Raw genomic sequence first — 57671 nt, 5'->3', positions numbered from 1 at the left:
CTTTATCCATAAAGAAACAGGGAATGCAGAAATAAAATTTTAGCGTACCCGGGAAGGAGAATTTATTTGATGCAGTATACCATTGCATTTTTAGAAGGAATGATTACGTTTATTTCCCCCTGCCTGCTGCCGATGCTTCCTATTTATCTTTCTTATTTTGCAGGCGGTGGAGAGAGGACTACTGGAAAAACAATAACGGGTGCGCTGGGGGTTGTAACGGGATTTACTGTGGTGTTTGTAACGCTTGGAGGGCTGGCCGGTACCATAGGAAGTTTTTTGAGACAGTATCAGACAGCGGTTCAGATTGTTTCCGGTCTTGTGGTAATTGTTTTCGGATTGAATTTTCTTGGAGTATTCCGGTTGAATCTGTTTCATGGAAGCCGTCATTCTGTTGATACAGACAATATGAGCTTTTTTTCAGCAATGGTTTTTGGTATGGTTTTTTCCATCGGCTGGACTCCCTGCGTAGGAGCTTTCCTTGGTTCAGCTTTGATGCTGGCATCTCAGCAGGGCCATGTGGCAGAAGGTATGATGATGCTGTTAGCCTATTCGCTGGGACTTGGAATTCCCTTTCTTTTCAGCGCGGTAATGATTGACTATTTAAAAACAGCATTTCTGTGGATTAAGAAGCATTACGGAATAATCAATACAGTCAGCGGTCTGTTTCTGGTGGTGGTTGGCATTTTTATGGTAACAGGAACTTTGGGGCGGCTTTTGGTACTGCTCAGCTAAGGAGGAATTATGAAACAGAAAAAAACATTATTATGGATGGTTCTGGCTTTTATTATTTTAATTGGAGGCGCCTCTGTTCTCTATGGAAAGCTTGGGAAGGCTCAGGCAAGGGAGCAGCTGGCTGTAATATCAGAGGAGCAGTTCTTGGCAGAACAGCCGGCAAAGACAGATTCTGCAGAGCAAAAGGAACCGGCAGAGGTTCCGTCGGAACAGGAAAGCATTGCGGAATTTTCTGAAAAACAGGAAGAGGCTGCTGAGCCTTCTGCGTCAGAAGAGTCTTCAGAAGCAGAACGCATGAAAGCGCCGGATTTTCATGAAAAGTATTTGGAATCAGGAGAAGAGATTCAGTTCCTGATGATCAATATGACAGATGGTTCCAGAGAAACAAAGGAAACTGCAGTTGGATTTATAGAAAAGAAGCAGTATGAATTTCCTGTATTTTTTGATACAGAGTTTGATGCTGCCATGGCATTTGGGGCATATTCTCTTCCTACAACCTTTTTCCTGGATAAGGATGGTTATGTGATTGCTCACGCTGCCGGGGCGATTGACGGAAAAACTCTGCAGAAGGGAATCGATTTAATAGCGCCCTGAAAAAGGCTGGATTCTGGTAAATGCCAGTTCGGGTTCTGCATAAGGATATACAAAGTACCTTTATATTCATTGTTTGGATTGTATTACAAGATCAATGAATGGAAGATAGCGTTTGTCTGAAAAGTAGGGACAGCCAGAAAAATGTCTGGGAATGAGATATCATCCATGCTTTCTTCTGCACCTTAAAAAGGATTAGCCAATATTTGGGGTATCAATAGGTATTTGGCATGTTCACCTTATAGGGTAGATTTTAACATAAAACCAGGCGTGGATTTTGCATTTTGAGGAGAAATAGTTGATTCCTGCACAAAATCAGACTTGAATTTTGCATTTTCAGAAGAAAAAGCCGATTTCTGCCGCGTGGGAATGCCGAAATAAAAACAACAATTCTTTTAAGATTTTTGCACTCACAAAACGAGGGGCGTTACGCAATTATTATTAATTTGATAATTTTGCAACGCCCATTTTTATTTCATAGGAAAACCTCTCTTATGTCATAAAAAGCTTTGCGGAAATGTGAGCTGCGCACTAGCGAAAATGTTGCTGGCGCAGCTGCACTTTGTCGCGGGAATGTGCCAAGGCACATTCTTTATTCAAGTGAGCTCAAACACTTGTTTCAGAAGTACAGACGAAGGCTCATTTCTGGTTTGCCTGTCTGTAAATCTCATAGATTCCATTTTCATCAAGCTGACGGAAGGTTCCGATAGTTCGTGTTTTCTGATAGGAACAGCGGTTGGCCAGTTCGCGGATGACATGATCCTCCTGTTCTCCAATATCCTGATTTTCCCGGAATCCCACGGGCATTCCCAGAGAAGAAAAATACTCTCTGGTTGCCTGGATACCTGCAAGAGCCAGCTCCTTTTCATCTGATCCGGAAATACCCCAGACATTCTTTGCATATCGGGCGAAGCGGGACGGCTTTGCATCCATAACAGCCAGCGCCCAGGAATCCCATACAGTAGCAAGTGATGCGCCGTGGGCAGTGTCAAACATGGCAGAGAGCTCATGGCCCAGCTGGTGTACTGCAAAATCTTCCTGACAGCCCAGCCCTGTCAGTCCGTTGTGAGACAGGGAACCGGCCCACATCAGTTCGCTCATGGCTTCATAGTTGTGGGGATCGGCAACAGCAGTCCGTCCATTTGCAATCACTGTGCGCAGCAGCGCTTCAGCAAGGGCATCTGTTACCTCATTATCTGTAGGGTTGAAATAGCGATCCAGTGTATGCATCATAATGTCCGTAACGCCGCAGGCCACCTGATAGACAGGAAGGGTACAGGCAAGCTCTGGATTCATGATCGCGAATTTAGGCCGGTTCAGGTGGGTGCTCAACCCGCGCTTAGATCCGGTTTCCTGGTTTGTGAGAACAGAAGAGGCGCTTGTTTCGCTGCCTGCAGCAGGAATAGTCAGAACAGCGCCTGTTGGAAGTCCCTGTTCCGGTTTTTTCTTTCGGCTCCAGAATTCCCAGATGTCAGTATCTGGATTGGCTGCGCCGATGGCAATGGCTTTTGCTGTATCAATGGCAGAACCGCCCCCAATGCCTAAAATAAAGTCTGCGCCAAAGGTAATGGCTGTCTGAACACCTTTGCGGGCATGTTCAAGCGTCGGGTTGGCTCTGGCCCCGCCGAATTCCTCACAAATCAGGCCTGATTCTTCCGCAGAGCGGCGCACCGGCGCCAAAAGCCCGCTTCGTACAACAGAACCTCCTCCGTAAACAAGAAGCACGCGGCTGCCGCCGTATTTGCGGATACAGGCACCGGTCTTCTGCTGGGTATCCCTGCCGAAAATTACCTCTGTAGGGGAGTAGTATGTAAATGAATGCATGGAAAATTCCACCTTTCTTTTTTATTTTATGATTCATGGGAGCTTTCTTCTTCTGAAGATATTTTACCATGAAAAAGAAAGGGGTTCCAGTAAAATTTAATAATAAACGGCAACAAAAAGGAACAGTTTTGCTGAAGGGATACAAGAAAAAGCTGTAATCAGGAAAAGCTGCAGTTATCCAGGCTGTCCGGCCAGTTCATCCAGGGAATGAAACTGATATCCCATAGATTCCCATTTTGTCAGCAGTTCATCCAGAATTTCTCCGTTGGTTTTGGAGGTACTGTGGAGAAGAACGATGGCTCCTGGATGGATGCGGCCAAGAAGCTTTTGAAAAGCTTCCTCATGAGTGGGTTGTTTGTCTTCGTACCAGTCTACATAGGCAAGGCTCCAGAAAAAGGTATGGTATCCCATTTCTTTTGCCATTTTCAGATTAGATTCGCTGTATTTTCCCTGGGGCGGCCGGTAATATTTTTTCAGCGGTTGTCCGGTTATCTGCTGGTAGAGCTGTTCCAGATCCTGCAGCTCTTTCTGAAAATCTTCTTTTGCAGCTATTTTAGACATATCCGGGTGGTGATAGGTATGATTTCCTACAGTATGACCTTCCTCTACCATCCGTTTGACCAGTTCAGGACTGGTTTCCAGATAATTTCCCACAAGGAAAAAGGCAGCTGGTGCATGATGCTTTTTCAGAGCGTCCAGAATGGCGGCGGTGTTTCCATTTTCATAGCCGGCATCAAAGGTCAGATATATGATTTTTTCTGTGGTATCTGCCGCGTAATGGGCTTGAAACTGTTTTAGATAGTCAGAGGTTGCATTTGCAACCGGCGGTTTTCCTTCCTGCTGGAAGCTGAGTCCCCAGTTTTCGGCAGAAGCACCTGCGCTGGTGGGAGCAGAGGCATGGCGGAAGGAAAGATAACCCAGCCAGTTTCCTGCAAGAAAAGAGAAAATCAGAAAAAACAGGACAGCAGCAGTCCGTTTGCACAGGCTGGATTGATGAAGAAAAAATTTCTGGCTCATGATAGACTCCGGAGAATCTTATTGTTAAAGCTTATGCGGGAAGATTAAGAAAGTTGTCATATTTTATAGAAAGAATCTATGTTATACTAAAAAAAGCAGTATCCGGATAGAGATGTTTGACCGGAACTGGCGGAAGGTGTTCCAAAAAAATGGCTTAAAGGAGTAGACATGATGATAAAATGGAAGAAAGTACTGGCAGCGGGACTTGGAACGGCTATGCTGTTTAGTCAGACAGCTTATGCAGATACAGTGATGGTTCCTCCGCCTCCTTTTATTGGAGGCAGTCAGACAGGAAATACAGGACTTGGAAATGGCATAGTACAGCCGGGAGTGACAGGCGGTCAGAATAACAGCGCAGAAAATCAGGGCGGTCCTGGAGGAGCGGGAGGACAGAGCAGTACAGAAAATCAGGGTGGTCCCGGTGTATCAGGAAATCAAAGCGGCAGTCAGTCAAGTTCTTCTCACGCACAGGAGGCAGCTTTGCCGCAGGTGAAGGCAGAAGGCGCTGTTTTGATGGATGCAGCAACAGGAAAAGTATTGTTTGGAAAGAATCAGGACATGCAGTTTTATCCGGCCAGTATTACCAAGGTAATGACAGCTCTTCTGGTGCTTGAACGCTGCAGCCTGAATGACACAGTGACTTTTTCAGCTTCTGCTACAACCAATCTGGAATCGGGAGCAGTTTCCCTGGGCATATCTGAGGGAGATCAGCTGACAGTGGAGCAGTGTCTGTACGGTCTGCTTTTAAAATCAGCCAATGAGATTGGAAATGGACTGGCCGAGCATGTGGCAGGGAGCGTCAGCGCATTTGCAGATCTGATGAACGCCAGAGCCAGGGAACTTGGGTGTAAGAATACCCACTTTACCAATCCTCACGGGCTGAATGATACGGCCCATAAAACAACGCCTTACGATATGGCGCTGATCATGCGGGCGGCTCTCCAGAACGAAACCTTCCGGAAAATTGATACTACAACAAGCTATGAATTTCCGGCTACAAAAAAGTCGGCTGCTAAAACGATTACCATGGGACACAAGATGATGTATCCCACAGATTCCCGGTATTATGAGGGCATTATCGGAGGGAAAACGGGATATACCTCAAAGGCAGGGAACACTTTAGTAACAGGGGCACAAAGAAATGGCGTTCGTCTGATTGCAGTGGTCATGAAGGCCAGCGGAAGTCATTATACAGATACCATTGCCATGCTGGATTACGGTTTTGCAAATTATGAAAAGCTGGCAGGAGGAAGCCAGAATGGAGTGGTGACGCCGGGGGCAGGCAATCAGAGCGGAACAGTGACACCGGGAAATGGGAACAGCCAGGGAACCCAGGAGGTGCCTGGAACATCTTCCGGTCCAAGTGGTATTCCATCTCAGAATACATCGTCTGTGCCGGGAGAGAGCGGATCAGCAGGACCGGGAAGCCAGACTGGAATACCGGAAGGCTCAGGCGGAAGTCAGGGCTGGAAGCAGGATCAGACCGGCTGGTATTATATCGGGGAAAATGGTTCCAGCGCAGCCAATCAGTGGCTGGAGCTTCAGGGCACCTGGTACTGGTTTGACGGAAATGGATATATGGCAACCGGCTGGCGGAATTATACGGATGGATCTTATTATTATTTTGATCCGGCGACCGGAGCTATGGTATCCGATCGGTGGATTCAGGATGGAGGCGCCTGGTATTATTTAAGTGCAGACGGAAAGCTTCTGACCAATGGAACAACTCCCGACGGTTATCGTGTCAATGAATATGGTATCTGGGATGAAAAAACAGGTGCTTAGGCTGCCTGGACAGAACGGAAGCGGACGGAAGAAGCGCAGCAGCAGTGAAAACGCAGCTGCCTCAGGTGACGCCTGATAGGAGCGTGAAAGGACAGAGCGGAATAGAAAGCTGGAAAAAGAAAGAACGAGGGGTGCGGAGATGAAAGAAAAGTTATATACCATAGAACTGACAGATGCCGTGAAAGCGGGAGATGAGTGCCTGTTTTGCTGGCTGGAGAGAAAGCTGGAGCAGGAAAATCTGGAGTTTGTCCTGGGATCTTCTTATATGGAGAGTGATATTCGTGACAATACCAGTGAGCGGGGATTTTGCCGTCATCATACGAAAATGATGTTTGATTACGGAAATTCTCTGGGCAATGCCTGGATTTTAAAGTCCCGTATGGAAAAGGTCAATCGGGACTTTAAAAAGCAGATGGGACAGGCAGGCGCGGTGGAAAAAGGCGGCTCTCTTCTGGGACGTTTATTTTCCGGCAGAAAGCAGACTGCCTCTGTTTCCGGCCCGGCAGCAGGACAGTCCGGGGCTTCTGCCTGGCTGAGAGGAGAAAACAGTCACTGCTATATCTGTGAGCGGATGGACGGCATTTATCAGAGAATGTTGGATACCTTTGTTTATATGCTGAAAAATGATACGGATTTCGGAGAGCTTTTGATGGCCTCTAAGGGGTTCTGCCTGCCTCATTTTGCTGATGTTCTGGATATTTGTCAGGCCAAGCTGACCGCACAGGAGCAGGAGGTGTGGATTCCAAGGCTGACAGAGCTGACTTCACGAAATCTGGATCGGATTCAGGAGGATATTGACTGGCTGATAGAAAAATACGATTACAGAAACCGTGATGCAGACTGGAAGGAATCGCGAGATGCGGTACAGAGAACCATGCAGAAGCTGACCGGAGGCCATCCGGCAGATCCGGTCTTTCAGAATAGAAAATAGCCGGTGATTGGCAGCATATTTACGAATTATCCAGGGAATCCTAATGGAAAGCAGAAGTATGCATATGACATTAGGAGGTTTCTATGATGGATTTTAAAAACAGTGAGACAGCAAAAAATCTGATGAGAGCGTTTGCCGGTGAGAGTCAGGCCAGGAACCGTTACACGTTTGCGGCGGGCATTGCCAGAAAAGAAGGGCTGTTTGTGATTGAGTCGGTATTTTCCTTTACAGCAGATCAGGAAAAGGAGCATGGAGAAATTTTTTATAATTACCTGAAGGAGCTGGGCGGAGAAACCATTTTTATTGACGGCGGTTATCCGGTGGATCAATACGAAAAAAGCCTGGATTATCTGAAAGCAGCGCATCACAATGAATACGAGGAATTTGAAGATGTCTACCAGAATTTTGCAAAAACGGCAAAGGAAGAGGGGTTTAGCCAGATTGCAACCAGCTTTTCAATGATTGCAGAAATTGAACGGACTCACGGAGATCGTTTCCAGCTGTTTGCAGATTATCTGGAGAAAAATCAGCTGTTTGTATCTGAGGTGGAAACTGGCTGGATGTGTCTGAACTGCGGTCATATTCATCGGGGAACCATGGCGCCGGAGCACTGTCCAGTTTGCCGCCATGAGCAGGGATATTTTGTTCGCATGGAGCTGGCTCCCTATATTCAGTAGAAAAAACGATAGCGAGGAGAGACAAATGATAAAGGCAGTGATTTTTGATCAGGATGGTCTGATGTTTGACACAGAGCGAATCTCAGGAATTGCCTGGCATCAGGCGGAAAAAGAATGGGGAATCCATCTGGAAGAAAGTTTTTTGAAGACTATTCGCGGAATGAATCACCAGGATGCCCGCATAAGATTTGAAGAGGTATTTGGAGACTCTGTGGATTTTATGGCATTTCGAGGAAAAAAACAGGAGATTTTTGAGGCACTTTTGGAGAGGGACGGAATTCCAGTAAAGCCGGGACTTTATGAGCTTTTGGAGTATCTGGAGGCGCAGAAGATTCCGGCGGCTCTGGCATCTGCCAGCAGAATGGAATATACGGAGAGAAATCTGGAAAAAACAGGAATCCGCAGATATTTTTGTCACCTGGTTACTGGAGATATGGTCAGCCATGCAAAACCGAATCCGGAGATTTTCTGGAAGGCTGCAGAGCTTCTGGGAGAAAAGCCGGAGGATTGTCTGGTTCTGGAGGACAGCTTAAATGGAGTGGAAGCAGGGCTTCGGGGAGGGTTTGTCACCGTTATGGTTCCGGATCTGACCCAGCCAGAGGAGGAATTGAAAAAGCGGGTATACCGGGTTTGCAGTTCCCTTCTGGAGGTAAAGGAAATGCTGGAAGCAGAAAGAGCAGGATAAGGATATGAGGGCAGGAAATATAGAGTTATCTTTATGTGCAGCCGCCGGAGCTGCTGCGGCAGGGCTGGCATGGAGCAAATATGAGCGGGGGCATTTTGTGACAGAGGAGTTGGTTTTTTCTTCCTCGAAAATTAAAGAGCCGGCTATTCTGGTGTTTTTATCGGATCTTCACGACAATACATTTGGAGAAAAGAATGAGAAGCTGCTGAAGGAGATAAAAAGAATCCATCCGGATGCAGTTTTGATTGGCGGCGATACGATGGTTACAAAGCCAGGGCGTGCGGATCTTTCCAGGACAAAGGAGCTTCTTCAGGGAATTTCCCGCCTTTCTTGTCCGGTTTTTTATGCAAATGGAAATCATGAGCAGAGGATGCAGCGGGATCGGGGAGTTTACGGGTCCATGTATGATGAATTTCGGAAGCTGCTGGAAGAATATCAGGTGAATTATTTACAGAACAAAACGGTACAGTGGCGGGACGATATAGCAGTCAGTGGAGTGGACATAGCCTGGAAGTATTATCAGGATTTTCATCCGGATTCTATGGTGCCGTATTATCTTACCAGACGGCTGGGAAAGGCAGAGTCTGAAAGGTTTCAGATTCTTCTGGCTCATTCCCCTCTCTTTTTTGATGCGTATGCAGGTTGGGGAGCGGATTTGTCTCTGGCAGGACATTTTCACGGCGGAACCATCCGCCTTCCCGGACTGGGGGGAGTCATGACTCCTCAGTATCAGTTTTTCCATCCCTTCTGCGGAGGCGTGTTTGAGCAAAACGGTCGGTGGATGCTTGTCAGCCGCGGGCTTGGAACCCATTCTATTAATATCCGTATAGGAAACAGACCGCAGCTGGCGGTAATAAGGCTGGAGCCAAAATCATAGCAGGCCGCTGCCATAGGATAGATACCCCTGTTCGATATTTACAGAGCGGGGGTTTTTTGTTATACTGATACATACGTGACAAAAGGCAAAGGGCGGATTGGAATGGCAATATCTTATAAACTGGAGAAGTTTGAAGGTCCTTTGGATCTTCTTCTTCATTTAATTGATAAAAATAAAATAGATATTTATGATATTCCGATTATGGAGATTACACAGCAGTATCTTGATTATGTGAATCAGATGGAAAAAGAGGATCTGAATTTGGTCAGTGATTTCCTGGTTATGGCGGCAACGCTTCTGGATATTAAATCCCGGATGCTGCTTCCTGTAGAGACGGTTGAGGAAGAGGGCGAAGAAGATCCCCGGGCAGAGCTGGTTTCCCGTCTTCTGGAGTATAAGCAGTATAAAATAATGGCTCAGGAGCTTCTCGATATGGAGGAGAATGCCGGTGGACTGCTTTTTAAAAAGCCTACGGTTCCAAAAGAGGTGGCAAAGTATGAGACGCCGGTAGATCTGGATGAGCTGTTGGACGGGCTGACTCTGGCAAAGCTGCAGCGGATTTTCCAGTCTGTTATGAAGCGGCAGCAGGATAAGGTGGATCCCATCCGCAGCAAGTTTGGAACTATCAAAAAAGAGCCGGTCAGTCTGGAAACACGGATTCTGGATGTGATGGCTTATGCAAGAAAGCACAGAAATTTCAGCTTTCGTCAGCTGCTGGAGCGGCAGTCTGACAAGCTGGAGGTGGTTGTGACCTTTCTGGCTATTCTGGAGCTGATGAAGATTGGAAAGATTCATCTGACCCAGGAGCATGCCTTTGATGATATGTACATAGAGATTCAGGAAGCAGAGGGCGAAGAAACAGAACTTTTGCTGGAAGATTTAGGGGATCTGGAAGGATAGAAAATATGGGAAGTCTGTACGACGATGACGACGAGGAATTTGATCTGGCTGCTGTAGAGGCACGCCATGAGGAGCTGGAAGCGCTGGAGGCACTGGATACCAGAGAAGGACAGCTGGTGTTGGATATTCCAGGCTGTCAGAATATCACGGACGAGAAAAATCCGGATGGAATATATCCAGAAAGTGACTGGGAAGCGATTGTGGAGGCTGTGCTGTTTACAATGGGAAATTCCGTAGAACTCAGACAGCTGGCAGCGGCTATTGATCAAAGTGAGAATGTGGCCCGCCGGGTTGTGACAAGCCTTCAAAAACGGTATCAGAAGGAAAACAGAGGGATGCAGATTATCGAACTAGAGAATGCCTATCAGATGTGTACCAGAGCAGAATATTATGAGAATCTGATTCGCGTGGCTTCTGCTCCCAAAAAGCATGTGCTGACGGATGTGGTTCTGGAGACTCTTTCTATTATCGCCTACAAGCAGCCGGTGACAAAAATGGAAATTTCAAAAATCAGAGGCGTATCCTCCGATCATGCTGTAAACCGACTGGTAGAGTATGGTCTTGTATACGAGGCGGGAAGGCTGGACGCCCCCGGCCGGCCGGCTCTGTTTGCAACAACAGAAGAATTCCTGCGCCGGTTTGGCGTAGGTTCTACAACGGATCTTCCTACAATGAATCCGGAACAGGAGGAGGAGATCCGTCAGGAGGTAGAGGAAGAACTTCAGATGAAGCTGAATGAAATGGGCGCACTGGAAAACGGGAACGAGGATGATGCTCTGGATCTGGAGGAAGCAGTGGAACGGGCCATGGAAGAAGAAACTCAGGACGCGGAGGAAAGACCTCAGGACATGGCTGAGGGGGATGCGGAAGCAGAAAACCAGGAAATTTTAAGGGAGGATAAGGAAGAAGATGCCTGATATTAAAATCAAATATTTAACAGATAAAATAGAAAAGCTTACTTATATTGGAGGAAAGTCCGACTGGATTGATCTGCGGGCGGCAGAGGATGTGGAACTGAAGGCCGGAGAGTTCCGGCTGATTCCTCTTGGTGTTGCCATGGAGCTGCCAAAGGGCTATGAGGCCCACATTGTTCCCAGAAGCAGCACCTATAAGAATTTCGGTGTAATTCAGACAAATCACATGGGTGTAGTAGATGAAACCTACTGTGGAGATAATGATCAGTGGTTTTTCCCTGCCTATGCTTTAAGAGATACAAAAATTATGACCGGGGATCGAATCTGCCAGTTCCGTATTATGGAGCATCAGCCGGCAATCCGGTTTGAAGAGGTCGAAAGTCTGGAAAATGAAGACCGGGGCGGAATTGGAAGCACCGGCAGAAAGTAGTGAGGCTGTGGATAAGAAAGAAAAAGAAACAGATGTAAGAAAGCAGGCAGCTGCTTCCCGTCCCAGGTTTCGGGGAGAGATTCAGTACGAGCAGCTGGAACAGCAGAGAGCGGCTGCAGAGAGCGCACCGGGTTCTACTGTGAGAATCCTTCGAACCGGGGGGAGAAGTACGGCAGCAGAGCGGGAGGATTACCGCCGCGTGCAGCCGCAGCAGCAGGGTGCTTTATCTCGGCCCGTGCGGCAGGCACAGCCAGTGCGGCAGACACAGCCCGTGCAGTCGTCGGGGGTATCTCGGTCAGGCAGAGGGGGGCAGACGTCTGGAAGAAATCAGACATCCCAAAGCAGGGCAGAGGGAAGCATGTCATCAGGAAGAGCTGCAGGCAGAACCGGTACAGCCGTTTCAGGAAGGCAGTCCCGGCCGGCAGCAGGAGAGCGTCCCAGATTTCATCCTGCGAAAGAACAGCAGGAGTATGGAAAAAACAGAGCTCGCGCGGCAGCTGTCCGCCGGAAGAAAAAAAGGCAGAGAAGGGCTTTTTGGGGCGCAGGACTTTTGATCCTTGCTCTGGCGGCAGGAGGCGCAGGATTTGGTCTGGTTCGCTGGAAGGCAGGCAGTAAGAAGAGGGAGCTGGCGGAACAAGGGGTAATGGCTATGAACGTCGGCGATTACGAGACAGCAATTACAGTCTTTGATCAGGCCCTGGAAGGCTCTGGAAAACGAATTGGCAATTTTGAAGAGGACGTATTGTTTAACCGGGCAGAGGCAGAATATAAGCAGGGGGATTTTGCAGCAGCTCTTGCTACTTATCAGATTATATTAAATGCGGATTCAGAGAATGAAATGGCCAGACAGGGGGCGGCTCTTTGTCTGGCAGAAGCAGGAGAATGGGATCAGGCCTTGGCTCTTGGGGTTCTTCAGAGCCAGATTTACAGCCGGATGGCGGCTGCACAGATCGAGGCAGGACAGTATGAGGAGGCTATGCAGACCATCGCTCAGGGAAGAAGTCTTCCAGACCAGTCGGCTGCCAGAAATCTGGATTTTAATGAAGCAGTGATTCGGGAAAAGCAGGGGGATTTTGCAGCAGCCCTGGAGCTGTTTGAGGCCTATCGGGAAAAATACGGGGCTGACGAGGCTGCAGAGCGGGAAATTATCTTTTTAAAGTCCCGTCAGTAAAGCGAATAAGGAGATAGAATGGCAGATTTATTTGAGATCAAAGAAGCTGAGGAGCGGGTGATCCTGATTGCCGTCAGTGTAAATGAGGAGGAGGACACAGCTGCATCCTTAGATGAGCTGGAGGAGCTGGTAAAAACGGCAGGAGCTTTTACGGTAGGAAAAGTGATCCAGAATCGAGAGCGGATTCATCCTGGAACCTATCTGGGAAAAGGAAAGATAGAAGAGGTAAAGGAGCTGATCTGGGAACTGGGAGCTACAGGCGTTGTCTGTGACGATGAGCTGTCCCCGGCTCAGATGAGAAACTTGGAGGATGCTCTGGATACAAAGGTGATGGATCGAACCATGGTGATTCTTGATATCTTTGCCTCCCGTGCAACTACCAGCGAGGGAAAGATTCAGGTTGAACTGGCACAGCTGAAATACAGGGCAGCTCGTCTGGTAGGACTGCGGAGCTCCCTTTCCCGTCTGGGAGGCGGAATCGGTACAAGAGGACCAGGTGAGAAAAAGCTGGAGATGGACCGCCGTCTGATTCATGAGCGGATTAGCCAGCTGAAATCGGAGCTGGAAACAGTGAAGCGTCACCGTGACGTGATCCGCAGACAGAGAGAAAAGCAGCACACGCCTGTGGCAGCTATTGTAGGCTATACCAATGCAGGAAAATCAACCTTGTTGAACAAGCTTACGGATGCGGGAATTCTGGCTGAGGACAAGCTGTTTGCCACCCTGGATCCGACGACCAGGGGACTGGAGCTAGAGAGCGGGCAGCAGATTTTGCTGACTGATACGGTAGGTTTTATCCGGAAGCTGCCGCATCACCTGATTGAAGCATTTAAAAGTACTCTGGAGGAGGCGCGTTACAGTGATATGATTCTCCATGTAGTGGACTGCTCCAATCCCAATATGGATATGCAGATGCATGTGGTTTATGAAACCTTACGGGAGCTGAAGGTGGAGGATAAAACCATTATCACTGTATTTAACAAGATTGACAAAAAAACAGATGGGGAATATCCCAGAGATCTCCAGTCAGATTATCAGATTCAGATTTCTGCAAAAACAGGAGAAGGATTAGACCAGCTTATAAGTACCCTGGAAAAAGTTCTGAGAAGTCAGAAAATATATCTGGAACGCCTGTTTTCGTACAGTGAAGCAGGAAAGATTCAGACCATAAGAAAATATGGAGAGCTGATTTCCGAGGAGTATCAGGGAGATGGAATCTATGTAAAAGCGTATGTTCCCGCAGAATTTTTTGCAGCAGTCATGGAAAAATAAGATTTTTTCCAGTCATAATATATTTATTAGAAAATATCATAAAACACAATATCTATGTTTTTATTTTGACGAGAAAACAAGATATTGTGTTTTGTTTTGTGATTTGCTATAATAATCCCATAGCGCCGTCAGAAACCGGATATGGTTTGAAGGCAAGAAGGGGGTTTTTATATGATCAGTGTGGTAAAACGTGACGGAGAAATAGCAGAATTTTCCCTGAATAAGATAACAGAAGCAATTAAGAAGGCTTTTCGGGCAACGGGAAAGGAGTACAACAACGAGATTTTAGAGCTTCTTTCTCTTCGCGTTACCTCTGATTTCCAGAGTAAACTGGAGAATGGCAATATTTCTGTAGAACAGATTCAGGACAGTGTGGAGCATGTGCTGGAGCAGACCGGCTACACGGATGTCGCAAAGGCTTATATCCTTTACCGGAAGCAGCGGGAGAAAATCCGCAACATGAAAAATACCATCCTGGATTATAAGGATGTAGTAAACAGCTATGTAAAGGTAGAGGACTGGCGGGTAAAAGAGAATTCAACCGTAACCTATTCCGTAGGCGGTCTGATTTTAAGTAATTCCGGGGCCATTACAGCCAATTACTGGCTTTCAGAGATCTATGATCAGGAGATTGCCCAGGCTCATAGGAATGCGGACATTCACATTCACGATTTGTCGATGCTGACCGGCTACTGCGCCGGATGGTCTTTAAAGCAGCTTTTACTGGAAGGACTTGGCGGGATTCCCGGAAAGATTACCTCTTCTCCGGCGAAGCATTTGTCTGTTCTCTGCAATCAGATGGTAAACTTTCTGGGAATTATGCAGAATGAATGGGCCGGCGCCCAGGCATTTTCCTCGTTTGATACCTACCTGGCTCCCTTTGTCAAGGCAGATAATCTGTCCTATCGGGAAGTGAAAAAGTGCATTGAGTCCTTTATTTATGGAGTGAACACGCCCAGCCGCTGGGGAACCCAGGCGCCGTTTTCCAACATTACTCTGGACTGGACTGTTCCGGATGATATGGCAGAGCTTCCTGCGATTGTCGGCGGCAAAGAGATGGATTTCAAATACAAAGACTGTAAGCGGGAAATGGATATGGTTAACCGCGCCTTTATTGAAACGATGATAGAGGGAGATGCCAACGGACGGGGATTCCAGTATCCCATTCCTACCTATTCTATTACCAGAGATTTCGACTGGTCGGATACGGAAAATAACCGGCTGCTGTTTGAGATGACAGCCAAGTACGGCACTCCGTATTTTTCCAATTATATTAACAGCGATATGCAGCCCAGCGATGTGCGCAGCATGTGCTGCCGTCTGAGGCTGGATCTGCGTGAGCTTCGAAGAAAAACAGGAGGCTTCTTTGGTTCTGGAGAGAGTACAGGCTCCGTAGGCGTTGTGACCATCAATATGCCCAGGATTGCTTATCTTGCAAAAAATGAAGAGGATTTTTACGAGCGGCTGGATCACATGATGGACATTGCAGCCCGCTCTCTGAAGGTAAAGCGTGAGGTAATTACCAAGCTGTTACAGGGAGGTCTTTATCCTTATACAAGACGGTATCTTGGTTCCTTTGACAGTCATTTTTCCACCATTGGACTGATTGGAATGAATGAGGTGGGGCTTAATGCCAGCTGGTTGGGACGAGATATGACAGATCCGAAGACCCAGATCTTCACGAAAGATGTGCTGAACCATATGCGGGAACGATTGGTGATTTACCAGGAAGAATACGGTGATTTGTACAATCTGGAAGCAACTCCGGCAGAGTCCACTACCTACCGCCTTGCCAAGCACGATGTACAGCGTTATCCCGATATCCGGACTGCAGGCTGCAAGGGGGATACGCCTTATTATACCAACAGCTCTCATCTGCCTGTGGATTGTACGGCTGATATTTTTGAGGCTCTTGATATTCAGGACGAGCTGCAGACTCTTTATACTTCAGGAACCGTGTTCCACGCTTTTTTGGGAGAGAAGCTTCCTGACTGGAAGGCAGCAGCTCGCCTGGTACGAACGATTGCGGAGAACTACAAGCTGCCATATTACACCATTTCACCAACCTATTCCATCTGTCAGGAGCATGGTTATCTGATTGGGGAGCACAAGACCTGTCCCATCTGCGGCAGAGAGGCTGAGGTGTACAGCAGGATTACAGGATATTACCGACCGGTGAAGAACTGGAATGAAGGAAAAACTCAGGAGTACAAGAATCGCACGACCTACGATGTAGCTCATTCTGTGCTGCGGAAGAATCCGGAAGCCTCAGAACGGGTAAAGGAAGCAGTGAGACAAAGCAAATTGGAAAACGGTTTTGAATACACAGGAGAAAACGGGCAGGAGCAGATCGCATACCTGTTTACAACAAAAACATGTCCCAACTGTAAAATGGCGAAGGAATTTCTGCGGAATGTGCCTTATCAGACAGTTGATGCGGAAGAAAATCCTGACATTACCATGAAATTCGGCGTGATGCAGGCGCCAACGCTGGTAGTTGTAAAGGACGGGAAAATTGAAAAATTTGTAAATGCATCGAATATCCGGAAATTTGCGGAAACAAGGGAATGATGGATATAGAAGAAACAACATCAGGGCTGGTCTTTGAACCAGCCCTGGTGGATCAAAAGCTTAAGGATTCATTCCAAAATCTACAGTGACGGTGGCCTTGACGCTAAGCTGTCCTGGCATAACAGCCATATCGGCAGCAGATTCCATTTTAGCGCCTGCTCCGTATGTCAATGTATCGGAATTGGAATACCGGGCAGCAGGATTGTAGCCCTGTTCCTCAACGTGAAGAATACCAGATAAGGTTCTTCCTCCTGCCTGGGCAATGGTTTCTGCCTTTGTCTGGGCGGCAGCGACCGCCTTTTCCAGAGCTTCCTGATAAGCAGCATCGTAATTGCTTGAGAAATAGTCAACCGATTCAATTCCATTAACTCCAGCTTCCACAGACTGAGAAATGATGGCGCCTGCCTGATCCACAGGAATATCAGAAACCGTAAGAGAGGTGGTCATCTCGTATCCAGTGATCTCCCGGTTGTCAGAATTCCAGTTGTGAATAGGCTGAAGTCCATAGGCGGTGGTTTTAATAGAGGTTTCTTCCACCCCAAGTCCTTTCAGGGTTTCAATGGCCTTGTTCAGATCCAGGCTGTTGGCTTCCTGACAGGCAGAAGCAGTAGCTGCTCTTGTATAAATTGAGTAGGTGATCCGGGCCATATCAGGAGTGATTTTGACCTCCTCTGTGCCAGTAACGGTAATCGTATTCGAATTATCTGCATTTTGAACCTGGATGGTTTCCGGAAAGGGAACTGCAGTCTGTGTTCCAGCGCCGCATCCGGAGGCAGCCAAGGCAGAACCCAGAACGGCGGCAGTAAGGCCTGCTGTAAGAATCCATTTTTTTCTGTTTGTAATCATTGTTATCCTCCCTTCGCCTAATCGGCATTGCAGCTTTTTTCATTGCTGCTTTTTATATCTAGATCATACCAGAAATGGAAAATAACTGTATTTCTTTTCCCTTAAAGAAATAGGTAAGTTTTATTACAAAAGTCAAAATAATTCTTTCAGTCAGGAATTGTTATCAGCCATATAGTTCTCCGATACCGGAGACAGCCACGTAGATGTGGGATATTTTATACCAGGTGGAAAAATCGATAACTCCTGTCTGAGGAAGGCCAAATACAGACTGGAACTGCCGGACTGCTGCTGCAGTAGCAGGGCCATAAATGCCGTCTGGAGTGATGCGGGGGATAGCAGTATAAACAGTAGAAATTGCAGCAAGCTGCTCCTGAACCTGCATTACCTTCTGTCCGGAGGATCCGTAGGTCAGATCATAGCCAGGCCAGGAGGCTGGAATTCCGGAGATTTCCTCGGCGGTATTGACGTACATATCGTCTCCATAGAAATGGCGGAGAATACTGATGGGACTGTAGCCCTGCTCGCCAAGGCTGCAGGAGCCCCACTGGGTCATCCAGCCGCGTTCCAGACACTGAACCTGGCGCCCATCGCAGTACTGGGTCAGAATAGGCTGGCGCACATCTGGACGGGAAAGATAGTTATCAAAGATTTCATCTACAATAACAGAAATGCTCTCATAAATATTTCTTCCGGGAATCCATTTGTGATCAAAGGCAGTGGAGGAGGTAATGGTAAAATCATAGCCCCTGTTTCGGTAATGCTCAGTGAAAACCCGGTTCAGGGTAAAGCTCATAATAGCCAGTACATTGGCAGTAATGGTCGCCTGAGGCCAGGTGGCGTAGATTTCACTGGAAGCTACATTTTTAATATAGTCTCTGTACGGCACATAATAATCAGATGCAGAGGTATCTGTGGGAACACCGTCATGAACTACAATGGTCTGGGGAACTACAACACGGCTTAAAACAATTTCTCCAGATTCTCCTACAGGCTGAATTTCCGGCTCTGCAATTTTCGGAGGATAGGAGCCGTAAAGGGTGTGATCTGGAATCACGACAGGCTTTACGGCAGCAGGATCGGTTTCCGGCTCCATCCGAACGGGCTGAATGGCAACGGAATCTGCCAGAATCTCAGTTCCGTCAATCCGGACGGTTTTAAAACCGGGGGCTGTAATTTCCAGATTATATTCTGCATAAGGGCGGATACCGGATTCCGGATCCAGGCTGTATTCCACAGGGGGCGCTTCCAGAGAGATTTCCGGTGTCTGCCCGGAACGATCGGTATCTGCCTGTTCCAGAGGCCTTAGGGGAGCGTCAGTTCTGGAAACAGAGATTTTGGCATTTTGAACAGGAAAATTGTTTTCGATGTTTACAACATTGACCTGGAGAAAACCACGGCCGGTTCGAGCTTCGGCTGCCGTCATATCCTTTCTCCAAAAGGAATTTATTTTCATAAGATCCTCACACAATCTGTTTCTAAAGTATATCGGTAAAGGTTAAGAAAAATGTATGGATATATTTTTTCTTAACAATGGCTTGAAAATGCAAATAAAATCATGTATAATCTTATCAATTTGGGCACAAGTCAGACAGCCCAAAAGAACATATATTCTACGCAACCTGGAACAGAAAGGAAAGGTACCAACATATGAAAGCATTTCTTATTCTGGAAGACGGAACTGTTTTTACAGGAACCAGCATTGGTTCAGCCAGAGAGGCAGTCAGCGAGATTGTGTTTAACACATCTATGACCGGTTATCTGGAGGTATTGACTGACCCATCCTACGCAGGTCAGGCAGTTGTAATGACCTATCCCTTGATTGGCAATTATGGCATTTGTTATGATGATATGGAATCCGCCCGGCCGTGGCCTGACGGTTTTATTGTACGTGAATTATCCAGACTCCCCAGCAATTTCCGGTGTGAGGATACTATCCAGAATTTTCTTGAGAAAAATGATATTCCCGGCATCAGCGGAATAGATACAAGAGCGCTCACTAAAATATTAAGAGAAAAGGGAACCATGAACGGTATGATTACGACCAGAGAGTATGAGGATCTGGAAGAGCCAATCAGCCGTATTAAGGCATATTCTGTAAAGGGCGTTGTAAAGGCAACCTCCTGTAAAGAGAAATATGTGCTGGAGCCAGAAGACAGCAAGCTGCAGGAGCCTGTACGCCGGGTTGCGCTTCTGGACCTGGGAGCAAAGAAAAATATTGCCCGCTCTCTGGTTGAGCGTGGCTGCGAGGTAACGGTTTATCCCTGTGATACACCGGCAGAAGAGATTCTGGCATCCTGTCCCGATGGCATTATGCTGTCAAATGGACCGGGAGATCCCAAGGAAAATACAGAGATTATCCGGGAAATCCGGAAGCTGTATGAGTCCGATACACCGATTTTTGCGATCTGTCTTGGTCATCAGCTGATGGCGCTGGCAACAGGAGCAGACACCTTCAAACTGAAATATGGACACAGGGGAGGAAATCATCCGGTTAAGGATCTGGAAACCGGACGAGTATACATTTCTTCTCAGAACCACGGCTATGCGGTAGATCCGGAAAGCCTGGATCCGTCCGTGGCAGTTCCCGCATTTGTCAATGTAAATGACAAAACCAATGAGGGACTGAAGTACACAGGAAAAAATATTTTTACCGTTCAGTATCATCCGGAGGCATGCCCCGGACCATTGGACTCTGGATATCTGTTTGACCGGTTTATGAAGATGATGGGAGGGAATGAATAATGCCGAAGAATCCTGATATTAAAAAAGTTCTGGTACTTGGCTCCGGCCCGATTATCATTGGCCAGGCAGCTGAATTTGACTATGCAGGCACCCAGGCCTGCCGTTCCTTAAAAGAGGAAGGCATTGAGGTTGTTCTTTTAAACTCCAATCCGGCAACCATTATGACGGACAAGGATATTGCCGATCGGGTGTACATTGAGCCTCTGACAGTAGAGGTAGTAGAGCAGCTGATTAAAAAGGAGCATCCGGACAGCATCCTTCCCACTCTGGGCGGTCAGGCTGGACTGAATCTGGCTATGGAGCTGGAGGAGGCCGGATTTTTAGAGAAAAACCATGTGCGACTGATTGGAACTACGGCTCTGACCATTAAAAAGGCAGAGGATCGGGAAATGTTTAAGGAAACCATGGAGAAAATCGGTGAGCCGGTAGCGCCCTCAGATATTGTAGAAAATGTAGAGGACGGTCTGCGGATTGCAGAAGAAATCGGGTATCCGGTGGTTCTTCGTCCCGCCTACACCCTGGGCGGCAGCGGCGGCGGAATTGCCGAGGATCGGGAAACCTGCCGGGAAATTCTGGAAAACGGTCTTCGCCTTTCTCGTGTGGGACAGGTTCTGGTTGAACGCTGCATTGCCGGATGGAAGGAAATTGAATATGAGGTAATGCGTGACGGCGCCGGAAACGTGATTACGGTATGTAATATGGAAAATATCGATCCCGTAGGCGTTCATACAGGTGACAGTATTGTTGTGGCTCCCTCTCAGACTCTGGGGGATAAGGAATACCAGATGCTGCGCAGCTCTGCCTTAAATATTATTACAGAGCTGGGAATCACCGGAGGGTGCAATGTTCAGTATGCCTTAAATCCCAACAGCTTTGAATACTGTGTAATTGAAGTAAATCCCCGTGTCAGCCGTTCCTCTGCACTGGCATCGAAGGCGACTGGGTATCCTATTGCCAAGGTTGCTGCAAAGATTGCTCTGGGCTATACTCTGGATGAGATTAAGAACGCTGTTACAAAAAAGACCTATGCCAGCTTTGAGCCTATGCTGGACTACTGTGTGGTAAAAATGCCCCGTCTGCCCTTTGATAAATTTATCAGCGCAAAACGTACTCTGGGAACTCAGATGAAGGCAACCGGAGAGGTTATGAGCATCTGTACCAATTTTGAAGGTGCTCTGATGAAAGCCATTCGTTCCCTGGAGCAGCATGTAGACTGTCTGAAATCCTATGATTTCAGACATCTGGACAACGATGCGCTTCTGATGCAGTTAGGAAAGGTGGATGACCGAAGAATCTGGGTGATTGCAGAGGCACTGCGCCGGGGAATGGCTTATGAGATCATTCACAGCATTACCAAGATTGATTTCTGGTTTATCGACAAGCTGGCGATTCTGGTAGAGATGGAGCAGGCCTTAGAGAAGGGCCCGCTGACTCCGGAGCTGTTAAAGGAAGCGAAGCGGATGGAATTCCCGGACAATGTGATTGCCCGCCTTACCGGAAAAACTGAGGCAGAGATCAAGACAATGCGTCATGAAAATCAGATTCGGGCGGCCTACAAAATGGTAGATACCTGCGCGGCTGAATTTGCAGCAGAAACTCCTTATTATTATTCCTGCTTTGACGGAATCAGCGAGGTGGAGCCGGATGAGTCAGAAAACAGAAAGAAAAAGGTTCTGGTGCTCGGTTCCGGTCCTATCCGGATCGGCCAGGGAATCGAATTTGACTTCTGTTCTGTACACAGTACCTGGGCCTTTAAAAAAGAAGGCTATGAGACCATTATTGTAAATAATAACCCGGAGACGGTAAGTACGGATTTTGATATTGCAGATAAGCTATATTTTGAGCCGCTGACAGCAGAGGATGTGGAGAGCATCGTTGATATTGAGAAGCCGGATGGCGCTGTTGTTCAGTTTGGAGGTCAGACAGCCATTAAGCTGACAGAAGCGCTGATGAAAATGGGCGTGCCGATTCTGGGAACAGCGGCAGAGGATGTAGATGCGGCAGAGGACAGAGAACTGTTTGATCAGATTCTGGAGCAGTGCCAGATTCCGAGACCGGCAGGACAGACGGTATTTACTGCAGAAGAGGCCAAGAAGGCAGCGAATGAGCTGGGATATCCGGTTCTGGTGCGTCCCTCCTATGTGCTGGGCGGACAGGGTATGCAGATCTGCATCAATGACCATGATATTGATGAGTTTATTGGTATTATTAATATGATTGCCCAGGATCATCCGATTCTGGTAGATAAGTATATTATAGGAAAAGAGATTGAAGTGGATGCTGTCTGCGACGGTCAGGACATTCTGATTCCTGGTATTATGGAGCACATTGAGCGGACAGGAGTACACTCTGGAGACAGTATTTCCGTATATCCGGCCCCCAGCATTACCCCTGAGGTGGAAGCAAAGCTGGTGGATTATACAGAAAAGCTGGCACGGGCTCTTCATGTAAAGGGAATGATCAATATTCAGTTTATTGTAGCAGGAGAAGAGGTTTATATCATCGAGGTAAATCCCCGTTCCTCCAGAACCGTTCCCTATATCAGCAAGGTTACGGGAATCCCCATTGTGCCTCTGGCCACCCAGGTCATCTGCGGACATAGTCTGCGGGAGCTGGGCTACACGCCGGGGCTGCAGAAGAAGGCAGAGTATATCGCAATCAAAATGCCGGTATTCTCTTTTGAGAAAATCCGCGGAGCAGATATCAGCCTGGGACCAGAAATGAAGTCTACCGGTGAGTGTCTGGGAATTGCCAAAACCTTTAACGAGGCTCTTTATAAGGCATTTGAAGGTGCAGGAATTAAGCTGCCTAAGCATAAAAATATGATTATTACGGTGCGGGATTCGGAAAAAGAGGATGTGGTAGAGATTGCCCGCCGTTTCCAGAATGTGGGCTACCGGATTTTTGCCACCCGTGGTACCTCCAAGGCTTTAAATGATCATGGAATCAAAGCTCTTACTGTGCAGAAGCTGGAGCAGGAATCTCCCAATATTCTGGATCTGATTCTGGGGCATGAGATTGATCTGATCATCGATATTCCTCATCAGGGAGCGGACAGAAGCAGGGATGGCTTTATTATCCGGCGTAATGCCATTGAGACCGGCGTACATGTACTGACCAGTCTGGATACGGCTGCTGCTCTGGCAACCAGTTTGGAAAACAGGGCAAGAGAGCTGACTCTGGTAGATATTGCAAAGGTGGTACGGTAAAGGAGCAGGAAAGAACAGAAAGGATATTGGACAATGGCAGGAGGAATGCAGATGACATGGGATGACTGGAACCCATACCTGGGTGTGGATTACCGCCTGGTGGGGGCTGTGGCTGTCATCTGCCTTCTGGGCGCTGTGATCCTGGAAATTGGGGCTTTTCGGAGACGAAAGGCCCTTTTTGTGTATCCATGCGCAGGAAGGCAAAACGATATTTACTCAGGAAGCAAAGCGGGAAAATACCTGAGAAGAAATGAGGGTTACAGACCGGGGATCTTTTTGTGGAAAGGAATTCTCTGGTTCTATGTATTTACTATTTTATGTGCAACAGTTCTGGGAAGGAGCGGCGGTCAGAAACCAGAATTTTCTCTGGAGCTTTTCTGGACGTTGAAGGCGGCTCTTGCTACAGGAAACTGGAGGTATTGGTATTTTATTGTGGGAAATATTCTTCTGTTTGTGCCTCTGGGATTTCTGCTCTGGCAAACGGTTTCAGACAGACCCTGGAAAACCTTTCAAATTGTTATTTTGTGTTTTTTTCTTTCTGTGCTGGTAGAAGTTATTCAGTATATAACGGGAACCGGGTTCAGCGAGCTGGATGATTTTTTCAATAATACCCTGGGCGGCTGGCTGGGCTGCGGAGCCGGATTCCTGTATCAGAGAATATTTCACGGAAGGAGGCACTGAGAGAGGAGATGATGAAGTTTCAGGACTCCAATTTCACTGGGATGAAAAGAGAACATTCTGGTTTATACACTGGAATGGAAAGAGAACATTCTGCTTGCACTGTCTGTATTCTTGTGCTAAACTGAAAAAAAGCATACTACATTTCTTATATTTCTATGGGCTTATGGCCCGTCCGGTTCTGTCTTGGAATCATTTAGAAAGGTCTATGCTTATAATCCCCATATGATAAAGCAGAAGATCTTGAAAAAGCTTGTCTTCTGCAGTGCTTACAAATGCAGAAGGCAGAGAAGCTGCTTTCTGCCATAACAGACAGGAGGCGAAGAATGAGACAGAAACAGTCAAAGGAAAACAGCCGGAAGCATCATCAAAAGAGCAGTCCGGCAGTCAAACGGGAGGCAGAAAGCCTGTCAACATCCACAAACACAATCGAAAAAAACGAGAAAGCCAGATTGGAATCCCGGATAACTTCCGGTATGTCATATTCTGTTTCGGAAAAGGAATATGATAAGAAATTGGCTCAGGAACTGGAAGACCGTTATGAACGGTACCGGAAGATTCTAAAGGATCTTACGCTGATGAGCGACAGCTTTATGCGGGCTGTGCTGAAAAATCCGAAATGTACAGAGGAGGTGCTGCGGATTATTCTGAATAAAAACCAGTTACAGGTCATTGACCAGAGATTACAGGCAGATTATAAGAATCTGCAGGGCAGGTCGGCGATACTGGACTGTGTGGCTGTGGACAGAGAACACAATCTTTATAATGTAGAGATTCAGCAAAAAAGGGAAGGGGCATCTCCGAAACGGGCCAGATATCACAGCGGATTACTGGATATGAATCTTCTGGAGGCGGGGGAAGCGTATCAGAAGCTTCCAACCAGTTATGTCATATTTATTACGGAAACAGATGCGCTGGGGGATCATCTGCCGATTTATCACAGCAGCAGAAAAATCCGTGAAAACGGAAAGGATTTTCCAGACTGCGCTCATATCATTTATGTGGATTCAAAAAATCAGGAGGACACGGAGCTTGGAAGGCTGATGCATGATTTTCACTGCAAAGCGCCGGAAGAGATGTATAATCCCGTGCTGCGCCGGCAGGTTTATCAATTTAAAAAGACCAGGGAAGGAGTGACGTTTATGTGCAGAGAGATGGACAAGATTTACAGGGATGGAGAGAGAGCTGGAGAGAGAATAGGCCAAAAACGGGGAAAGAAACAAGGCGTAAGAAATGAACAAAGGAGAATCGTGAATTCTTTAAAAAGAAAAGGAAAGACAATGGACGAAATTGCCTATCTGACAGGAATTCATGAAAATGTGGTGAGGAAGCTTCTAGGGGACACTGCCTCTCTATAGTGTAAGAAAACGATAATTCTATTGTAAAGCATCTATCAGGGTCGATAGGTGCTTTTTTATGTCATAGGAATTTGCGTCCTATGAAATAAAAACGCTCCGCGAGGATCGCCATGGGTTGGAAGAGAATTTTGTCGCAGAAGCGACCCGCCGGAGGCGGAGAAGCTCGCGAGTTTCTTTCTTATTTTAGATAAGGAAAACTCATTTTATGATATAAAACGTTTCATGAGATTAGAATAGTAATATAGATAAAATAAATGGAATTAAATCCGATATTTTTAAATAGAAGCACAATAAATGGAATGCTTCTTGACTGAATATACAAAGTTCACTAGAAATGTCTTTATTTTCTTTTCTTCATTTATCAGGATTATCCAATCAGACTCTGTTTTAGGCTGTTTCCATAGAATGTATTTGGAATAAACTGCCATTGTATCAGCTTCAAAACATACGAAAATCAAGACAAGGGGCATTGACAATTAATGTGGAATAATATACAATGACAAACGAGATTTGTATTAAAATGTAAAACGTTGCGTAAATTTATCATAAAAATAGATTTATGGAAAGGAATGATATATTTTTGCAAATATCGCAAAGAGAGAATGGAATGTGTGAAATCATCGATATTCACACGCATATTCTTCCGGAAACAGACGATGGGGCCAGAGGAATACAGGAATCCATACAGCTGATTGAACAGGCAGCGGCTCAGGAAATTACGGGCATGATTGCCACACCCCATTTTTCTAGACATCAAAGCGTATCTTCACTAAAGACGAAACTATCAACCCTTCGGGAGGAAGTGAAAAAACACAATCCCGATTTTCAATTATATCTCGGACAGGAAAATTTTTATCATGAGGAACTGACGGAACGACTGGATCAGGGGGAAGCCCTGACTATGGCGGAAAGCCGTTATGTTCTGGTGGAATTTGACCCGGCAGTAAGCTACGGACAGCTGATGCGAGGTGTCCGCAGACTGTCCGAAGCCGGTTACTGGCCAATTCTGGCTCATATAGAACGGTATTTTTGCCTAAGAGAGCATGGGCTGGAGGAGATTTTCTCCCTGGGCTGCTATCTGCAGATGAATTTTGCAAGCCTGCAGGGGCATTGGTATCAGAAGGATGTGCGCTGGTGCCGCAAACAGGTGGAGGAGGGCAGAATCCAGTTTTTGGGAACGGATCTGCACCGGACGGATTTCAGGCCGCCTGTCATAACAGAAGCTGTAAAGTGGCTTATTCATCATATCAATCCGGAGGCGCTGGAAGAAATGGTTCACAGAAATCCGGTCTGCATAATTAAAAATGAAAAAATATAGTAAGGAACGAATCGCATGGAAAATGAAAAAAATTTAAGAGACAACGATGAGATGGAAATCGATCTTCTTCAGCTGTTTTATGCATTAAAAAAGAAGATCTGGTTCATTCTGGCGGCCATGATTATTGGCGGGGGACTGGCAGGAGCATACAGCAAATTTCTGATTACACCTCAGTATTCTTCTACTAGTATGATGTACATACTGTCCAAGGAAACCACATTGACATCACTGGCAGATCTGCAGATAGGAAGCCAGCTGACAGAAGATTACAAGGTAATCGTAAATAGCCGGCCGGTATTGGGCGAGGTGATTGATTCCCTGGCACTTGATATGAGCTATGAACAGCTTCTGGCTAAGGTTTCTATCGGAAATCCGACCGATACCCGTATTCTGACTGTAACGGTGACGGATCCGGATCCTTACCGGGCAAAGGCTATTGTGGATTGTGTGGCAGAGACAGCTTCCGATTATATCGGAGAGATTATGGAAATGATTCCGCCTAAAATTATTGAAAACGGAACAGTTGCGACAAGGAAAACAAGCCCCAGCAACGGAAAGAATGCAGTGCTGGGAGCCCTGGCTGGTATGGTTCTGGTTTGCGGAGTCATTGTGATTCAGGTAATTATGAACGATACCGTCCGCACGGAAGAGGATGTAGAGCGGTATCTGGGACTGAGTGTTCTGGCATCTGTGCCTTTGCGGGAAGGTGAGGAACGGACAAAACCGGGACACAATAGCAATGGCGAAAATACCAAGTCCAGAAAACGGAGGAAGAAAGCATGAGCAGAACAATGGTGACCTTAACCCGTGAGATGCAGGATGATTACGGTTATAACGAGGCGATCAAAACCCTGCGTACCAATATCCTTTTCTGCGGAAGCAAGGTAAGAGTAATTATGTTTACCAGCTCTGTTCCGGGAGAGGGAAAAAGCGATATCACGCTGGCTGCAGCCCAGTCTATGGCCCAGCTGGGAAAAAAAGTCCTGGTCATTGACGGAGATATCCGCCGTTCTGTACTGGTAACCCGGTATCAGCTGAAGGAAAAGGTGAACGGTCTGTCTCAGTATCTCTGTGGGCAGAAAAATTTGGAAGATGTGATTTACGATACCAGCGTAGAAAATATGAGCATGATTTTTGCAGGCCCTTATTCTCCTAATCCGGCAGAGCTTCTGGAGGAAAAGCTGTTTACCAGTCTTCTGGAATATGCAAGGGGAGAATTTGACTATATTATGATCGATACGCCGCCAATGGCAAATCTGATTGACGGAGCCATTGTAGCAAGGCAGTGCGACGGAGCCGTTATGGTGATCGAAAGTGGGGCGATCAGCTATAAGGTAGAGCAGAGAGTAAAGGCCCAGCTGGAGAAATCAGGCTGCCGGATTTTGGGAGTGGTACTAAATAAGGTAGATGTAAGGGCCCAGGGCTACTATGGCACTTATGGAAAATACGGCAAATACAAAAAGTATGATGCCTATGCATCCTATGATCAGAAAAACCGGGATCAGGGATATCAGACTGGCGCCCGAAGTCACAGAAGCAAAAAGCAGGGAGCAGAGGAAAAAGAAAACGAGGCAGCAAATGTATGAGAAACAACCGGGATGAACGCTACAGCGGATTTTCCGGCTGGCTGAGAAAAAACAGGACTGCGCTCCGAAGCTGTGGGATTGCTGCGGCTGTCATCGGAACCGGACTGGCTGTCTGGTACGGAGTTGGAATGTATCAGCAAAGGAAGGATCAGGAAGCTATGATTGCAGCCCGCTATGAGACTCAGCAGGAGAATCCGGAAGAGACTCTGGCGGAAATGGCGAAGGAAGATCAGGAAAGCGCAGACAGCGGAACGCAGACAGAGAAAGAAATGCTGTTTGAGGAAAATACCGTTTTCTGGAATGGAAAAACATATAAGAGAAATACCTATGTAAAAGCAGTGCTCTGCATGGGTGTGGATCGGGATGGTCCCATGACAGAAACGACCCTTTCCGGAGACGGAGGACAGGCAGACGGAATTTTTCTTTTAGCCAACGACACTGCCCGGGGCAGCATGAAAATTCTTTTGATTCCCCGGGATTCTATGACAGAAATTACGAAAACAGATACCTCCTGGACAGAGGCAAACGGCGCAAAGCTGGGAGAGGTAGTGGATCATTTGAGCCTTTCCTATGCCTATGGAGATGGACGGGAAAAAAGCTGTGAGTATACAAAACAGGCAGTATCCCATCTTCTGATGGGGCTGAAAATCGATTCCTACATGGCAGCCGATTTGGAGATCATTGCATCCTTAAATGATGAGGTAGGAGGAGTTACCGTAACGATTCCCACGATGGGAATGGAGCAGGCAGATCCAGAATTTGTATTTGGACAGACGGTTCGGCTGAAAGGCGAACAGGCAGAGCGTTTTGTGCGCTTTCGTGATACAGAGCGGGATAATTCTGCCATATCACGAATGGAACAGCAGAAGCTGTATATCAGCGGCTTTTTCCAGGCAGTAAAAGAAAAAAGCAGGACAGAGAGCAATATTACAGAGCATTTGTTTGAAATGAGCCAGGACTACATGGTAACAGATATGGCAAAGGATGAGTATTTAAAGCTTGCCATCAATGCTCTGGAAGGAGAAGGACTGACCTCCGCCAGCTTCAAAATGGCTCCGGGAACAGGTACTGCCACAGAAACCTATGATGAATATTATGTGGATCAGGAGGCTCTGGTTCCCGTTCTCCTGGATTTGTTTTACCGGGAAACATAATGCAGTAACCGGCAGCTCATCAGGGCGCCGTTTATTGAATATATAAGGCAGATTTTGAAGTAATGAGAGATCTGCCGAAACAGGAAAGGAGGAGAATCCCATGAAAAAGTGGAAAGCACTCACTGTATTTGGTCTGGTATGTGCTCTGGCAGCTATGCCGGTACTGACCTTTGGTGCAAGTTCGAAAGAGGAAAGCAGCGGCGGTTCATCCAGCAGCAGCGGAAGCGTTGTAGCAGGCAGCGGTAGTTCTGTCATCCAGAAGCCGACTCAGGTAACCGTAGATGCAAATGGCGTACAGACAACCGGTGCAGGCACAGTAGTAAACAGCGAAAACGGAACCATTATCGCAGTTCCGTCTAACGGCGTGAATGCAGCCGGTCAGGCTGTTACCAGCGATGCAAATGGAAATACGGTTATCCGCGATCAGGCAACCGGAAGCTCCGTTACCGTTGTAGTAGGAAAAACTGCTGACGGTAAAAACAGCACAGCAGGACTGAGCCAGCAGACCATCAGCCAGTTTGAGGCCATTGATACAACAAAATCCATGGCAGGCGTACTGCCGGAGGCTGCAGGCTATACCGTACAGGAAAATATTAACCTGAATGTGTACGATACAGCAACAGGAGCTGCTGTAGTCGGAACTCAGATCGTGCCCATTAAGTGGACCGGACTGACTCAGGCAATGAACGCAGAAAACCTGATGGTAGGTTACTACGACAACGCAACCGGCCAGTATATTCTGGTACCAATTGTAGCAATTGATTACGCAACCCAGACCATTAACATTCGTGTTAACGGTTCCGGTACAGCAAGAATTATGACCCGGTAATCGAAGCTTGATAAAAGAATCGATTCCAGGCTCATAAGAAAGAAAACATCGTGACTCCGGCTGCAGAAATGCAGTCGGGGAACCGGTATTTGAACAAGAGAAAGTATATCAAAAACAGTAATCGTTCAGCCACGCAGCTTTTCTGCTGCGTATAGTGGACAAGAAGCATCGGGGCGACTGCACTATAAAGGTTCCGACAGGAAAACGTTTATGAAAATAAGCTTTCAAAGCTTTTTCCTGTTTGAATCTTTGCATAGCCGGACTGTTATCAAAAATAAAAGAAGCAAAAAATATTTAACTTGGGACATAACCAGCTGAGTCTGAAAGGGAACAGGCTGTAGCAGGATTTTATAAAAAACGGGAACATATCAGGAATACAAAAAGGGATTCAAGTACAGGGGAGGAAAAGAGAAGATGTACAGAAAAGCACAGGGATGGGAAAAACATGTGGATTTTATCATACTGGATATGATTTGTCTGCAAATCGCTTATGTGCTGGCCTATGCACTGGCCGGATACGGAGGAAATCTTTATTCTGTTCAGATTTACAGAAATATCGCCATATTTCTGGAGCTGGCAGATCTGGTAACAATTTTCATGTTTGACACCTTAAAAAATGTGCTGAAGCAGGGCTCATATCAGGATATGAAGATTACTGTTCAGCACAGCGCCATTGTAGGAGCGCTGACGATTCTGTATTTGTTTTTGCTTCAGCAGGGAGAGGATTTTTCCAGATTAACCCTGGTGCTTACTATCATTCTCTATATTTTTCTTACTTTTCTGGTGCGGGAACTGTGGAAGCAGCTGCTTCGAAAACAGATGGAAACGGGAACAACAGGTTCGCTTTTGATTGTAACCACATCGGATATCGCAGAAGAAGTGATTCAGAATATGAAGGATCACAACTACGGAAGACACCGGATTGCAGGAGCAGTGATCCTGGATCGTGACAGAACAGGAGAAATTATCGCAGAAATTCCAGTAGTAGCCAGCGAAGAAACGGCACCGGAATATGTGTGTCAGGAATGGATCGACGAGGTGCTGATTGTAGCCTCAAAATCAGTTCCCTATCCGGCTGAGATGATTGACCGTCTGTCAGAAACGGGAGTCATCGTACATATGAACCTGGCGCAGGTTTCCAACAAAACAGGAAAGCGTCAGTTTGTCGAGCGGGTGGGAAATTATACCGTACTGACTACCAGTATTAACTATGCTACTGATCGTCAGCTGGTGCTGAAGCGGATGATGGATATTGCAGGAGGTCTGGTAGGCTGTCTGCTGACAGGAATCATCTTTGTGTTTATTGCGCCTGTCATTTATATCAGTTCCCCTGGCCCTATCTTCTTTTCCCAGGAGCGAGTAGGGAAAAACGGACGTCGGTTTAAAATGTACAAATTCCGAAGCATGTATATGGATGCAGAAAAGCGGAAAGCAGAGCTGATGAAGGAAAACAAAATGGGAGACGGAAAGATGTTCAAGCTGGACTTCGATCCCCGTGTCATCGGCAATAAAATCCTTCCGGACGGAACGAAAAAAACAGGAATCGGAGATTTTATCCGGAAAACAAGTCTGGACGAATTTCCCCAGTTTTTCAATGTGCTGAAGGGAGATATGAGTATCGTAGGAACCAGACCGCCGCTGATTGGAGAGGTCAGCCTGTATGAGCTTCATCACCGGGCGCGGCTTGCCATCAAGCCGGGTATCACAGGAATGTGGCAGGTCAGCGGCCGCAGCGACATCACGGATTTTGAGGAAGTGGTGCGGCTAGACCGGGAATACATCGAGAACTGGAGCTTTGGTCTGGATGTGAAGATCCTGGTGAAGACGGTGCTGGCGGTGTTTATGAGAGATGGGGCTGTGTAGAGCGCAGGATATCCTTATAGACTTCATAAGACAGAGAATGATAAAAAACGGAGACAGTATGAAAAAGAAGCTTGCAGTTTCTATGTTTGGACAGAAAAGACTGAGCAGAGAAGGTGGAATTGAAATCGTAGTAAAGGAGCTTTGCACCAGACTGGTGCAGGGCGGATATCGGGTGACCTGTTATAACAGGTCAGGACATCATGTCAGCGGTGCGGAATATGACCAACAAACAGAATATGAAGGAATCTGCCAGAAAAAGGTTCCGACGATTGAAGGAAAAGGACTGGCAGCAGTGAGTTCTTCTTTCTTTGCTGCGTTTTTCAGCGCAATAGGACATTACGATGTGGTGCATATTCATGCAGAGGGACCGGCATTTTTTGCATGGCTGCCGAAGCTGTTTCGAAAGCGGGTAGTGGTTACGATTCATGGGGAGTGTGAAATAATATGGACAACCAGAGAAAATCCTGATTTCATGCGGGTTTGCGCGGCTTGACCTTTTCACCTCAACTTGTTTCTGCTTGTCATGGTGCGTTACGGCCAGCGTGTTTTCAGGGGTTAATGGCTTCTGGTTGCGCTCTATACTTAACCCACCACAGCGAAAGCTGATAGAGCAGAAAACAAAATAAGGAGGTACGAGGACAGGCCTGCGTATAGATTGGTTCTGCAATCTGTATACAGGCTTGTTGTTGTGCTGTGAAGTGGGTTGAGAGGTAAGAGAATATGATAGTTAGAAATACCATCCTTCGGGATGTGTACATAGATAAAAACACCTTTTGAGGGAATTGGGTCCGAAGAAGACCGGAGGAGTAAATATGAAGAATTACAAAATCGCTGTTGCTGGCACTGGTTACGTTGGGTTGTCGATTGCTACCTTGTTGAGTCAGCATCATCAGGTAACTGCAGTTGATATTGTGCCGGAGAAGGTTGATCTGATTAACAATCGCAAGTCTCCGATTCAGGATGATTATATTGAGAAGTATCTCGCAGAGAAAGAATTGAATCTGACCGCAACACTGGATGCGAAGACCGCATACGCCGATGCGGATTTTGTTGTAATAGCTGCACCCACAAACTACGACAGCCATACCCAGCACTTTGACACATCTGCGGTCGAGGCTGTAATCAAACTGGTGATGGAATATAACCCGAATGCCATTATGGTCATCAAGTCTACGATTCCTGTTGGTTACACCGCTTCTGTGCGTGAGAAGTTCAATAGCAAGAACATCATCTTTAGCCCAGAGTTCCTGCGTGAATCCAAGGCATTGTACGACAACCTCTATCCAAGCCGTATCATCGTTGGTACTGATTTAGATGATGAGCGTTTGGTTGAGGCTGCTCATGAGTTTGCTGGTCTGCTGCAGGAAGGTGCTATTAAGGAAAATATCGACACACTGTTTATGGGCTTCACCGAGGCAGAAGCGGTTAAACTGTTTGCTAATACATATTTGGCACTGCGCGTGGCTTACTTCAACGAACTGGACACTTATGCAGAAAGCAAAGGGCTGAATACCCAGCAGATTATTGACGGTGTTTGTCTTGATCCTCGTATTGGTAGCCACTACAACAATCCTAGCTTTGGATATGGTGGGTATTGCCTCCCTAAGGACACTAAACAGCTGCTGGCAAATTATGCCGATGTGCCAGAGAATCTGATTGAAGCAATTGTGGAGAGTAACCGTACTCGTAAGGATTTCATTGCAGATCGTGTTCTGAAACTGGCTGGATATTACGGCTATGATGATGACAATGAGTATGATGAGAAGCATGAAAAGTCTGTGACCATCGGTGTGTACCGTCTGACCATGAAGTCGAATTCTGACAACTTCCGTCAGAGTTCTATTCAGGGCGTTATGAAACGAATCAAGGCTAAGGGCGCTTCTGTCATTATCTATGAGCCTACTTTGAAGGATGGCGATACGTTCTTTGGTAGCCTTGTGGTCAATGATTTGACTAAATTTAAAGAATTGAGTAACGCAATCATCGCAAACCGCTATGACAAGTGTTTGGATGATGTGAAAGAAAAAGTATATACGAGAGATATTTTTCAGCGAGATTAACAAGTGTGGGTTGGTAGAAAAATGGAAGAAAAGAAAAACATCAAAATATGCTTTGCGGCTTCATCTGGTGGACATTATGAGCAGCTCATGATGTTAAAACCACTGATGGAAAAATATGACAGTTTTGTGATTACTGAAAAGACAGACTATAGCGCAGAAGCAAAAGGTGAAAAAACTTATTATATGAAGCAGGTCAACCGTCGAGAGAAGGACTTTATCTTGCGGATGATTCAAAATGCTTGGAAGTCTATCGGCATTTACAGAAAAGAAAAACCTGATGTAGTTATCTGCACAGGAGTTCTTGCTATGATACCGATTTGTTTGATTTCTAAATTCATGGGTAAAAAGCTGATTTACATAGAGTCTTTTGCAAAGGTTACGTCTCCGACAGAAACAGGGAAATTACTCTATAAATTTGCAGATCAGTTTTATGTTCAGTGGAAGCCAATGCTGAAAGTCTATCCTAAAGCTATATATTTAGGAGGAATCTATTAAATGGGGAATAAGATTTTTATAACACTTGGATCACAGAAATTTCAATTTAATAGACTCCTCCGAGCTGTGGATGAGTTGATTGAAAAAGGCGTTATTGATGATACTGTGTTTGCTCAAATCGGTTATAGTGATTATGAGCCGAAGCATTTTCAATATAAGCAGTTCCTTGATAGAGAAGAGTTTGTTGCACAGGAAGATATGTGTGACATTCTAATTACTCACGGTGGTACTGGTGCAATTATTGGTGCTGTAAAAAAAAGAAAGAAGGTTATAGCGATTCCTAGACTAGAAAAATACGGAGAGCATGTTGATGATCATCAGATTCAATTGATTGAGCAATTCAAGGGACAGAATCTGATTTGTGGAATTGATGACACTACGGAATTAGAAGATGCTCTAAATTTCGTAAGAGAACATGGGTTTGATGTATACCAGAGTAATACGAAAACGATTATTGAAAGTATTGAGAGATTTATCGAGGGGAAAGAATAGATGAGGGTATTAATGCTTGGAAATGATCCTTCTGTTAAGGGTGGAATAACCAGTGTCATAAGCCAGTTGTTGGCTCATGATTGGAACGCAGAAGGCGTTGATATGAAATTTATTCCAACCTACGTTGAGACCAACAATGTAAAGAAAATACTTTTCTTTGCGAAAGCTGTTAAAAGAATACAGAGAGAGTTTAAAACAAATAAACCGGATGTTGTGCATATGCACATGTCCTATAAAGGAAGTTTTACCAGAAAGTTTTTCTTACATAAACTTTGTAAGAAAAATGGTATTCCTGACATTATTCATCTTCATGGTTCTGAGTTTAAAAAATGGTTCGATGAATCTGATGATAAGAAGAAAGAAGAGATTAAGACACTTTTGAAAGAGAGTGCAGGTGTCATTGTACTTGGCGATAAATGGAAAGAGGTAGTCAAGAAAATTGAGCCAACAACAAAGGCTGTTGTGGTTAACAACACAGTTCGTATTCCGAATTGTACGGTTGAGTGGAATCTGCCAATTACTGTTCTATTTATGGGAGTATTAATTAAGCGAAAAGGCGTGGCTGATCTTATCCGAGCAGTAGATATTCTCAAAAAGAAAAATCGGCTTGACAATGTAAAGTTTGTTATTGCAGGGAGTGGAGTTGAAGAAGCAGAACTCAAGACAATGTGCAAAAAACTTGAGTTAGATAAATACATCAATTTTGTTGGATGGACCTCTGGTGAGAAAAAAGAGAGATTGTTTCGAGAATCTCAGATGTTAGTTCTTCCGTCCTATAATGAAGGGTTACCAGTTTCGATTCTTGAAGCAATTAGCTATGGAATGCCAGTTGTAGCAACCTGCGTAGGCGATATTTCTGCTGCAATTATTGATGGAGAAAATGGTTATTTGGTTGAGCCGGGAGATGTGGATGCACTTGCCAATAGTATATATAAATTGATTTCAGAGAAAGCCAACTGGCAAAAAAAATCTGAAAGCGCAAGAAAAATTAGTATTAGTCAATTTGATGAAACTGGTTTTTTTGAAACAATTTTAAATTTGTACAGGAAGGTGGAGTGAGCGGTGTTACGAAAAGTTAAATTGTGGATAAAACGTAGAGTTCATGGAATTGTCACTGTGGAGGAACTTAGAAAAAACGGTGCAGTGATAGGTAATAATGTTGAATTATGGTCTAATAAAATAGATAAAGGACATGCTTTTTTGTTGGAAATAGGAAATAATGTAACCATAAGTGATGCACGGATTCTTTTACATGATGGTAGCACCAAGATTTTTCTTGGCTATAGTAAAGTGGGAAAAGTGGTTATTGGAGATAATGTTTTTATTGGTGCAGATGCTATTATCCTACCTGGAACTAAGATAGGGTCTAATGTGGTGATAGGGGCTGGGGCTGTTGTAAAAGGAGAAATTCCTAGTGATAGCATTGTGGTTGGAATCCCTGGGAAAGTAGTTTGTACCTGTGCAAAATTTATAGACAATAATAAGAAACTGTTGGAAAACTGCCCTAGATATGAAACATATTGGCCGCTCAAAACGACTGAAGAAAAAGAAAAGATGAAAATCGAACTGGCAGATACAATAGGATTCGATATTTAGCTAAGGAGTATAGAATAATGAAGATTATTGCTTTTTATTTACCTCAATTTCATAATATTCCTGAGAATGATGAATGGTGGGGAGATGGATTTACGGAATGGGTAAATGTTAAAGCGGCAAAGCCGCTATTTGAAGGGCATCAACAGCCAAAGGTTCCGTTAAATGATAATTATTACAATTTACTTGACGATAATGTGAAAATTTGGCAGGCAAAGATTGCTAAGGAGCATGGTGTATATGGTTTTTGCTATTATCATTATTGGTTTAGTGGAAAAATGTTGTTAGAAAAACCGATGGAACAAATGTTGAAAAATAAAGCTGTTGATATACCATTTTGTATCTCATGGGCAAATGAGACTTGGACTAAAGCTTGGGTTAATGATGAAAAGAAGGTTTTAATTCTTCAAAAGTATGGAGAAAAGGATGAGTGGAAGCAGCATTTTGATTATTTGTTGCCATTTTTTAAAGATGATAGATATATTAAAGAAAATAATAAGCCACTTTTTATTATATATAGACCAGAAGTTGTAGAATGCTTGAACGAAATGTTGGATTACTGGAATCAATTAGCTATTGAAAATGGTTTCGATGGTATGTGTTTTGCATATCAGACCATCAATATGGATATTACAAATGGATCGGATACAAGTCGCTTTGATTATGACATTGAATTTCAACCTTCATATGCTCGATTTGATATGTCAAATCAAAAAAGTAAGCTTGCGGTTCTCAAAAAGATCAGAAGGAATGTGGCTAAATGGTTTGAAAAAAAGTTCGGTATTGATTTGCTTCGATATACAAGTCCAATGATGGCAAGAAAATTGCTTCATACTAACGGTATTGATTATTCTGAAGCATGGGAGACGATTCTTGCTCGAAAACCTATTAGTAATAAGTGCATTCCTGGTGCATTTGCTGCTTGGGATAATACTCCTAGACACAAAGAACGTGGTTGGGTATATACAAACAATACACCTGAGATTTTTGAAAAGTATTTAGAGAAGCAAATTGTTCGTGCTAGAGACGTTTATCACAAAGATATGATTTTTATGTATGCGTGGAATGAATGGGCTGAAGGCGGATATTTGGAGCCAGATGAGGAACATGGGTATGCATATCTGGATGCAATAAGGACAGCGTTGGAAAAAACAGGAGAATTTCCTGAATGGTAAATAGGGAAGGAAGCAAATCTATGGATAGAAAGAAAGTCTTGTGGCTGTCAGCTTGCGTTCCGGTAAAAAATGGTAGGGAAGCTGGGACAAAAACATTCTTCTATTATTATGAGAAGATGAGAGGTGATTCTAGGTTTGATATAAAAATGATTGCTTTCTGTAAGCAATATTTATTGGAGGAGGCTATAGAGGATAATAGAGGATATGATATAGATTATATTGTTTATGATAATATCCCTAAGTATCAAAAGCTGATTAATATTGAATCTAGATATAATCCGTTTAATCGGTATGCAGGGCTCATTCCTAATTATAGTGTTCAGCAATTATTCAAAAAATTAAAGAGCCTTAAGTCAAATGGTTATATTCCGGAAATAGTAATCTTAGAGTGGACTCAACTTGTAGTATTAGCAAAGGACATTAAAGGTATTTTCCCAAGCTGCAAAATCGTCGCATCCGAACATGACGTGACTTTTGTTGGCTACAAAAGAAAAGCTGAATATTTCAAGGGTATTAATGGCTATATTTGGAAATTTAAGTATATTAGAGAAAAGAGCAAAGAATTAGGAGCATTAAAGCACTGTGATCTGATTTTGCCGCATAATGAGGATAATACTGATATTTTGATTCAAGAGGGAATCAATAAAAAGCAGATTCAATGGCTAACACCATATTTTAATAATATGAAAGATTGCCATTGGAATGGAGAGGAAAGAAGCGTTTTATTTTTTGGAGCAATGGCTAGACCAGAGAATTATTTGAGTGCGATTTGGTATATAGAAAATGTTATGCCTAGAATACAAGATTTGAAATTGAAATTTGTTGTACTTGGAAGTAATCCTGCGGAGGTGTTTGAAAAATATATCAATGATGAAGTTATTGTTACAGGTTTTGTAGAGGATGTTACTCCTTATTTTGAAAAATCATTGTGTTTAGTAGCACCGTTGGTACTTGGCGCAGGCATCAAGGTTAAAATTCTTGAAGCGATGTCTGCCGGTATTCCAATTTTAACAAACGCTATAGGTATCGAGGGAATTTCAGCTACAACGCAAAAAGAATATGTTCATTGTGAAGATGCCTTTGAGTACGAGAAAGCTATTCGTCAGGCATATAAAAGAGAATTAGACTCAATTGGAAGCAATGGGCAGCGCTTTGTAAATGAGCACTTTAGTTTAGAAAAATCAAAGAATAGATATTTTGCATCATTAGTGACGTTATAAGGAAGTATTAGGCAGGTATAGATATGATTATTACAAAGACACCATTCCGCATGTCTTTTTTCGGCGGCGGAACAGATATGGAGGATTATTTTAGAGAGAATGGAGGTGCCGTTCTTTCTACAACAATTGATAAATACTGTTATGTGAATGTAAGACACCTTCCTAGGTTTTTTGACTACTCTACAGAATTATCTTACTCAAAAACCGAAAGAGTGACAGATGTTGAGGATATTAAACATCCAGCTATCCGTAATGCAATGAAGATGTTAGATATGTACGAAATTCGTCTTACGTATGAGGCCGATCTTCCTGCTCGCTCTGGTCTGGGTACCAGTTCTTCATTTGCGGTTGGAATGCTTAATGCTTTTTACGCACTTAAGGGTAAATACGCAGATAAGAAGAAATTAGCTGATGAGGCAATCTATCTAGAACGGGTATTATGTCAAGAAGCAGGAGGATGGCAGGATCAGATTGCTGCTTCTTATGGTGGATTTAATAGAATCAACTTTGGTTCGAATGGATATGAGGTTTTGCCTGTGATTATCAGTCCAGAAAGAAAAAATCAACTGAACGATAATTTGATGATGTTTTTCACAGGTTTTACGCGTTTTTCCTCCGAAGTGCAGAAAGCCAATAATGTCAGTGGTACTGAAGGTAAGAGACTGAAGTTAAAGAAGATGTATGAGCTTGTTGATGAAGCTGAAACTGTGCTCACAGACAAAGAAAGAAATCTTGACGATTTTGGCCGACTGCTTGATACAACTTGGAGATTAAAGAAAGGGACTGGTAACGCTATCAGTACTAACGGTATTGATGAACTTTATGAAAAGGGAATTGCAGCAGGTGCTTTGGGTGGAAAACTTCTTGGGGCAGGTGGTGGCGGCTTCCTTGTATTTTATGTTCAGCCTGAGAAGCAGGAGGCAGTAAGAGAGTCTATGAAAGATCTTATGTACATTCCATTTAAATTTGAAGATGGTGGTACAAGAGTAATTCATTATAGTCCTGAGACGTTTGAACCAAAGGATAACTAATGAGTAACTATTAGTAGGGGAGTTAAAAATGTTAGAGCGAAGATTATACAAACATGTTGATTTATTGATTGAAAGATATCCATTGCTTAAGGTGTGTGAGCAAAGTATTATTGATGCTTATCTTGTGCTGGAAGAATGCTATGTAAATGATGGAAAGTTATTGATTGCAGGTAACGGTGGTTCTGCGGCTGATTCAGAGCATATTGTTGGTGAACTAATGAAAGGCTTTAAAATGCCGAGAAAGCCCAGAGCTGATTTTGCGGAAAAGCTTATGTCAGAAAATCAGGAATTAGGAACTGTTCTTGCGGAAAATTTACAAGGTGCACTTCCCGCGATTGCGTTGGATGGACACCCGGCATTATCTACTGCATATATGAACGACTGCGAGCCGTTACTTTGTTTTGCACAGCAGGTTAATGGTTACGGTAAAGCGGGGGATGTGTTTCTTGGCATTTCTACAAGTGGAAACAGTAAAAATGTTTTGTATGCGGCAACGACTGCCCATGCCAAAGGTATGAAGGTCATTGGTTTGACTGGTGCAAAGAGCAGCAAATTGGAACTGATGAGTGACGTTTGTATCAAAGTACCGCAGACAGAAACATATATGATTCAGGAACTTCATCTTCCAGTGTATCATTGTCTATGTTTGATGCTTGAAAATAGATTTTTTGGAGAATAAGATCGTTGAAATCTGTAGTTTGATTGGAATTGAGGTGAGGATGGTGCAACCATTGGTAAGCATTATATTAGTAAATTATAATGGTTATTCGGATACAGTTGACTGTATACGTAGTTTACTTAACGTAGATTATGATAATTTTAAAATATACGTTATTGATAATGGATCAACTGTGAACGCAACTCCAGAACAACTTCAATATATATCACAACATTCGAATTATATTTGGAGTGATAATAATCTTGGATTTTCTGGGGGAAATAATCTGGGAATTGATTATGCCATGAAGGATAATCCAGATTATTATTTATTGTTAAATAATGATACCGAAGTGGAACCGGATTTTTTGGATAAACTGGTTAAAGTGGGTTCTGAAAAAGATGATGCGGGTATCATTACTGGTAAGATTCTCTGGTTTGATGATAAATTACGAGTTTGGTATGCGGGTGGTGAATATAATTACGAAACAGGGAAGACAACGCATTTTCACTACGATGAAATAAATAATGAGTCAGACAAAAAGATAGAAGCAGTTACGTTTGCAAGTGGCTGTCTTTGGCTTATACCTAGGCAGGTAATCTGCAATGTGGGGAAAATGGATGAACGAATGTTTTTATATGCGGAAGATACAGAGTATTGTTGTCGAGTAATTAAGAATGGTTTAAAAATCTATTATACAAATGACTCAGTGATTTATCATAAGGTTAGCCGTTCAACAGGATTTGGAAGTACGAATTCGCAATACTATAACGTACGCAATACTTTATTTATTAATAATATATATAGCAGTAACAGAATTAGAGTATTGTTAAGACAGATTGTAATTTGGGAAAAAGAGGCTTTCCGTGGGAGAATGGATTTTTATGCCGTACAGCAAGGAATCTTGGATTTTGTTAAACACAAAAGTGGAAAACGAGACAAGTGAAGGGAGAAAAGTAGATGTCGCTTAAAATTCGAATAAGCAAATTGTGTGAAATCATTATATATATTGTATTACTCTTGGATTTGAACTTATTTATGATTTCAAAAATAAGTGTTGCAAGTAGAATGCTATATTCGATTGTGTTGTCTGCTTTTGTTATTATCATAAACTTATCTAAAAGAAAAAGTTTAGTGTATCAGAATGGAATTAAATGGATTCGGATTTATTATATTGTAGTGGTTTTTATGCTGCTTGCTCATTATTTGCATGATAGTAGAATGAACGGAGTTTCAAATGCCATGTTTCTTCGTAATTCTTATTATTATTTAATTTGTATTTTTTCTTTTGCGTTAATTTATGTGATAGATATAAATGGAGGAACCGAAAAATTGTGGAATAATCTACTTGCAATTTCGATACTCTGGACTTTAGTTTTACTTGTGCAGGCGTTTGTATTTAATAAGACTGGAAGATTATTGCTGCCATATTTACAACAGCGTGGAATGTATTCGAATAATACACGTAACGGAATGTTTCGCATTGAGATGCGATCGGTAGCACATATTATGATTATTTACTGTTTTGATCAGTTGTATAATCAAAGACCTAAAAAGAAAGTGGTTTTACTAGTTGGTCTATTGCTTGGAATGATAACAATGTTTTACGTTGAACAAACCCGAGGCTATTATATTGCAATTTTCTTATCAATATTTGCAGTAATGCTATATAATAGTAAAAACCGCAAGCGATTTATTAGAACATATGTTTTGATGACACTTGGCTTTGGGGTTCTGTGGAGAACAAAAGCAATAGGAAAGCTTTTCCAATCTATTTTTAACGGTAACGATTCTATGGCAACAGGATTGGTTCGTGTTGAAGGAATGAAAATGTTTTGGCAATCATTTTTGAGCCGACCACTGTGGGGATGTGGATTCCAAGAAACAGGAGATTTTGTTAATTCTGGTTTGCTGAGTTACTATTTTAATGATTGCGGTTTTGTAGGAATAATAGGGCAAATTGGGATATGGGCTTTTATTATTGTGGGAATAATGCTTTTCAGGTTCGGATTTATTGTAGTTAGAATGTTGAAAAAAAATAGTAGCGATGGATCTTTGTTATTAGGATTGTATGTGTTCTTGGTTTCAAGTTCAACATCTTTGATTTGTTATTGGAATTCAACATGTTTACTTTGTCCTATCCTTTGGGCAATCTTTGAATATACATATGCCATATTTAAATTGGAGAAGTCATGAAAAAAATAGGAATTGAGACATGGACAGGTGGTACGAATTATGGTACCAACTTACAAGCTTTTGCACTTAAGCGACAGTTAGAGTGTATGGGATATCAACCGTCAATCATGGGGGTAGTGCGTCATAATGTGAACTACTTAAAATATCCGGATGTTTTTTTTAGTTATATATCTAAAAAAATTAGTAATATGTGGCAAAGGCATGTAGTAAAAAAGGAAGAAAAACTTCCGGTAAAAGTTGAAAAGAAATTTGCAATTCAAGAGCAAATTTTTACGTCCTTTTGCGAGGAGGAGTTTCCCAAATTAGAAGTAAGAAATATGAGGCAGTGGGATCATGTAAAAGAGGAGTACTTTGCCTTTATTACCGGTAGCGATCAGATTTGGAATCCGGAATATTTTCAAAATTCATATATGCTTGATTATGTTAGAGAGCATAACATCAAGAAAATTTCGTATGCTTCAAGCCTAGGCGTATCAGCGTTATCAAAAAAAGTAAGGAAAAAATATAGAAAATTATTAAAGTCCTATTCAGCAATCAGTGTTAGGGAACAATCAGCAGCTGATATATTACAAGAAATTAGTCCCGTTAAGGTTCAGGTCGTAGTTGATCCCACTATGTTACTTGAGAAAAAAGAATGGGATGCTTTTGTAGGACAGGCAGAGGTTGATCCATCATGGAATGCGCAACAACACTATATTTTATGCTATTTTGTGGGAAATAAAAAGGAGTATTGGTCATATGTAGATAAAATTGAGAAAACAACAGGTTACCATGTGTTGACTATTGCAATGAGTGGAAATGAAGTTCAAGAGACGTATCAGACGATTTATAATGTCGGACCAAGAGAGTTTGTTTGGTTGATCAAAAATGCTTCTATTGTGTGTACTGATTCTTTTCACGCAAGCGTGTTTTCCATTATAAATCATAGAGAATTTTATGTGTTAAAACGATTTAGCGACAGAGATAAGGGTTCGCAGAATACGCGTCTGTATCATTTGTTGCATAATTTTGGATTGGATAGTCGATTTATAGATAATGCATATGGAAGTTTTATCAGAGAAGCAACGATAGACTATCTTCTAATTGATGAAAAGCTAAAAGAGTTAAGAGCTGAATCTGAAGTGTATTTGGAATCGGCATTAAAATAGAAAGGAGGGGATGACCGTGATGATTTGTAAAACTGAGAATTGCACAGGCTGTGCAGCGTGCATGAATGTTTGCCCGGTTGGTAGTATTTCAATGGAACAAAATCAGTATGGAGTAGTGCACCCAGTTATTAATAGCCAGAAGTGCATTTCTTGCAAAAAATGTATTAGAACCTGCCCGAGTAATAATGAGATCCCTTTACTAGCTGTAAAAAAGGTATATGCTTCTTGGCGAAAAAACACACAGCGACTAAAAGATAGTGCATCTGGTGGAATTGGAGCTGTTTTGGCAGAACATTGGATTGCTGATGATGGTATTGTTTGCGGCACTGAGTATGATAAGAATTTTCATCCTCATATGCAGTTGGAAACAACAGCAATGGGGATTGAAAAATTCAAAGGATCAAAATATGTACAAAGTGAAATTGGTTATATCTATAGTGAAGTTAGAGAGCTACTTGTACAAGGAAAAAAGGTATTGTTTTTTGGAACACCATGTCAATTGGCAGGATTGTATTCGATAGTTGGTAGAAATTTTGATAATTTAGTTACAGTCGAAATACTGTGTCATGGAGTAAGTCCTGACAAATACTTTCAAGAGGAATTAGAACAGCTAAAAAAAGAGAAAGGAATACATACATTCGATAATATTAGCTTTAGAACCAATCGTTGGCTATTAGACTTCTGCTTTGCATTTTGGAATAAAGATAGACTCGTTTATGAAATGCCTGCATATGAGAATAGATATTTCGCTTCATTTTTGAAGGGATTATCGTTGCGAGAGTCTTGCTATCAATGTAAATATAAAAATACGAGACGTCTTGGGGATATATTAATTGGAGATTTTATTGGACTTGGAAATAAAATTCCTTTTGAGTTTTCACCTGCGCATAGATCACTTGTTGCATGTATGACTGAGAACGGCCTTGATTTATTAAGTAGATATTCAGATGATATGATTCTTGTTGAACGAACACTCGAAGAGGCAGTGATTGAGGGGAGAAGCTTACGTGAGTCATTTCCAAGACATCCTATGCAAAAAGAGTTTCGAAATCTTGTGGCTCAAAAGGGTTTTATATCAGCGGCAGAAGAAATATTAGGTGAAGATCTAGCGAGAGCAGCACAAACGAACCGTAAGTGGAAACTGACTCGTAAATTTAAAATTTTCTTATATTACAAATTTCATATAAAAATTTGTGATAGGCATATATTTATAGAGAAATAAGACATTTAAACGGTGTGAAATGGAATGGGGGATATAAGGATGCACAAACGTATTCAGTATATAGATATTGCAAAAGGAATATGCATCCTTTTGGTGATATTAGGCCACGAACTGACATGGGATGATGCCGCTCGATATTTTATATACTCTTTCCATATTCCAATGTTTTTTGCACTATCGGGTGTTACAATGCGTTTGACACATGAATGTGAGAAAACCAAGAAAGATTTCATATTGAAAAACGTGACGGGAATATTGTTTCCATACCTAGAAATGTCAATGCTTTATTTTTTGTGGGATTTAATTAGCTGGCTTGCTAGTGGAAAACTGAGTTTTCATCTAATTGCTTTAGATTTTGGACAGATTGTTACGGGATATGGAATTAATGTTTTATGGTTTTTATCAACATTGTTTTTTGCAAAGCTTATATTTTATCAATTAGTTAGAGGCTCCAAAAAGAATAATTCAATTATAGGAATGCTGATGATATTTGTTACTGGTAACGTCCTGTTGATTGTAGTTCCATATCTTTTATGTGAATTTCCAGCGAATTTAGTTGGAAGATATATTGAATGGGGGCTTATTTCGATTCTTCGACCTGTAATTGCAGTGTTCTTTCTTGGGTTTGGTTATTACGGATATCCTCTTTTTGAGAATAGGCGTAAAAACAGAGGGATGTCGATATCACTTTTAGCGTTGAGTATTTGCTTAATTCCCGTATTTCTGCAAGGTAAAATTACATTGGTGAATATGGTTTCGAATCCATTTTTTATGGTTTTCTTAACTGGAACAAGTGGAACGACAGCAGTTTTGATGGCGTGTAGCCTTCTTGAGGGATGTCGATATTTGTCTAGGCTTTTAACTTATTTCGGTAAAAATTCACTAATCATAATGCTAACGCATGAATACATTCCGGTAAGAGCGTTTATTCAAAAATCGGTAGAACAGGTCATCAACAATTATTTTTTGCAAATTCTCGTAACTTTTTTTGCAATTGTAGTGGTTGAAGCATTGATTTGTAAGTTATGGGGGATATATAGGGTGTATTGGAGACGAATAATCAAAGCCTGAAATAGTTTTTTGATAAGGAGTGTAGTCATGGCAGAGAGTCATTTGTTAGAAAAAATAAAATTAAAATATCATGATATTCCTGTACAAGCCAAGTTGGCAATGTGGATTTTGATATGTACTGTTATCCAAAAGGGTATTTCTTTGATTACTGTGCCTGTTTTTACTAGGTTAATGGATACAACAGAATATGGAAAAGTTTCAATCTATTTTTCTTGGGTTAATATTGCATCGATTATTACATCTTTTAAGTTAAATGCAGGTGTTTATAATAAAGGGCTATCTAAGTTTAAAGAGGACAGAGATGGATACTGTCTTTCAATGCAATATACTACCACTTTTTTTACAGTAGCTCTTTTATTTGTTTGTTTAATTTTTAGAGATGCAGTTTGCTCTCTGACCGAGCTCTCGTTTGGATTGATATTATTAATGTTTGTTGAATTACTGTTTAACACATCTATGGGATTTTGGACCGTAAAAAAACAGTACGAATTTAAGTATAAGCAGATTGTGGCTGGAACACTTGTATTGACTTTTTTAAATCCATTATTAGGTGTTTTATTTGTGGTAAATGCTCCTTATGAGCAGCGTGGTACAGCCAGAATTCTATCAACAGTATTGGCAATATCATTGGTGGGTCTATTCTTCTATATCATAAATATGAAGCAAGGTAAATATAAGTATAAATTTGCCTATACTAAGTTTGCCGTGCTTTTTAATATCCCGCTTATTCCACATTATTTTTCTGAATACATATTGAATCAATCAGATAGAATAATGATTCAAAAAATGTGCTCCTTATCCGATGTGGCCTTTTATAGCGTTGCATATAATGCTGGAATGCTTCTTACTATTATTACTAGCAGTTTAAATCAAGCCTTAACACCTTGGTTATATCAAAGCCTTGATGATAAGAATTATTGTCAGATTAGTAAGACTATTATGTCCCTTGCGGCATTGATTATGGTGCCACTTATTATCTTTATTTGTTTAGCACCAGAGGCCATTTATATTTTAGCTGGTGACAAGTATGCATCAGCAGTATATGTAATTCCTCCAGTAGCAGGAAGTATAGTATTTTTATTTTTGTATACTAATTTTGCGAACATTGAATTTTATTATGATTATAATAAATTTACCATGTATATATCTATGATCGGAGCAATTCTAAATCTTGCTTTAAATTATGTGTTTATTAATTTATTTGGATTTGTTGCTGCAGGATATACGACGTTTGCATGTTTCTTTGTTTATTGTTTTGGTCATTATCTGTTTATGGAATTTATTATGAAAAAAAAGAATCATGTTCATTTGATTGATATTAAAATGCTTCTTGGGTTGGTAATAGTGTTATTGGCGCTCATGATAACGATGAGCTTGACCTACAGTAGCATTTTGCTTAGGTATTCACTCATTTGCCTGTTACTAGCATTTGTGTTTGTTTTTCGTAAAAGAATTTGTTCGATTTTGCTCATGATAAAAAAGGTAAATTGATAATTTACGAAAGGAGTGCATTATGAAGATATCAGAAATGATAGGGGCAATAATTCCTACATTAGTATTCAATGCGAAAGCTTTTGGTTTTATAGGGGCATTAAATAAACGTTTCCCTGTGTTTATTGGAAAAGGGATAAAGGTAGGAAAAGTTGCTAAAGGAACTATTATTTTGTCGGAGTGCAGAACTGGGATAGTGAGAATTGGATTTGGTGGAGTTGCGGATATGCCTGCAAATGGGGGGGATAAGGATAGATGATGGAGCGAATGTTCACTTCTACGGAAGGATTGGAATAGCCGAGGGATGTGATATTTTGATAGGAAAAAAATCAAAAGTTCATTTTGGAAATAATTTTAGTGCTGGAAAAAATTTTTATCTGTCATCTAATACAGGTGTTTCATTTGGGGAGAATGTATTACTTGGCTGGAATGTTGCAATCAGAGATTCTGATGGGCATAGTGTTATTATAAATGGAGAGAAAAAGAAATCAGAGAAGCCTATTGCCATAGGAAATCATGTGTGGATTGGATCGGATACAACTTGGCTAAAGGGAAGTGTTGTAAAAGACAATTCTATAATTGCAACCAAAGCAGTTGTAACGAAAGCGTTTGATGAGGAAAATGTAGTTATTGGAGGTTTTCCAGCTACAATTATTGAGCGTGGGATAAACTGGGAAAAATAAAGAGGAATGATGGTTATGAAAAGGATTTTTATTCTGTTAAATATGTTGTTGCAAAAAAATGGTTGGGGAAGAGCAGATTATTTAAGAAAAAACAATATTCTTGGGCATATCGGTAAAAACGTTTCATATCGACCATACAATCTTCCGCAAGAAGCAAAGTTACTGCATCTTGGAGATAATGTCTGGATTGCAGCGGGCGTTCGTTTTGTTACACATGATATGATTAATCATATGCTATATTTTCTTGGAGAGAAGGAATTTGATCCTCCGATTTTGCATGTGGGAGAAATACATATTGGTAACAATGTTGTTATTGGAAGTGATTCTATTATTCTATATGGTAAAACAATAGGGAATAATGTTATCGTTGCCGCAGGAAGTGTTGTGACAAAAAATATTCCAGATGATGAGGTATGGGGGGGGATCCAGCAAGAAAAATATGTTCTTTTGAGGAATTTTTAGAAAGACGGAAATCTGTTTATAGTAAATAAGCGAGAATAAACACGGAGATAGGTTTATTATTGATGGATTACCGACAATACTACATACAAGGAAAGAACACTATTATGAAAATAATAGTTATGGACGGTAGCAGAGCCTACTTAAAAACGGCATAGAGATATATTTTTGACAGATATTAAAAATACAATGTTTAATCTGTTCGCCGCTGTGGATATTGGCATTATTGCTTGTATGCAGCATCTGTATCGACACTTATTGCATATTTGGCAATGGCTCTATATAGATATTTTGATGTAAAGAGATATGTTTCTGCTTGCTTGAGAAAAAATATATCTTTCTCACTATTATTGTTGGAATGATAACGATAATTGCATATTATTCCAGAAATACATTTTCGTGTGCAGGGGCGCTTATTATTGTGTTCATGAAGGGGAAAATGAATTTTATGTAACTATTAAAAAACTCGAAGTATATTAATAAAGCTGAGGTGCGTATAATGGCGATGAAGGTTGTGATTATGGCAGGCGGCAAGGGAACCCGAATTACTTCTGTGGCGAGTGATATTCCTAAACCGATGATAAAAATTGAAGGTATCCCCGTGTTGGAACGAGAGATTGAATGCCTGAGAAACCAGGGATTTGATGACATTATTATGACGGTAAGTCACCTAGGAAATATTATTATGGATTACTTTGGTGATGGTTCTGGAAACTCTCCGATAACAGGTGTGCCTTTTGGCGTACATATTGAATACTATTTTGAAAAAGAGCCACTCGGCAATGCAGGTGCGCTGTTCAATATAAAAGATAAGCTGACATCTGATTTTTTGCTCCTAAATGCAGATGCGATGTTTGATGTGGATTTTAACAGATTTGTTGCATTTCATAAGGAACACGGTGGTTTGGTTACACTTTTTACACATCCGAATAGCCATCCATACGACAGTGGACTTATTATTGCTGATAAGAATGGTGCGGTTGAAAAATGGCTTGCAAAAGAAGATGAGCGTCCGCAGTATTACAGGAATCGTGTAAATGCTGGCTTGCATGTTATCAGCCCTCAAGTTCTAGAGCTGGCTGATATTGATGTGGATTTAATAGGTAAGATTGGCACAAATGGTAAACCGGTAAAGGTCGATTTGGATCGCCAGTTGTTAAAATCGTTGGCCGGAACAGGAAAAATGTTTTGCTATGACAGTCCTGAGTATGTCAAAGATATGGGCACTCCAGATCGGTACTATTCCGTATGTAAAGATTATAAAGAGGGCAGAGTCTCTGGAAAGAATCTGAAAAACAAACAAAAGGCTGTATTCCTTGATCGAGATGGAACTATTAACAAGTATGTTGGATTTCTTAGAAATATAGATGATTTTGAATTGATTGATGGTGTTGCGGCGGCAATCCGTAAGATTAATGAATCTGGTTATCTTGCTATTGTAGTGACGAATCAGCCAGTTATTGCCCGTGGAGAGATTTCTTTTGATGAACTTGAAGAAATCCACAATAAGATGGAAACACTCCTTGGACAAGAAGGTGCATATTTGGATGCCATTTATTATTGTCCGCATCACCCACATAAGGGATATGAAGGAGAGCGTCCGGAACTGAAGATTGAATGTGATTGTCGTAAACCGAAGCCGGGAATGTTGTTCAAAGCAGCAGAAGACTTTAACATTGATTTATCACAGTCATGGATGATCGGTGATGGTGAAAATGATGTTAAAGCTGGTATCAATGCAGGGTGCAGGACTGTGCTTTTGAGCGATGGTGATGAATGTTATGGGCAGAATATTACGATGCAATCTCTATCTAAATTAATGAAAGAGAGTATTGTTGTATGAGAAAACAATTGAAAGTGTCCACCGGGGGGGACGGAAAAGTTTGGTATTCTAAAGTTTGTCCTTTCTTTATTAGTTGTTGTTAGACATGGTGCTCAATATATCTTTAAGGACGGAACGGACTGTATAGTGTATCGCACAGTAGTGAGTGGATTGTCCTCGATTGCTGTACCCACTTTTTTTGGTATTACGGGATACTTTTCTTATGAATCAAGTCGAGAAAAAAGTGATGTTGCAGATTAGTAGAATACTAAAACTCTATTTGTGTTTGTCCTTTATTTATCTACCATTAAATTATTATAGTTTGAGAGGCAATAACCAATTTTTCATGTTGAATATCCGTTCCTTCGGAACAGGGGTACATTTGAACCGTAATAATCAGGGTATGGCGATGAAGTTATTGGCAAATATTGTTGTTATTGTACTAAATTATATTCTTAGCAAATTGGTTGTTTTTAAGAAACAGGGGAAATGAAAACTGTACCACCCTTATTGTGGGTGGGTGTCATCCTAAATCAACAGCCTCCACGTGGCGGATGATGGGTACCGAAAATAGTAGGTGGCAAAGAGTTGAGAATAGTTTGAGAAAAAATGATAGAAAAGAAAATAAGCTATGAAGAGGGTTCTATTATGAAAGGTATCATTTTAGCAGGAGGGTCAGGCACGCGCCTGTATCCATTAACAAAAGTAACAAGTAAACAGCTTTTGCCAATCTACGACAAACCGATGATTTATTATCCGATGTCCGTTCTGATGAACGCCGGCATCCGCGATATTTTGATTATTTCCACACCACAGGATACTCCTCGTTTCGAGAACTTGCTGGGTGATGGACACCAGTTTGGTGTGAATCTGACCTATGCTGTTCAGCCGTCTCCGGATGGACTGGCACAGGCCTTTATTATTGGTGCTGATTTCATCGGCAATGATTCTGTGGCTATGGTGTTGGGCGATAACATCTTTGCGGGCCACGGGTTGAAGAAGCGCCTGCAGGCAGCAGTCCAGAATGCAGAAAACGGCAAGGGCGCAACGGTGTTTGGCTACTATGTGGACGATCCGGAGCGTTTCGGAATTGTGGAGTTTGACAAGAACGGTAAGGCCATTTCTATCGAGGAAAAGCCAGAACATCCGAAGAGCAACTACTGCGTGACTGGCCTGTACTTCTATGATAACCGTGTAGTCGAGTTTGCTAAGAACCTGAAGCCGTCCGCTCGTGGGGAACTGGAAATCACTGATCTGAACCGTATTTATCTGGAAGATGGTACTCTGAATGTGGAATTGCTGGGTCAGGGCTTCACTTGGCTGGATACAGGTACACATGAGAGCTTGGTGGATGCCACCAACTTCGTAAAGACTGTCGAGCAGCATCAGCATCGTAAGATTGCCTGCCTGGAAGAAATCGCATACTTGAACGGCTGGATCAGCAAGGATGAGCTGATGGAAGTCTATGAGGTCATGAAGAAGAACCAGTATGGACAGTATCTGAAGGATGTCATGGACGGCAAGTATCAGGAACATCTGTATTAATTAGAAAACGAACATAGATAAGTGTAGAGGAGATTAAACCATGAATATTATTGTTACCGGCGGTGCTGGGTTTATTGGTAGTAACTTTGTGTTTCACATGCTGAAGAAGTATCCGGATTATCGAATCATCTGTCTGGACAAGCTGACCTATGCAGGCAATCTGTCCACACTGGCACTGGTTATGGATAACCCAAATTTCCGCTTCGTGAAGGCTGATATCTGTGACCGCGAAGCTGTGAATAAACTGTTTGAAGAAGAACATCCGGACATCGTGGTGAACTTTGCGGCAGAGTCTCATGTTGACCGTTCTATCGAAGATCCTGGCATCTTCCTCCAGACCAATATCATCGGTACCAGTGTTCTGATGGACGCTTGCCGCAAGTACGGCATCCAGCGTTACCATCAGGTTTCCACCGATGAGGTTTATGGTGACCTGCCTCTGGATCGTCCTGACCTGTTCTTCACTGAGGAGACTCCGATCCACACCAGCTCTCCGTACAGCAGCTCCAAGGCTGCTGCTGACCTGCTGGTTCTGGCTTACCACCGCACCTACGGCCTGCCTGTGACTATTTCCCGTTGCTCCAACAACTATGGCCCGTATCACTTCCCGGAGAAGCTGATTCCGCTGATGATCGCCAATGCTCTGGCTGACAAGCCGCTGCCTGTTTACGGCGAGGGCCTGAACGTCCGTGACTGGTTGTATGTGGAAGATCACTGCAAGGCTATTGATTTGATTATCCACAAGGGTCGTGTTGGTGAAGTCTACAACGTCGGTGGTCACAATGAGAAGCAGAATATTGAGATTGTGAAGATTATCTGCAAGGAACTGGACAAGCCTGAGAGCCTGATCACTCATGTCGGTGACCGTAAAGGCCACGATATGCGCTATGCTATCGACCCGACCAAGATCCACAATGAGCTGGGCTGGTTGCCGGAGACCAAGTTTGAGGACGGTATTAAAAAGACCATCCAGTGGTATCTCGATAACCGTGAGTGGTGGGAGACTATCATCAGCGGTGAGTATCAGAACTACTACGAGAAAATGTACAGCAACCGCTAAAAGCCAGAGGAGGAAAGAATATGAAGTTTTTTGTAACAGGCGTTGGCGGTCAGTTGGGCCATGATGTGATGAATGAGCTGCTAAAGCGTGGTCATGAAGGTGTAGGTTCTGACATTCAGGAAAACTACAGTGGTGTTGCTGATGGTTCTGCGGTAACAAAAGCACCGTATGTGTCTCTGGATATTACTGATAAGGATGCCGTTGAAAAAGTAATTACAGAAGTAAATCCGGATGCCGTGATCCATTGTGCAGCATGGACTGCTGTGGATATGGCAGAGGATGACGATAAGGTAACGAAAGTTCGTGCCATCAATGCTGGAGGCACTCAGAACATTGCAGATGTCTGCAAGAAACTGAACTGCAAAATGACCTATATCAGCACGGATTATGTGTTTGACGGTCAGGGCACTGAGCCTTGGCAGCCGGACTGCAAGGATTACAAGCCGCTGAATGTGTATGGTCAGACGAAGTTGGAAGGTGAACTGGCGGTCAGCCAAACGCTGGAGAAGTATTTCATTGTCCGCATTGCATGGGTGTTTGGCTTGAATGGCAAGAACTTTATTAAGACCATGCTGAATGTCGGCAAGACCCATGACACCGTCCGTGTGGTCAATGACCAGATCGGCACACCGACCTATACATACGATTTGGCTCGACTGCTCGTTGATATGAATGAAACCGAAAAATACGGCTACTACCATGCAACCAACGAGGGCGGCTACATCAGCTGGTACGACTTCACGAAAGAAATCTACCATCAGGCTGGTTATAAGACAGAAGTCCTGCCGGTGACCACGGCAGAGTATGGTCTGAGCAAGGCGGCTCGTCCGTTCAACAGTCGTTTGGATAAGAGCAAGCTGGTGGAGGCTGGATTTACTCCGCTTCCGACCTGGCAGGATGCGCTGAGCCGTTACCTGAAAGAAATCGAGCAGTAAGAGGAGATAGAGGAAATGGGACAGATTAAAGTTGAAAAAAATGTAGGCGGCATCGAAGGACTTTGTGTTATTGAGCCTGCTGTTCACGGCGATGCCCGTGGCTATTTCATGGAAACTTACAACGAAAAAGATATGAAGGAAGCTGGCATTGACATCCACTTTGTACAGGATAACCAGTCCATGTCTACAAAGGGTGTGCTGCGTGGCCTGCACTTCCAGAAACATTATCCGCAGTGCAAGCTGGTGCGCGCCGTGCGTGGCACAGTGTTCGATGTTGCTGTTGATCTGAGAAGTGATTCTACGACCTACGGCAAATGGTATGGGGTTACCCTGTCGGCCGAGAACAAGAAGCAGTTCCTCATCCCGGAAGGTTTTGCGCATGGCTTCCTGGTTCTGAGTGACGAGGCAGAGTTCTGCTATAAGGTCAATGACTTCTGGCATCCGAATGACGAGGGCGGTATGGCTTGGAATGACCCGGAGATCGGCATTGAATGGCCGGAGTTGAAGGGCGAGTATAAGGGCAGTGCAAGCGCAGAGGGTTATACGCTGGAAGACGGTACGGAATTGAACCTGAGTGATAAGGACCAGAAGTGGCTGGGACTGAAAGATACTTTTAAATTTTAATAGGAATCTTTTACAACACAGTAGGTGGAGTGCTCAGCGGGTCATTGTACTGTGTAGCGATGAAGGCAAGAAAGTGTCTGTAAAACTTGAGAAAATTGTGATATACTGGGAGCGGTAGCTCCCATGCTGCTCTGATAATCACACACCTCTCCGTGGTGAGCAGCAGGCAACGATCTAAGAATCAGGAATTCGATAATCGGCTGAGATGTGAAGAATGAGCGATTGACCTCATAGGAGGTACGATATGGATACTTTAGAAGAACTGAAATATTACTGTGATGGACCACAACCTGTGGGAGCACTGATGCTCACTGGTGAGTGGGGATGTGGAAAAACATATTTATTAAATAATAGCTTATCAAATGTGCTAAAGGATAAATGTGTGTTTTTGCGTGTGAGTCTATTTGGCATGGCGTCGATAGAAGAGGTAAAGAAAGAAGTAAAGCAATGTTGGCTTAGAACCGTAGCTGAATTAAATACTCCAGCGTCTGGATGGGTTGAAAAGGCTCAAAAGTATACTGGAGTTTTTAAGACAGTTGCGGATAAAGGTGCTGAACACCTTCCAGAGCCTTGGAAAAGCATTGTGAGTGGAGCATTATCTTTTAATGCTATTGATTTCGTAAAAGTCGAACCTAAAATGGGAGATAAAAAAGTAATCTTGATATTTGATGATTTGGAGCGTACTGATATTTCAACGTCTGATTTATTAGGCTGTATCAACGATTATTGTGAAAATCTTCATATTAATACAATCGTAGTGGCAAATGAGGAAAAAATACAGTCAAGTGAAAAAGATAAAATTAAGTATAGTGAAATAAAGGAAAAAATTATCCAAAGAACTATACATTATGTACCGGATTACTCTTCAGTGGTTTCTAATGTAATTGATAATATAGAGTGTAAGGATGAGGATGTGGTTTCTCAAGAATACAAAGCACTCCTTGTAAAATATAAGGAAATTATTAGTTCTATTTTTTCAGGTGCATCAGTAGAAGGAATACCACTAGAACAGTTGATCTCAAAGAAATATTCTGGAAATTCAAGGGCAGAACTCGAAAGTGAAAAAGACAAAATTCAGGAGTTGCTTAAACATAGACCGCATAACATCCGAAGCCTTAAATGTGCAATTCAAGATTTTAAAAGAATATATATATTACTTAATGAAAAGCATATTGAAAATAGAGAAAAATGGCTTTTTACATATCTTTCATATGTATTGTGTTTCCGGGCGGGATTGATTCCAGAAAGTGCACGATATGGAACGCTTTTTTCTGATGAAAAGGTGTCTATACTTTACCCTGGATTTTATGATGATAAATTCATTACGGGTGGAATTAAGCAATGGATTAGGCATGGAGAGTGGGCGAAAGATACTCTTGATGCAGAATTTGATTATGTCATAAATAGAGACAAAGCTATTACCCCGGAAGAAAAAGTGCGAATGAATAGACTTTTAGATTTAGATGAAGTTGATATAAGAGACGGATACCCGATACTTTTGGAAGAAGCATATACTGGCACATTGGAGTTAAATGATTATGTGAATTTGCTGTACAATAGTTGTTGGGCTAGAAAGTATAATATTCAGCTTCCAGACATTAAGTGGGAAAAAATTTGCGATGGGATTCATAAGCAGATTGAGAAAATGATTCATACCGGAGAAGAGCAACCACGCCACCGTATGATTATTGGTGATGACAATAAGGATTTATTTTTGCCGGAAGAATGGAATGCATATAAAATAATTAATGAATTTTTGAGTTCAAACACATTGATGTTTGAAAAGAACAAAGCTCTTTATGTGAGCTTGATGAAGAAAGAACCCTTGAATGCCCTGGCTCAAACGCAGAATAAGCGGTTTGATATGTTTGATGTCGAGATGGCCGAGGCCACAGCGGATGGGTTCGAAAAGGTGACAAATGCAGAAAAAAGTAGCTTTGTAGATTACTTTAAGAGAATGTGGCAGGTTAATATATGCACACAGGACTATAAGATTAAGTTGCCAGAAGAGGGATTCCAAACCTTAAAACGGCGTGTATTGCAGATTTTGGATAAATGCCGAGTTGAATCTTTACCAATATCTGAGGCACATGCAAATAGTTTTCTTGAAGTAATCGATAATTTGATTGTTGAACAGAAGCAAAAGCTACAAGAAATTCAAAATAAAGAGGAAGAAGATAGAATAAAAGCTGAGGAAAAGGCATTAGCAGAGAAACAAGAAGCGGAACAAGCAAAGAAATCTGAGATAGACGATGTGATTGAAAAGATGCTGTCAGATGGTGTAAGTGCTGATGATATTCTCGCTAAGTTGAAATAATATTTCTGCAGTGCTATGCTTAAACAATTAAAAAGGAAAGAGGTTATCACCTATGCCCAGAACGAAAGGCAGCAAAAACCGTTCCAAAATCAATACCACCAAAGACTACGCATCTCAGATCGCGGAGAAGCAGGAGACTATTGCGTCTCTGAATACTGAGATCGCATCCATCCAGAAAGCGATTGAGGAGCAGAAGAATACACTGAAAGAGAAGAAAACTGTTCTGAAGAAGACCGAAAAAGAAGTGGCATCCCTAGAAGCGAAGAAAGCAAAGGCAGATGCTAAGGCCGCTGAAGAAGCTAAGAAGGCTGAATCCGAAGCAGTGCTGAAGAAATTATGGTGTGGTATAAAAAAAGTTGACAGCTTATTCTCAATGATTTCATAATAAAATCAAGAGAATAAGGAGGTACTCAA

Annotated in this window: 52 protein-coding genes and 1 pseudogene; 49 read left to right on the top strand and 4 right to left on the bottom strand. The window is 43.0% G+C overall.

The window, feature by feature from the left end; translation table 11 throughout:
• Window positions 1–69 precede the first annotated feature (69 nt).
• Both ACESON_RS07685 and ACESON_RS07680 read left to right on the top strand, forming a co-directional pair.
• On the top strand, window positions 70–732 hold the full coding sequence (locus ACESON_RS07685; protein WP_373109300.1) for a cytochrome c biogenesis CcdA family protein: 663 nt from the start codon (window positions 70–72) through the stop codon (window positions 730–732).
• A gap of 9 nt (window positions 733–741) precedes the next feature.
• Window positions 742–1326, top strand: coding sequence for a TlpA family protein disulfide reductase (locus ACESON_RS07680; RefSeq protein WP_373109144.1), 585 nt, complete (start codon window positions 742–744; stop codon window positions 1324–1326).
• A 636-nt stretch (window positions 1327–1962) separates the two neighbouring features.
• Here the strand turns inward: ACESON_RS07680 and ACESON_RS07675 are convergent.
• Both ACESON_RS07675 and ACESON_RS07670 read right to left on the bottom strand, forming a co-directional pair.
• Complete coding sequence (locus ACESON_RS07675; RefSeq protein ID WP_373109143.1) at window positions 1963–3147, bottom strand: iron-containing alcohol dehydrogenase; 1185 nt, start codon at window positions 3145–3147, stop codon at window positions 1963–1965.
• Between the two features lie 174 nt (window positions 3148–3321).
• The gene (locus ACESON_RS07670; RefSeq protein ID WP_373109142.1) at window positions 3322–4164 is read right to left on the bottom strand and encodes a polysaccharide deacetylase family protein; all 843 of its coding nucleotides are present in this window, start codon (window positions 4162–4164) and stop codon (window positions 3322–3324) included.
• A 171-nt stretch (window positions 4165–4335) separates the two neighbouring features.
• Between ACESON_RS07670 and ACESON_RS07665 the strand changes: the two genes are divergently transcribed.
• The 11 genes from ACESON_RS07665 to ACESON_RS07615 all read left to right on the top strand — a co-directional run bounded on the left by ACESON_RS07665 (window position 4336) and on the right by ACESON_RS07615 (window position 16377).
• On the top strand, window positions 4336–5949 hold the full coding sequence (locus ACESON_RS07665; RefSeq protein WP_373109298.1) for a serine hydrolase: 1614 nt from the start codon (window positions 4336–4338) through the stop codon (window positions 5947–5949).
• A gap of 139 nt (window positions 5950–6088) precedes the next feature.
• Complete coding sequence (locus ACESON_RS07660) at window positions 6089–6880, top strand: DUF6062 family protein (protein WP_177958420.1); 792 nt, start codon at window positions 6089–6091, stop codon at window positions 6878–6880.
• Window positions 6881–6963: 83 nt separating this feature from the next.
• Window positions 6964–7557 (top strand): rubrerythrin, encoded by a 594-nt coding sequence (gene rbr, locus ACESON_RS07655; RefSeq protein ID WP_373109141.1) that lies wholly within the window; start codon window positions 6964–6966, stop codon window positions 7555–7557.
• A gap of 25 nt (window positions 7558–7582) precedes the next feature.
• Window positions 7583–8242 (top strand): HAD family hydrolase, encoded by a 660-nt coding sequence (locus tag ACESON_RS07650; protein WP_373109140.1) that lies wholly within the window; start codon window positions 7583–7585, stop codon window positions 8240–8242.
• Between the two features lie 4 nt (window positions 8243–8246).
• Entirely contained in the window at window positions 8247–9119 is an 873-nt protein-coding gene (locus ACESON_RS07645; RefSeq protein WP_373109139.1) for a metallophosphoesterase, read from the top strand.
• A 102-nt stretch (window positions 9120–9221) separates the two neighbouring features.
• Window positions 9222–10019 (top strand): segregation/condensation protein A, encoded by a 798-nt coding sequence (locus ACESON_RS07640; protein ID WP_177958424.1) that lies wholly within the window; start codon window positions 9222–9224, stop codon window positions 10017–10019.
• Between the two features lie 5 nt (window positions 10020–10024).
• Window positions 10025–10936 carry an SMC-Scp complex subunit ScpB gene (gene scpB, locus ACESON_RS07635; RefSeq protein ID WP_177958425.1) on the top strand — a complete coding sequence of 304 codons (912 nt, stop codon included), beginning with the start codon at window positions 10025–10027 and terminating at the stop codon, window positions 10934–10936.
• On the top strand, window positions 10929–11363 hold the full coding sequence (locus tag ACESON_RS07630) for a dUTP diphosphatase (RefSeq protein WP_177958426.1): 435 nt from the start codon (window positions 10929–10931) through the stop codon (window positions 11361–11363). The genes scpB and ACESON_RS07630 overlap by 8 nt, the downstream gene beginning before the upstream one ends.
• Complete coding sequence (locus ACESON_RS07625; RefSeq protein ID WP_373109138.1) at window positions 11323–12534, top strand: tetratricopeptide repeat protein; 1212 nt, start codon at window positions 11323–11325, stop codon at window positions 12532–12534. Before ACESON_RS07630 ends, ACESON_RS07625 begins: the two co-directional genes overlap by 41 nt.
• Window positions 12535–12552: 18 nt before the next feature.
• The gene (gene hflX, locus ACESON_RS07620) at window positions 12553–13806 is read left to right on the top strand and encodes a GTPase HflX (protein ID WP_373109137.1); all 1254 of its coding nucleotides are present in this window, start codon (window positions 12553–12555) and stop codon (window positions 13804–13806) included.
• Window positions 13807–13977: 171 nt separating this feature from the next.
• Window positions 13978–16377: a ribonucleoside triphosphate reductase gene (locus tag ACESON_RS07615; RefSeq protein ID WP_373109136.1), complete on the top strand. Its 2400-nt coding sequence runs from the start codon at window positions 13978–13980 to the stop codon at window positions 16375–16377.
• A 60-nt stretch (window positions 16378–16437) separates the two neighbouring features.
• Here the strand turns inward: ACESON_RS07615 and ACESON_RS07610 are convergent, their stop codons facing one another.
• The gene (locus ACESON_RS07610) at window positions 16438–17223 is read right to left on the bottom strand and encodes an SIMPL domain-containing protein (RefSeq protein ID WP_373109135.1); all 786 of its coding nucleotides are present in this window, start codon (window positions 17221–17223) and stop codon (window positions 16438–16440) included.
• Between the two features lie 163 nt (window positions 17224–17386).
• A complete protein-coding gene (locus tag ACESON_RS07605) occupies window positions 17387–18646 on the bottom strand; it encodes a peptidoglycan-binding protein (protein ID WP_373109134.1) in 1260 nt (419 codons plus the stop codon).
• 224 nt (window positions 18647–18870) lie between these two features.
• Here ACESON_RS07605 and ACESON_RS07600 point away from each other — a divergent pair, with 224 nt between their 5' ends.
• The 36 genes and pseudogenes from ACESON_RS07600 to ACESON_RS07425 all read left to right on the top strand — a co-directional run bounded on the left by ACESON_RS07600 (window position 18871) and on the right by ACESON_RS07425 (window position 57642).
• On the top strand, window positions 18871–19965 hold the full coding sequence (locus ACESON_RS07600; protein ID WP_177958432.1) for a carbamoyl phosphate synthase small subunit: 1095 nt from the start codon (window positions 18871–18873) through the stop codon (window positions 19963–19965).
• A complete protein-coding gene (carB, locus tag ACESON_RS07595) occupies window positions 19965–23174 on the top strand; it encodes a carbamoyl-phosphate synthase large subunit (protein ID WP_373109133.1) in 3210 nt (1069 codons plus the stop codon). The genes ACESON_RS07600 and carB overlap by 1 nt, the downstream gene beginning before the upstream one ends.
• A 33-nt stretch (window positions 23175–23207) precedes the next feature.
• A complete protein-coding gene (locus ACESON_RS07590; RefSeq protein WP_373109131.1) occupies window positions 23208–23855 on the top strand; it encodes a VanZ family protein in 648 nt (215 codons plus the stop codon).
• A gap of 323 nt (window positions 23856–24178) precedes the next feature.
• Window positions 24179–25210 (top strand): PD-(D/E)XK nuclease family transposase, encoded by a 1032-nt coding sequence (locus ACESON_RS07585; RefSeq protein ID WP_373109129.1) that lies wholly within the window; start codon window positions 24179–24181, stop codon window positions 25208–25210.
• 607 nt (window positions 25211–25817) lie between these two features.
• Window positions 25818–26528: a CpsB/CapC family capsule biosynthesis tyrosine phosphatase gene (locus ACESON_RS07580; RefSeq protein ID WP_177958472.1), complete on the top strand. Its 711-nt coding sequence runs from the start codon at window positions 25818–25820 to the stop codon at window positions 26526–26528.
• A gap of 15 nt (window positions 26529–26543) precedes the next feature.
• A complete protein-coding gene (locus tag ACESON_RS07575; protein WP_177958473.1) occupies window positions 26544–27311 on the top strand; it encodes a Wzz/FepE/Etk N-terminal domain-containing protein in 768 nt (255 codons plus the stop codon).
• Entirely contained in the window at window positions 27308–28114 is an 807-nt protein-coding gene (locus ACESON_RS07570) for a polysaccharide biosynthesis tyrosine autokinase (RefSeq protein WP_177958474.1), read from the top strand. Before ACESON_RS07575 ends, ACESON_RS07570 begins: the two co-directional genes overlap by 4 nt.
• Window positions 28111–29268: an LCP family protein gene (locus ACESON_RS07565; RefSeq protein WP_373109127.1), complete on the top strand. Its 1158-nt coding sequence runs from the start codon at window positions 28111–28113 to the stop codon at window positions 29266–29268. The genes ACESON_RS07570 and ACESON_RS07565 overlap by 4 nt, the downstream gene beginning before the upstream one ends.
• Window positions 29269–29368: 100 nt before the next feature.
• Window positions 29369–30097 carry a hypothetical protein gene (locus tag ACESON_RS07560; RefSeq protein ID WP_373109126.1) on the top strand — a complete coding sequence of 243 codons (729 nt, stop codon included), beginning with the start codon at window positions 29369–29371 and terminating at the stop codon, window positions 30095–30097.
• A gap of 414 nt (window positions 30098–30511) precedes the next feature.
• Window positions 30512–31960, top strand: a complete 1449-nt coding sequence (locus tag ACESON_RS07555; RefSeq protein WP_373109125.1) for a sugar transferase — start codon at window positions 30512–30514, stop codon at window positions 31958–31960.
• Between the two features lie 58 nt (window positions 31961–32018).
• Window positions 32019–32390 (top strand): annotated as a pseudogene (locus tag ACESON_RS07550) (glycosyltransferase); the annotation flags it as partial.
• Between the two features lie 382 nt (window positions 32391–32772).
• Window positions 32773–34020: a nucleotide sugar dehydrogenase gene (locus ACESON_RS07545; RefSeq protein WP_373109124.1), complete on the top strand. Its 1248-nt coding sequence runs from the start codon at window positions 32773–32775 to the stop codon at window positions 34018–34020.
• Between the two features lie 21 nt (window positions 34021–34041).
• Entirely contained in the window at window positions 34042–34515 is a 474-nt protein-coding gene (gene pssD / locus ACESON_RS07540) for a PssD/Cps14F family polysaccharide biosynthesis glycosyltransferase (protein WP_373109123.1), read from the top strand.
• Window positions 34516–35007, top strand: coding sequence for a PssE/Cps14G family polysaccharide biosynthesis glycosyltransferase (gene pssE / locus ACESON_RS07535; protein WP_373109122.1), 492 nt, complete (start codon window positions 34516–34518; stop codon window positions 35005–35007).
• Window positions 35008–36066, top strand: a complete 1059-nt coding sequence (locus tag ACESON_RS07530) for a glycosyltransferase family 4 protein (protein WP_373109121.1) — start codon at window positions 35008–35010, stop codon at window positions 36064–36066. It abuts the gene before it with no gap.
• Between the two features lie 3 nt (window positions 36067–36069).
• Window positions 36070–36603 carry a DapH/DapD/GlmU-related protein gene (locus tag ACESON_RS07525; RefSeq protein ID WP_373109119.1) on the top strand — a complete coding sequence of 178 codons (534 nt, stop codon included), beginning with the start codon at window positions 36070–36072 and terminating at the stop codon, window positions 36601–36603.
• A 17-nt stretch (window positions 36604–36620) separates the two neighbouring features.
• Window positions 36621–37775, top strand: coding sequence for a glycoside hydrolase family 99-like domain-containing protein (locus ACESON_RS07520; RefSeq protein ID WP_373109117.1), 1155 nt, complete (start codon window positions 36621–36623; stop codon window positions 37773–37775).
• A gap of 20 nt (window positions 37776–37795) precedes the next feature.
• Window positions 37796–38995, top strand: coding sequence for a glycosyltransferase (locus tag ACESON_RS07515; RefSeq protein ID WP_373109116.1), 1200 nt, complete (start codon window positions 37796–37798; stop codon window positions 38993–38995).
• A gap of 23 nt (window positions 38996–39018) precedes the next feature.
• Window positions 39019–40026: a kinase gene (locus ACESON_RS07510; protein ID WP_373109115.1), complete on the top strand. Its 1008-nt coding sequence runs from the start codon at window positions 39019–39021 to the stop codon at window positions 40024–40026.
• 28 nt (window positions 40027–40054) lie between these two features.
• On the top strand, window positions 40055–40705 hold the full coding sequence (locus ACESON_RS07505) for an SIS domain-containing protein (RefSeq protein ID WP_373109114.1): 651 nt from the start codon (window positions 40055–40057) through the stop codon (window positions 40703–40705).
• 52 nt (window positions 40706–40757) lie between these two features.
• A complete protein-coding gene (locus ACESON_RS07500; RefSeq protein WP_373109113.1) occupies window positions 40758–41630 on the top strand; it encodes a glycosyltransferase family 2 protein in 873 nt (290 codons plus the stop codon).
• Between the two features lie 14 nt (window positions 41631–41644).
• Window positions 41645–42880, top strand: a complete 1236-nt coding sequence (locus tag ACESON_RS07495; protein WP_373109111.1) for a hypothetical protein — start codon at window positions 41645–41647, stop codon at window positions 42878–42880.
• Window positions 42877–44028, top strand: a complete 1152-nt coding sequence (locus ACESON_RS07490; protein ID WP_373109110.1) for a polysaccharide pyruvyl transferase family protein — start codon at window positions 42877–42879, stop codon at window positions 44026–44028. The genes ACESON_RS07495 and ACESON_RS07490 overlap by 4 nt, the downstream gene beginning before the upstream one ends.
• 19 nt (window positions 44029–44047) lie before the next feature.
• On the top strand, window positions 44048–45250 hold the full coding sequence (locus tag ACESON_RS07485; RefSeq protein ID WP_373109297.1) for a Coenzyme F420 hydrogenase/dehydrogenase, beta subunit C-terminal domain: 1203 nt from the start codon (window positions 44048–44050) through the stop codon (window positions 45248–45250).
• 39 nt (window positions 45251–45289) lie between these two features.
• Window positions 45290–46321, top strand: a complete 1032-nt coding sequence (locus ACESON_RS07480) for an acyltransferase family protein (protein WP_373109109.1) — start codon at window positions 45290–45292, stop codon at window positions 46319–46321.
• A 27-nt stretch (window positions 46322–46348) separates the two neighbouring features.
• The gene (locus ACESON_RS07475) at window positions 46349–47812 is read left to right on the top strand and encodes a lipopolysaccharide biosynthesis protein (protein ID WP_373109108.1); all 1464 of its coding nucleotides are present in this window, start codon (window positions 46349–46351) and stop codon (window positions 47810–47812) included.
• A gap of 22 nt (window positions 47813–47834) precedes the next feature.
• Complete coding sequence (locus ACESON_RS07470) at window positions 47835–48071, top strand: hypothetical protein (protein WP_373109107.1); 237 nt, start codon at window positions 47835–47837, stop codon at window positions 48069–48071.
• On the top strand, window positions 48049–48495 hold the full coding sequence (locus ACESON_RS07465) for a hypothetical protein (protein ID WP_373109106.1): 447 nt from the start codon (window positions 48049–48051) through the stop codon (window positions 48493–48495). The genes ACESON_RS07470 and ACESON_RS07465 overlap by 23 nt, the downstream gene beginning before the upstream one ends.
• A gap of 15 nt (window positions 48496–48510) precedes the next feature.
• Window positions 48511–48957 (top strand): DapH/DapD/GlmU-related protein, encoded by a 447-nt coding sequence (locus ACESON_RS07460; RefSeq protein ID WP_373109104.1) that lies wholly within the window; start codon window positions 48511–48513, stop codon window positions 48955–48957.
• A gap of 496 nt (window positions 48958–49453) precedes the next feature.
• Window positions 49454–50797, top strand: coding sequence for a D-glycero-beta-D-manno-heptose 1,7-bisphosphate 7-phosphatase (gene gmhB, locus ACESON_RS07455; protein WP_373109103.1), 1344 nt, complete (start codon window positions 49454–49456; stop codon window positions 50795–50797).
• Between the two features lie 627 nt (window positions 50798–51424).
• Window positions 51425–52321, top strand: a complete 897-nt coding sequence (gene rfbA, locus ACESON_RS07450; RefSeq protein ID WP_373109102.1) for a glucose-1-phosphate thymidylyltransferase RfbA — start codon at window positions 51425–51427, stop codon at window positions 52319–52321.
• Window positions 52322–52361: 40 nt separating this feature from the next.
• Complete coding sequence (rfbB, locus tag ACESON_RS07445; protein WP_373109101.1) at window positions 52362–53381, top strand: dTDP-glucose 4,6-dehydratase; 1020 nt, start codon at window positions 52362–52364, stop codon at window positions 53379–53381.
• Window positions 53382–53401: 20 nt separating this feature from the next.
• Window positions 53402–54316 (top strand): dTDP-4-dehydrorhamnose reductase, encoded by a 915-nt coding sequence (gene rfbD / locus ACESON_RS07440; protein ID WP_373109100.1) that lies wholly within the window; start codon window positions 53402–53404, stop codon window positions 54314–54316.
• A gap of 15 nt (window positions 54317–54331) precedes the next feature.
• Window positions 54332–54940 carry a dTDP-4-dehydrorhamnose 3,5-epimerase gene (rfbC, locus tag ACESON_RS07435; RefSeq protein ID WP_373109099.1) on the top strand — a complete coding sequence of 203 codons (609 nt, stop codon included), beginning with the start codon at window positions 54332–54334 and terminating at the stop codon, window positions 54938–54940.
• 244 nt (window positions 54941–55184) lie between these two features.
• On the top strand, window positions 55185–57257 hold the full coding sequence (locus tag ACESON_RS07430) for a P-loop NTPase fold protein (RefSeq protein ID WP_373109098.1): 2073 nt from the start codon (window positions 55185–55187) through the stop codon (window positions 57255–57257).
• A 52-nt stretch (window positions 57258–57309) separates the two neighbouring features.
• Entirely contained in the window at window positions 57310–57642 is a 333-nt protein-coding gene (locus ACESON_RS07425) for a hypothetical protein (RefSeq protein ID WP_373109097.1), read from the top strand.
• Window positions 57643–57671: the final 29 nt, after the last annotated feature.

It is taken from the genome of Lachnoclostridium sp. Marseille-P6806 (assembly GCF_964238185.1).
Classification (GTDB): domain Bacteria; phylum Bacillota; class Clostridia; order Lachnospirales; family Lachnospiraceae; genus Brotaphodocola.
The sequence above is the reverse complement of the archived record's forward strand: the minus strand, read 5'-3'. Positions and strand labels throughout refer to the sequence as shown.

Bases quoted from the DNA above. Each gene is read 5' to 3' on its own strand.
- ACESON_RS07515 (WP_373109116.1), top strand. From the start codon at position 37,796: ATGGATAGAAAGAAAGTCTTGTGGCTGTCAGCTTGCGTTCCGGTAAAA.
- ACESON_RS07625 (WP_373109138.1), top strand. From the start codon at position 11,323: ATGAAGACCGGGGCGGAATTGGAAGCACCGGCAGAAAGTAGTGAGGCT.
- ACESON_RS07590 (WP_373109131.1), top strand. From the start codon at position 23,208: ATGGCAGGAGGAATGCAGATGACATGGGATGACTGGAACCCATACCTG.
- ACESON_RS07680 (WP_373109144.1), top strand. From the start codon at position 742: ATGAAACAGAAAAAAACATTATTATGGATGGTTCTGGCTTTTATTATT.
- ACESON_RS07575 (WP_177958473.1), top strand. From the start codon at position 26,544: ATGGAAAATGAAAAAAATTTAAGAGACAACGATGAGATGGAAATCGAT.
- ACESON_RS07630 (WP_177958426.1), top strand. From the start codon at position 10,929: ATGCCTGATATTAAAATCAAATATTTAACAGATAAAATAGAAAAGCTT.
- pssE (WP_373109122.1), top strand. From the start codon at position 34,516: ATGGGGAATAAGATTTTTATAACACTTGGATCACAGAAATTTCAATTT.
- ACESON_RS07660 (WP_177958420.1), top strand. From the start codon at position 6,089: ATGAAAGAAAAGTTATATACCATAGAACTGACAGATGCCGTGAAAGCG.
- ACESON_RS07530 (WP_373109121.1), top strand. From the start codon at position 35,008: ATGAGGGTATTAATGCTTGGAAATGATCCTTCTGTTAAGGGTGGAATA.
- ACESON_RS07545 (WP_373109124.1), top strand. From the start codon at position 32,773: ATGAAGAATTACAAAATCGCTGTTGCTGGCACTGGTTACGTTGGGTTG.
- ACESON_RS07505 (WP_373109114.1), top strand. From the start codon at position 40,055: ATGTTAGAGCGAAGATTATACAAACATGTTGATTTATTGATTGAAAGA.
- ACESON_RS07465 (WP_373109106.1), top strand. From the start codon at position 48,049: ATGGGGGGGATAAGGATAGATGATGGAGCGAATGTTCACTTCTACGGA.
- carB (WP_373109133.1), top strand. From the start codon at position 19,965: ATGCCGAAGAATCCTGATATTAAAAAAGTTCTGGTACTTGGCTCCGGC.
- ACESON_RS07490 (WP_373109110.1), top strand. From the start codon at position 42,877: ATGAAAAAAATAGGAATTGAGACATGGACAGGTGGTACGAATTATGGT.
- ACESON_RS07565 (WP_373109127.1), top strand. From the start codon at position 28,111: ATGAGAAACAACCGGGATGAACGCTACAGCGGATTTTCCGGCTGGCTG.
- rbr (WP_373109141.1), top strand. From the start codon at position 6,964: ATGATGGATTTTAAAAACAGTGAGACAGCAAAAAATCTGATGAGAGCG.
- ACESON_RS07570 (WP_177958474.1), top strand. From the start codon at position 27,308: ATGAGCAGAACAATGGTGACCTTAACCCGTGAGATGCAGGATGATTAC.
- rfbC (WP_373109099.1), top strand. From the start codon at position 54,332: ATGGGACAGATTAAAGTTGAAAAAAATGTAGGCGGCATCGAAGGACTT.
- rfbB (WP_373109101.1), top strand. From the start codon at position 52,362: ATGAATATTATTGTTACCGGCGGTGCTGGGTTTATTGGTAGTAACTTT.
- ACESON_RS07425 (WP_373109097.1), top strand. From the start codon at position 57,310: ATGCCCAGAACGAAAGGCAGCAAAAACCGTTCCAAAATCAATACCACC.
- ACESON_RS07430 (WP_373109098.1), top strand. From the start codon at position 55,185: ATGGATACTTTAGAAGAACTGAAATATTACTGTGATGGACCACAACCT.
- scpB (WP_177958425.1), top strand. From the start codon at position 10,025: ATGGGAAGTCTGTACGACGATGACGACGAGGAATTTGATCTGGCTGCT.
- ACESON_RS07495 (WP_373109111.1), top strand. From the start codon at position 41,645: ATGTCGCTTAAAATTCGAATAAGCAAATTGTGTGAAATCATTATATAT.
- ACESON_RS07555 (WP_373109125.1), top strand. From the start codon at position 30,512: ATGTACAGAAAAGCACAGGGATGGGAAAAACATGTGGATTTTATCATA.
- rfbD (WP_373109100.1), top strand. From the start codon at position 53,402: ATGAAGTTTTTTGTAACAGGCGTTGGCGGTCAGTTGGGCCATGATGTG.
- ACESON_RS07640 (WP_177958424.1), top strand. From the start codon at position 9,222: ATGGCAATATCTTATAAACTGGAGAAGTTTGAAGGTCCTTTGGATCTT.
- ACESON_RS07480 (WP_373109109.1), top strand. From the start codon at position 45,290: ATGCACAAACGTATTCAGTATATAGATATTGCAAAAGGAATATGCATC.
- ACESON_RS07580 (WP_177958472.1), top strand. From the start codon at position 25,818: ATGTGTGAAATCATCGATATTCACACGCATATTCTTCCGGAAACAGAC.
- ACESON_RS07610 (WP_373109135.1), bottom strand. From the start codon at position 17,223: ATGATTACAAACAGAAAAAAATGGATTCTTACAGCAGGCCTTACTGCC.
- ACESON_RS07585 (WP_373109129.1), top strand. From the start codon at position 24,179: ATGAGACAGAAACAGTCAAAGGAAAACAGCCGGAAGCATCATCAAAAG.
- ACESON_RS07510 (WP_373109115.1), top strand. From the start codon at position 39,019: ATGATTATTACAAAGACACCATTCCGCATGTCTTTTTTCGGCGGCGGA.
- ACESON_RS07645 (WP_373109139.1), top strand. From the start codon at position 8,247: ATGAGGGCAGGAAATATAGAGTTATCTTTATGTGCAGCCGCCGGAGCT.
- ACESON_RS07600 (WP_177958432.1), top strand. From the start codon at position 18,871: ATGAAAGCATTTCTTATTCTGGAAGACGGAACTGTTTTTACAGGAACC.
- ACESON_RS07685 (WP_373109300.1), top strand. From the start codon at position 70: ATGCAGTATACCATTGCATTTTTAGAAGGAATGATTACGTTTATTTCC.
- ACESON_RS07470 (WP_373109107.1), top strand. From the start codon at position 47,835: ATGAAGATATCAGAAATGATAGGGGCAATAATTCCTACATTAGTATTC.
- gmhB (WP_373109103.1), top strand. From the start codon at position 49,454: ATGGCGATGAAGGTTGTGATTATGGCAGGCGGCAAGGGAACCCGAATT.
- ACESON_RS07475 (WP_373109108.1), top strand. From the start codon at position 46,349: ATGGCAGAGAGTCATTTGTTAGAAAAAATAAAATTAAAATATCATGAT.
- ACESON_RS07675 (WP_373109143.1), bottom strand. From the start codon at position 3,147: ATGCATTCATTTACATACTACTCCCCTACAGAGGTAATTTTCGGCAGG.
- ACESON_RS07520 (WP_373109117.1), top strand. From the start codon at position 36,621: ATGAAGATTATTGCTTTTTATTTACCTCAATTTCATAATATTCCTGAG.
- ACESON_RS07460 (WP_373109104.1), top strand. From the start codon at position 48,511: ATGAAAAGGATTTTTATTCTGTTAAATATGTTGTTGCAAAAAAATGGT.
- rfbA (WP_373109102.1), top strand. From the start codon at position 51,425: ATGAAAGGTATCATTTTAGCAGGAGGGTCAGGCACGCGCCTGTATCCA.
- hflX (WP_373109137.1), top strand. From the start codon at position 12,553: ATGGCAGATTTATTTGAGATCAAAGAAGCTGAGGAGCGGGTGATCCTG.
- ACESON_RS07485 (WP_373109297.1), top strand. From the start codon at position 44,048: ATGATTTGTAAAACTGAGAATTGCACAGGCTGTGCAGCGTGCATGAAT.
- pssD (WP_373109123.1), top strand. From the start codon at position 34,042: ATGGAAGAAAAGAAAAACATCAAAATATGCTTTGCGGCTTCATCTGGT.
- ACESON_RS07650 (WP_373109140.1), top strand. From the start codon at position 7,583: ATGATAAAGGCAGTGATTTTTGATCAGGATGGTCTGATGTTTGACACA.
- ACESON_RS07605 (WP_373109134.1), bottom strand. From the start codon at position 18,646: ATGACGGCAGCCGAAGCTCGAACCGGCCGTGGTTTTCTCCAGGTCAAT.
- ACESON_RS07665 (WP_373109298.1), top strand. From the start codon at position 4,336: ATGATAAAATGGAAGAAAGTACTGGCAGCGGGACTTGGAACGGCTATG.
- ACESON_RS07615 (WP_373109136.1), top strand. From the start codon at position 13,978: ATGATCAGTGTGGTAAAACGTGACGGAGAAATAGCAGAATTTTCCCTG.
- ACESON_RS07670 (WP_373109142.1), bottom strand. From the start codon at position 4,164: ATGAGCCAGAAATTTTTTCTTCATCAATCCAGCCTGTGCAAACGGACT.
- ACESON_RS07560 (WP_373109126.1), top strand. From the start codon at position 29,369: ATGAAAAAGTGGAAAGCACTCACTGTATTTGGTCTGGTATGTGCTCTG.